We start from the raw sequence: 56,309 nt of genomic DNA on the forward strand, positions 1-56,309 counted from the left end.
CATGTAGGTTACCAAGATCAATGATCCCATCCGAATCCAAGCAGCAAGGAACCACTCTTCCATCCGAAAGGATAGCGATTTGTTTGCCGAGTCCCTGACAATATCCATGTGTAAGGGTATCATTGTCCAGATTCGGCCACTCAAAATAGCGATCGAAATGGAGCAGTATTTTGGAGGCTAAACGGATTGATTGGCGCTCCCCGCTGATTTGTAAAGCAATCATCCCGGGTTCAAGCGAAAAATGATTCTCCAAAAGCGCAAATAGTCGTTCATTAAAACGGCTTTCACTATAAATATCATCCAAATTCCACAATCGAAGATTAATAAAAAAATCAACCTCACGGGATAGTTTCTCATCACACAGTGCCAATATCGGCTCCATATACGCTTCAAACGTCCGAGATACGCTGTTTTTATTAAAGCTGTTGAGGGAAATATTGAGCTGACGGAGTGCGGGATGAAAAAGGGCTTCTCTACGGAGTGGATCCAAATAAAATCCGCTAGTAGTGATCATCACTTTAAACCCCAGAGCATAGGCACTATCCAGATAGTCTCTCACATTGCTGAGCACTATCGGATCACCCATCACATGCAAGGCAATCTCGTCGGTATACGGTTTTAGTTCAGCAAGAGCCTTTTTGAAAAAAGGGAGTTCCATTGTTTGGGTCGGTTTTGGTTTGGGAGGACAAAAGCTGCAGGAGAGTCCGCAAATATTGGTTATTTCAACGTAGGCACGGCTGAATTTCATTATAATCCCTTTATGCAAACATTAGAAGCCATCCAAAACACCCTCATAACCAACGATGCGCTCATGCTCTATTTTAGCGCACCCACCTGCAACGTCTGTCATGCCCTTAAACCGAAACTGACCGAAGCGATCACAACCGAATTCCCCACTTTTGTCATCGAGAGTATCGATATTTCCGAAACGCCCGAAATTGCATCCCATTTTACCGTCTTTACCATTCCGACAGTACTGATCTTTTTTCAGGGACGGGAATTTTTACGCAAAAGCCGCCACATGAGTATCGGCGAAGTGACAGATGCTATACGCCGACCCTATAACCTTATGGTAGAAAACTAACAATCCCTGCTGTTACGGCAACGTTGAGGGATTCAACCCCGCGATGCATTGGGATACTGACACTATGAGTCGATGCACGTATTACACTATCACTAACCCCTTCACTCTCATTTCCTAACACAAAGATAGAGCGATTGGGGATTTTCAGCGTATGGATGTCATATTTAGCGTGAGACGAAAGGGTAATGATTGCTGTATCGCTCAATGTCAAAATCTCACTCAAATCTTCACAGTAATAGATCGGTATTTTAAAGAGAGTCCCCGCTGAGGCTTTCATCACCAACGGTGAAAGTTTCGTACTGTTACGGCGAGGCAATACGATTCCATCGATTTTACTCGCCGCTGCGGATCGGACAATCATCCCTAAATTTTGCGGATTATTGATCCCATCAAGGGCCAAAAGACGAAAAGAACCCGGTAAATCGGTCGCAATAGCTGAAGCACTGCGGTAATTTTGGCTTACGACATCAATCGCTACTCCTTGATCTTGCGCACTGTTTTTGGAAATGCGGGAGAGAGATTCTTTGGTGTGGTATTTGATCTCTACACCACGCATTTCGGCAAGTGCCATGATCTCTTCGATCGTCTCATCAGTGCGATTGCTCTTGGAGAGGTGCAATTTATGAATCTCTACGGCATCGTCTCGCAGTACTTCGACTGCAACGTTACGCCCATACAATGTTATTAAAGAGTCGAAAAAACGCTTTTTCTCTAAATACTCAGGAGAATCGTTCATCAGATTTTTGCCGCAACGGCTTCTGCGCTAAATCCGAATTTCTCAAACAACTTATCGGCCGGTGCACTCGCCCCAAATCCTTCCATCGCAACAACCGTATCGGCAAATCGGTACCACTCAAGCCCGCGAGCCGCTTCAATAGCAATTTTCTTCGTGGATGGTTTAATGATCGATTCGATATAGCTTGGTGATTGTTCCATCAGCAAATCAAAACACGGTACACTCACAACATTTGCCGCAATGCCGCGTGATGAGAGAAGTTCAGCACTCTCAATCGCCAAGGCGACTTCTGAACCCGATGCCATAATGGTAACCGTAGCATTAGGACGCTCTATAAGCAAATAACCGCCGTTTTCAACATCTCCGTGAACAGGGGACGGAAGCAACGGAAGATTTTGGCGTGAACATACGAATGCCGATGGAGAGTGTTTCATCGAAAGGGCTTTCTGCCATGCTTTGACGTTTTCAGCACCATCTGCCGGACGATAGACATAAAAATTCGGCAACGCTCTAAATTGGCTCAAATGCTCGATCGGTTGGTGGGTAGGGCCGTCTTCCCCCACACCGATACTATCATGTGTCCAAATGAAAAAGTGTTGGATACCGCTGAGTGCTGCAATACGTGCAGATGGTTTGAGGTAGTCACTAAATACAAAAAACGTTGCGCTAAAAGGCATAATCGGACCATACAATGCCATCGCATTCGTTATCGATGCCATAGCATGCTCACGGATACCGAAGTGGATATTTTTGCCCTTAGGGAAATCTCCCATGTTTGCTAATTCGGTTTTATTGGATGGTCCGAGATCCGCCGACCCGCCAAGGAAGCCCGGAATCGCTTTGGCAATTGCATTCAAAATCACACCGTTAGTGTTACGTGTTGCATCCGCTTTCTCAAAAGTAGGCCATTGGATACGGCTGAAATCCGGATTCATCAACTGCTCATACGCTTCATTTTGCTCTACCAATGGGAGCTCATTGAGACGGTGATTCCACTCACGCTCTGCCAAATCCCCTTTTTCAATCGCACAACGGAAACGTTCCAATACATCCGAATCGACATGGAACGTTTTTTCAGGATCGAATCCGGCTGCCATTTTAGCCGTTTTGATCACATCGTGCCCAAGCGGTGCTCCATGCGCATGGTGTGAGCCTTCCATTTTACCGCCCCCTTTGGCGATAACGGTATTTGCAATAATAAGTACCGGACGTTTGATCGTTTTAGATTGCGTTAATGCACCGTCAATCTCTTCGAAATTGTGCCCGTCAATCTCCAATACCGCCCAGTTTTGCGATTCGAAACGGTTCCGAATATTTTCACTAAGGCTGAGTTCGGTTGAACCCTCGATTGTAATACGGTTTGAATCGTAAATCACAACCAAATTATCAAGTCCGAGATGCCCGGCAATCGAACACGCTTCATAACTGATCCCCTCTTCCAAGTCACCGTCTCCGCACAGACAATACACATTGTGATCAATCAATTCTGCCGTTTCAGAATTCACTTTGTTGCCGACATATGAAGATGCCATTGCAAAACCGACCGCATTCGCAATTCCTTGTCCTAATGGCCCCGTGGTAATCTCTACCCCAGCCGTATGACCGTATTCGGGATGTCCCGGTGTTGCAGAATCAAGCTGGCGGAAATTTTTAAGATCCTCGATCTCTAACCCGTATCCCCAAAGATAATAAAGCGAATAGATCAGACCCGTACCGTGTCCGCCTGAGAACACTAAACGGTCACGGTTCAACCATTTCGGATTCTTCGGACTATGGGTAAGATGTTCAGAAAGAACGACAGCGATGTCCGCCAATCCCATCGGTGCACCCGGATGGCCTGAATTAGCTTGTTGTACCATGTCTGCCGCTAAAAAGCGGATTGTATCTGCCATTTTTTGGCGCATTGTATTACTCATCGGTTAGTCCTTGTGTCGGTTAATATATTGGGTAAGTGTTGGTGACAATTCACGTTGCAAATTCTCATCAAAACTCATCATTTGTCGTGTTACTTTTTCTGCCAAAGCATTGGCCTCATCCATTGCCCGCTCATACCCGAGCAACGTAACGAAACTGTTTTTCGCTTCATCGTTATTGGTTGTTTTGCCTGCTTGTGTTTCATCTTGGGTCACATCCAAAATATCGTCTTGAATTTGAAACAACAACCCCAAATCAATACCGAAATCATAAAGCTGCTGTGCAAGATCGTCTCGTCCGACAATGTATGCACCCATTTGTAGCGATGCGGCAATCAGTTTGCCTGTTTTGTGGATATGGAGCATTTTCACCTGTTCCAATTCCAACCGTTGGTTTTCAAAATGGCAATCGATCGCTTGCCCTAAAACCATCCCCTCTACTCCACCGTTATGTGCGAGTGAACGGACCAGTTTGACAATGACTTTATCCGAAAACGGAGCATTCGAAAGCACTTCAAATGCATAAGTATTCAGTGCATCCCCTGCCAGAATCGCACTCACTTCATTGTACATTTTATGGAGTGTAGGCATCCCTCGGCGCAGGTCGGCATTATCCATTGCAGGGAGATCATCATGAATCAAAGAGTACGTATGCAGCAATTCAATAGCAAGCGCTGCATGATACGCACTGGGAACCAAAAGTGTATTATAGGCTTGAACAACACCCAATAAAAGAGCCGGACGAAAACGTTTTCCGCCCCCCAAGAGCATTTGGTGCAGTGAAGTTTCATAGTGGGGATGAAAAGATGCAGCTGAAGGGAGATGCGCTGCTAAAAATGCTTCAAATTGCTCCATACCTATCCCACTATTTTTTAGCGAAATATTACCACGTTGGAGCTTATATCTTCTCGATTATGTCAGTGATACTGTTCTCATCATCAACTAATACAACAGTAGGTTTATACGTTTCAAGCTCTGCATCATTATACGTTGCGTAGGCAACAATGATAATTTTGTCCCCTTTGTGTACTTTACGTGCAGCTGCCCCATTAAGACAGATATCACGTTTGCCGCGCTCACCAAGGATAATATAAGTAGAAAAACGTTCACCGTTATTGATATTTAGAATTTCCACTTTTTGACCGACACGCATTTTGGATGCTTCCAAAAGCTCTTCGTCAATTGTGATCGAACCGACATAATTAAGATTTGCGTCGGTAACGGTCGCACGGTGGATTTTACTGTAGAGCATTTCGATCAACATAATTTATCTGCCCATCTGCTTCATCATATCAGCCGGAGTGATTGGAGCATCCCAAAGTTCTGATGGGATAACATACTCTTGAACCACTTCACCACCGATAATATGACGATCAATAATCTCATTGATTTTCTCTTTGGTAAGTCCAGCGTACATTACATGTCCCGGTTCTACCAACATAACAGGTCCAACATTACAGCGATTCATACATGACGTACGGATCGGTTGCACGGTTGCAATCAACCCTTTTTGCATAAGCGTTTGTGCCAAATGTTGAAACAAATCTTGAGTGTGCGGATTGACACAGCTTGGCTTTGGCATCCCCGGAGGAGAGCTCTGTTCACACTTGAAAATATAAAATGCCGGTTGAGGAAGACCCATCAACTACTCCTTCACATCGATATACGTAAAATACGGCTACGATAAAAATAATTACCGCATTATAGCCAAATCTTAAAGCTACATTGTTAGCTCAAAAAAACAATTTAGTCGTTTAAAGCTCTTTTAACAACTCTCGTGCCACAACACGATCATCAAACGGCAAATGCTGGTCGTAGATAATCTGTGACGTTTCATCCCCTTTTCCGAGAATCAAAATCACTTCATCACCGCTTCGATCTTTTAGCGCTTGGGCTATCGCATTACGGCGATTGACATCTACGTACACATTGCTTTTGTCTTCGATTCCGGAGAGAATATCTTCAATAATTGCATCCGGATCTTCAAAACGGGGATTATCACTCGTCACATATACTTTTTTCGCATATGCACTTGCGACTCTCCCCATCATAGGGCGTTTGCTACGGTCGCGATCCCCTCCTGCACCAAACACGACCAAGACCTCTTTCTCTTTGAGCGCATTAAGCACCTGTTCCATTCCATCTGGAGTATGAGCGAAATCGACAATGACAAGAGGCGATTCGCTCACCACTTCCATACGTCCGCTCACCCCGCCAAAATTCTCCAAAGCATCGGCAATTTTTTCCAGACTCTCGTTTGTAACCAAATGAACGGCTGCAAAAGCGGCAGTAATATTATAGAGGTTGAAAAACCCGTGCAACGACGTCACAAAAGGAACATGATCTTCAAAATGTTTCAACACTCCGCTTACACCGTTGTTCAACGAATACGCCAAAATTTTATAGGTAGCTGGATTTTCAACACCGTAGGTGAAAGCATTTTTGATATTAAACTGCGCTTTAGGTTCATCTTTGTTGATCAGTTTTTTCGACTCATCCGCAAAAAAGAGATTTTTAATTCGGATGTACTCATCGATGCTTTGATGATAATCAAGATGATCTTGGGTGATATTCGTCAAAATTTTAAGCCCAAATTGTATCCCTGCGATCCGTTCTTGTTCGATCGCATGAGAACTCACTTCCATGACAAAATATTCGCACCCTTCTGCAATCGCCTGAGCCATATGACGATACGTATTCAAAACCGTAGGTGTTGTTAACGTTTTCCCCTCAACCGGCGCATCATTCATGAAAAATCCGCGCGTGCCCTGCATTGCCGCTTTATGCCCTAGATCAAGCAATAAAGAGTAAATCGCACTTGCCGTCGTTGTTTTACCGTTGGTTCCGGTAATACCGATGACGCATAGACGATTCAAACCAAATAGGCTCCAGCACTCCTCAGGGCTTAGAACGCAATTAGCCCCACGAGCAAGGGCGTCTTCTTTGTATTTTTCATTTTGTTTGGTTAATAAAAAAGCACACTCTGCATCGCATTCGCCTGAATTCTCAGTGATATAGCGATACGGCTGACCTTGTATCTCAATTTTCAATGTTTTTACCTTTTGCTAATCGACGCAACAAATTCCGTAACTGACGGTCGTTCGGATAGACGCCCAAAGCACTCTCTAGATAGCTGAGAGCCATCTCTTTGTAGCCATGATCGATCAAATTGTCCAAAAAGTCGACAAAATCCTCTTTTTCGGTGATGATAACCCGTGTTGAAAACATGATATTCTCAAATATGCGGTTAAAATCGCTATCGTTGGCAACAAGCTCTTTAAACTCATTGTACATAATCCCATCTTCATATGCAAGACGTTGTTTTATGGTCTCTTCAAAAAGTCCGGAAAGCTGTTCGACTGTCCCGTCCATCGTCTCTAAAATCTCAGAGATGATGATATCTGCCGATTCGGCATCCTCTTTTCTCAAAATCGTATAATAATCAAAAAGTGCTTCACCGGCACTCTCGCCGCTCATTGCCATATCGGCTAAGATGGCTCCGTTATATGCCTCTTTCGAATCAGGATAATCTTTCAAGACTAAAGAATAGTCACGTAACGCATCGGCATATTGACCCGCCAAAAAATGTTCGTTTGCTTGTTTGAGGGTTTTGGTTAAATTGGTTGTTGTTTTCATAGTTCTCCCTCCTCTTTTTCTAATATCGGCTCATTTTATTTTTGTTACAGTGAGTCGATTTGATGTTCCATTCCGTGTGGTACGTTAATAACGACCAATTCCGGATGGATATCCATCCGTAATTGTCTCTCAACGCCGTATTTTAATGTATTTCCACTGCTTGAACATCCAACACACGCACCTTGAAGTTGTACATAAATTGTTCCGTTTTTTACGGTCAAAAATGCTATATCTCCCCCGTCTAATGCCAACGATGGGCGAATTTTGTCAATAACATTGCGAACCGGATTCATTAATTCTTCGTCAGTAAATGGAATCATATCGTACCTTATAAAGCTCAAATATTGCAGTATAGTATAAAAAAAGGTCTTATCATGTACTAATGCGAAAAGGGTAGTTTTCGAGTGAAGCTCGAATTAAGGGGTGGGTGTATTGAACTCGTTATACGAGTTCAATGTATGCCATCGGTGTAGCATCACCGCGACGAATACGAGTTTTAACGATACGAGTATATCCACCGTTGCGCTCATTGTATTTTGGAGCAACTTCATTCAAAAGAGTTTTAGTTGCTTCTTTGTTTTGCAATACAGCGAATACTGCACGGTGAGCGTTAGCATCACCAGCACGCGCTGTTGTGATTAACTTTTCAGCGAAAGAACGAAGTTCTTTTGCTTTCATCAACGTAGTTTCAATTTTACCGTGTTCAATCAACGCAATACTAAGATTTGTCAACAAAGCTTCACGATGTGCGCTCGTTCGACCTAGTTTGCGGTATCCGTGACGATGTCTCATGAGATACTTCCTATAATGGTTTAAAGCTTATTCAGCTTCGATTTTCTTTTTGATCGCACTGATCAAGTCATCTGCCAAATCTTGTCCGACAGTGTAACCGTACTCAGTGATTTTTTCCAAAATCTCTTCGAACGATTTTTTACCAAGGTTTTTAACCTCTTTCAAATCATTTTGGCTCATCATTACGATTTCGCCGATGTATTTGATGTTTGAACGATCAAGACAGTTGAAACTGCGAGCGCTCAATCCAAGGTCTTCAATGCGTGCACCCAAACGTTTAAGTTCAGGATGCTCATCTGCACGCTCTGCAGCTGCAGGAGCTTTGATGCTAACTTCACTGTTAAATACAGCCATTTGAGCATACATTACTTCAAGAGCATTTTTAAATGCATCAACCGGAGAAATTTGTCCGTCTGTAGCGATGTTGATAACCACTTTTTCAAAATTCGGGTTATCTTCAACAAGAACGTTTTCAATCGCATATGTTGCACGGCGAACCGGTGTAAAATATGCATCCAACGCAATGTATCCGTCACCCAACATTTCACGTACATCTTCACTCGGCGCATAACCGATACCTTGATGAATTTTAACGCTGAAGTTCAACGTAGCATCTTCATTCAATGTTGCCAAAAATGCATTTGGGGTTACAACTTCGACATCATCATTATCCAAATCACGTCCATGAATTTCACAAGGGCCTGCAAAACTGTACGTAATCTCTTTTTCTTTGAGTCCGTTTTTCAATTTGAAACGAACCCCTTTAAGATTAATAATGAAATCCGAAATATCTTCGAGCATACCGCGCACGGAGTCAAACTCATGCTTAGCACCCTCAATTTTAATACCGATCGGTGCGAATCCAACCGAGCTGCTTAGCAAAAAGCGGCGGATCGGATGGGCGAGTGAAACCGCAAATCCGGTTTCAAACGGATAAGCAATGATGTTTGCTTCGTTCGCGCTGATTTGCTCGACGACAAACTCTTTCGGAAGAAGCGGTGATGTCTTAATTTTTTTCATGCTGAACGCCCTTTCTTTAATGATTATTTCGAGTAAAGCTCGACGATTAGACGTTCTTCAACAGGGATTACAACCTCTTCACGCTCAGGAAGACGTGTGAAAATACCGAACGCTTTATCTTGATCGATGTCAACCCATGCCGCAAGACCGGTTTGGTTGGTCAACTCAATCGCACGAACGATTTGGTTGTTCTTTTTAGTTTTTTCATGAATTTCCACTTTTTGTCCCGGTTTTACGCGGTAAGATGGAATATCAACACGTTTTCCGTCAACCAACACGTGACCGTGGTTTACCAATTGGCGAGCGAAACGACGAGTCGTTGCGAATCCCATACGATAAACAACGTTATCAAGACGTTGCTCAAGAAGCATTACCAAGTTCGTACCGGTGTTACCAGTACGGCGTTTTGCTTCAGCAAACAATGAACGCATTTGTTTTTCACTCAAACCGTACATAAATTTCGCTTTTTGTTTTTCACGAAGTTGTGTACCGTATTCAGAGATTTTTGTACGGCGTTGACCGTGTTGACCTGGTCCGTATGGACGTTTATCAAGGGCACTTTTACCTGCAAGACGGCGCTCACCTTTTAATCCAAGGCTTACACCAAATCTTCTTTCGATTTTTTCTACGGGTCCTCTATATCTTGCCATTACAAACCTCCTTACACGCGTCGGCGCTTAGGCGCACGACATCCATTGTGTGGTAGCGGAGTAACGTCTTTCATGAATGAAACACGTAGACCTTCGATCGCTCCTACACTTTTAACTGCTGTTTCACGACCAGATCCTGGTCCTTGAACTTTAATGCCCACTTCTTTGATTCCGTGAACCATTGCTTTTTCCATTGCCGCTTCTACCGCTTGTTGCGCAGCAAACGGGGTAGATTTTTTTGAACCTTTGAAACCAAGGCTTCCAGCAGAACTCCATGCGATCATGTTACCCATTTCATCTGTTACCGTAACAAGAGTGTTGTTGAACGATGCCAAGATATGAACGATACCTTTAGCAATATTCTTTTTTACGATTTTTTTACGGGTTGCTTTTCTTTTTGCCATACTCTAATCCCTTACTTTGTGGCTGAGCCGACGGTTTTCTTTTTACCTTTGCGTGTACGTGCATTGGTTTTGGTTTTTTGACCACGGCATGGGAGACCTTTACGGTGACGAAGACCACGGTATGAACCAAGATCCATCAACGCTTTGATGTCCATTGCGACTTGTTTACGAAGATCCCCTTCTACAGCGATACCGCTGCTGCGAATCTCTTTAGCGATCGTTGCCGCTTCATCTTCTGAAAGCTCATATACACGTTTATTGTAGTCGAGTCCAGTTGCATCCAAAATTTTGCGTGACGTATGCAAACCGATACCATAGATATAAGTTAATGCATATTCCAAACGTTTTTTCTTAGGTAAGTCCACACCAGCAATACGTGCCATGCTTATCCTTGTCTTTGTTTATGTTTTGGGGTTTTGCAGATTACGCGCACAATCCCTTTGCGTTTGATGATTTTGCAATCATCGCACATTTTCTTCACTGAAGAACGTACTTTCATCGGTAGGCTCCGTTGAGTTAAATCACTTGCTTCTCGTAGGTAGAGCTGCCTCATACCAATACTTGTAACTACGATTGAACGCAGTTATAAACATTCAATTCTATTTGTCCAAGAGGGCAAAGTGGACGCGTATAATACAGCAAACAAGGTTAAAGTTTTATTAAGGTATAAAAAGTGTAGGGAGAACGAAACGTCTCTAGACGATTCGTATCATAAACGGTGTTTCTACTACCGCATTAAGTGTTTCAAGTTGTCGAAGCAAATCGCGAATAGAGCGTTCACGCGCTTCGTGCGTTGCAAATAGCAAGTTAGCGCATTCACTCTCGCTCGGTCGTTGAATCACCGCCTCGATTGAAATGGAATGTTCCGCAAATAGGCTCGTGATTTGGGCTAAAATCCCCGGTTTGTCGGAGACGCGTAGGCGCAAATAATATTTTGAACAAATATCTTCGCTATTTTTGAGGCGAAGCCCCTCTTCAAGCGGATGGTTGAATCCAAGCATCGGAGAGCGTTTGCCCGATCGGACGATATCAATGATATTGGCGACTACAGCACTTGCGGTAGCATTTCCGCCTGCACCCGGGCCGTAATAGAGGGTTTCACCGACACGGTCTCCCACAACGCTGATCCCGTTCATCACCCCGTCAATCTTGGCAATCATCGCGTCTTCTTTGACCAATGCCGCATGGACACGCAGTTCCACTTCGCTCTCATCACGTGCGGCAATTCCCAAAAGTTTGATGGTGTAGCCAAACTCTTTGGCAAATGCGATATCGGCCGGAGTTATCCCCTCGATCCCTTCGATCAAGATCTCTTCGGGCTTCGCGTCGATACCGTATGCAATCGATGCCAAAATGAGCAGTTTGTGCGCTGCGTCAAATCCGCCGATGTCAAACGTCGGATCGGCCTCAGCGTATCCCAATGCTTGCGCTTCGGCTAATACCTCGGCGAACGGCGTCCCTTCTTGCATCATTTTGGTGAGCATAAAGTTACACGTACCGTTCATGATCCCCATAATAGAGAGAATATGGTTTGCGGAGAGCCCATCGCGTAGCGCATTGATGATCGGGATTCCCCCTGCAACACTTGCTTCAAATTCAAACGGGATGTTCCCCGCAATCTCCTGAAGCTCATAACGGTGATACGCCAAAAGAGCTTTATTCGCCGTTACCACCGCTTTGCCGTTTTGAAGCGCTTTTTTAACAATCTCTAATGGGAGTTCAACTCCGCCCATCAATTCAACGACGATATCGATTTCCGGATCATCAACAATATCATACGGATTTTGCAAAATCGCAATCGAGAGATCAGAGACTTTGGATACATCGCGCACGACACCGCTTTTGACGACGATTTCATCTCCCGACCGAGCGCTAATAATCGATTTGTTTTCTTCTAAAATCTGAACGACGGAGCGCCCTACCGTTCCGACACCGATAACGCCGACTCGTGTCACTCGCTTACCTTGCCGCTCAAAGTGCTTAAAAACTGTTTGATATTTTTTGCCGCTTGACGGATACGCTGATCATTTTCAATCAACGCGATACGGACATACTCATCGCCATAATCCCCAAATCCGATTCCCGGTGCGACGGCAACGTTCGCTTCAACCAAGAGTCGTTTTGAGAATTCCAAACTTCCCATGTGAATTGCACATTCTGGGATTTTTGCCCATACGAACATCGATGCTTGATTACGGCGTATCGGCCATCCGGCACGGTTGAACGCATCAACCAATACATCTTGACGATGATCGTATTTATCGGTAATCTCTTTGACACACGTTTGATCCCCTGTCAGAGCAACAGTAGCCGCGACTTGGATCGGAGTAAACATCCCATAATCCAACCAGCTTTTGATTTTTTGGAGAGCTCCGATAAGTTTTGCATTTCCAACAAAGAAACCGACACGCCATCCCGCCATGTTATAGCTTTTTGAGAGGGTAAACGCTTCTACCGCAACATCTTTCGCACCTGGAACCGAGAGGATCGATGGCGTTTTGTATCCGTTGAACGTCAAATCTCCATAGGCAATATCACTAATGACATAAAAACGTTCACGTTTTGCCATCTCGACAACACGGGTATAAAATTCCGGAGTAACCGTTGCTGTCGTCGGGTTATGCGGAAAGTTTACAACAAGATATTTCGGCTTTGGAAACGATACATGAAATGCGTGTTCAAGGCGTTCAAAAAAGAGGTCTTCGTCAACTTTGTAGTCTTCATCAAACGGCAATTCCATCTTTTGAACGTTTCCGCCCGCCAAGATAAACCCGTATGAGTGAATCGGATAGGTCGGATCCGGTACAACAACAACGTCACCAGGATTGGTAATAGCGTATGCAAGATGGGCATACCCCTCTTTGGAACCCATAGTCGCTACCGCTTCGGTATCGGGGTTCAAATCGACATCGTAACGCTCTTTGTACCAGTCGCAAATTGCTTGGCGAAGTTTAGGGATCCCTTTGGATACGGAGTATCCGTGTGTTTTGGTCTTTTCTGCGGATTCCACCAATTTTTTACGAATGTGCTCAGGAGTATCGCCATCAGGATTTCCCATACTGAAATCGATAACGTCCGCACCGGCACGGCGTCGAGCCATTTTCAGCTCGTTTACTTCGGCAAATACATATTTCGGGAGGCGTTTAATCCGGTCAAATTGGATTTCATCAAACATGGCTACAACCTGTGATTAAAAAATTGCGCCATTTTAGCATAAGAGGCTTAGTTTAACTATAATATGAACGAGTTATTGAGCATTAAGAGACTCAATCCACATCCCCTCTTTAATCATTTTCATCCCTTGTGTATTCGATACCATGAGATAAAAAGCCCCTTGCGGTAATTCAAAAACAACTTCCTCTTTCGGCTCATGTGAGCGATAAGAATATACAACATCCATTTTTTCATTCAATACAGTGATATCAGGGTACCATTTCCCGACATATGGAGGAGAAATACGAATATGGCTGGATTGATCGACTTGAAACCATTGCGGTGCAGTAACCCGCTTTAACTCTATCCCCTCTTCTGGAGCCAGTACACTCACATTCCACTTTGCGTTTCGTGCATCAAGGACAAGATCCATATCCGCTCCATCCAAACGGGCTTTTTCGATTCGAATATTCTCTTCTTTGAGATTTTCAGCCAATATCGCGCCACTTAAAATTTTATTCCCGACGGCTATAGCGCTGAGTTCACCCCACGTGCCATCGGCACTCATTTTTTGGATATCTAAACGGTATCCCAAAGTATTAAAAGCGTTATGGATGCTCCGAAGCGCCACTATGGGCACTCCGGTAAAAGAGATGCGTGTGTTGAAAGTAGTGCTCCATAAAAAGGAGGGGAAGAGAATCGCTAGGAAAAGAGCTTTCATTGCGTTTAGAATTACCAGCCTTTACCGCCGTTTCGTTCTAAAAATTCTTTGTGGCTGATTTGTTTCATAGCGCCTTGTTCAGAAGTAAAATAGACCGTATTTCTATCATCCAGCTGTGTTTTTCCATCCGGATAAGTAATCTCTACTCTCCCATGACCCATAACGATTAACAAGTTTTTAGCCGTATCGATAGTGATCGGATCTTTCGTAACACCCTGTGTTTTTTCACCGCTAGCTACATCAATGATTCCATACCATACTTTGTACTTCGGAAGAATAGAGAGTTCTTTGGCTGAAACCAACGTTTTTGCAGGTTTTACACTTTTATTCATATCGGGTGCGGGAACCGGTACAACTTCAGGAGCAGCTACCGTAACTGCACTGGTATTGGTCTCATTGCGATCGGTTACATTGACATCGCTGTTTTGATCCACGACTTCTACTGCAGCTGTGGTGAGATGCATAACATCCTCTTGTGGCGCAGTCGTCAATTTTCCTTGTAAAATATACCCTCCGACGATCAAAAGAGCAATGAGACCTATCCCTGCGACTACCCATTTCGGTTTTGAATTTGAGGTGGCTTGTAAAATGACGGATGGTTTTGGTGCCATCATGTCGGCATTATCGTTATAAAATGCTTTGTACTCTTCTTTAATTCCGTTCAAATCAATTCCGTATTCTCTCTCCAAAATCGAGATATATCCCATAAACTGAACACGTCCGATTTCACCATAGGCTTTTCCCATCACCAGTTCTAATTTATCTCTGGATATATGGGTTTGTTCATGGACTTTTTCAATTCCAAGAGCCTGCAAATCTTCGAACGTGTTACATTGTTTCATCTCATTCTCTCCATTAAAATTGCGCCGGCAACACCGACATTCAAAGAATCAAAATCATGTGCCATAGGGATGGAAACTCCGACGTCAAGGCTTTTTTGAACCCGACCGCTTAAGCCCTCGCCTTCATTTCCAAGTACCAATGCACGTTTAGCGGCGAATGAAGCTTCACGGATATCCTGTCCATCCATCACCGCACCGTAAATTTTATATCCGGACTGTTTCAATTCATGCAATACATCATGTATATTATGAATAATCACTAACGGCATATCGAGTGCCGCACCGCTGCTGGTACGGATCATCGGTTCCAAATTGGGCTCTTTTATACCGCTGATAACGATCGCATCAACTCCCAATGCGTACGCACTGCGGATCAGTGAGCCGATATTTCCCATATCGGTAATCGAACTGAGAATAACGATGAAATCGCATTTTTTGAGAAACGGGGAAGCGTAGGGAACAATCTGTGAAATCTCAGCGATAAACCCCTGATGATTTCCCCCTTTTACCATTGCTTGTGCCGCTTTTTCCGGGATTCGCTTAATCTCAAATCCCATTTTCATCAAATGCGAATACTCTTTTTTGTCAATCTCTTTTGCCAGATAAAGGGTCTTTATACGATCCTTGTGACGTTCAATTGCATAATAAACTGGTTGTTTTCCATAAATAATCATAAAGTATTATATCCTAAGATTTCATGAGGCGCGTATAGCACTCTTTGGGATTTTCTCCCGTAATTTTAGCAATCAGTTTGGAAGCCGCTTTTTTAGGGATGTCGAGGGCTAAAATATCCTGCTCGCTCAGCGATGTGCTTTTCCCCTCCGAAGCTTCGATCACCACAACCCATTCTCCTCGGATCTCTTGATCCATTTGAGTCATCAACTCCGAAGCGATGCCCCGATAAAACCGCTGGTACCGTTTGGTGAGCTCTTTGGCCAAAAAGACCTGGCGCGTCGGTGCCGCGATCGCGATTTCCCCCAAAAGCTTCTCCAACCGCGTCGGCGCTTCGTACAATACCGTCGTATATCCGTTGAACAATGCCTCTTGCAATGCAGCGGATCGATCATTCCCTTTGTGCGGTAAAAAACCGAAAAAGAGCATTTTCGTATTCACAAATCCACTCGCGACAAAAGCCGTTAATACGGCATTTGCCCCCGGAAGCACATCGTAAGCGATCCCATGATCAATACAATAAGAGATGAGCATCTGCCCCGGATCGCTGATCCCAGGCATCCCGGCATCACTGACATAAACAACGTTCTGATTAAAAAATTCAGGGGTTAGTTTGGAGATAAATTCAGCTTCGTTATGTGAATGAAGACTAAAAAATTGGGGCTCTGTTGTCGTTAGGTTATGGCGCTCTTTTAGCAAATGGATCAGTTTTTTGGTAACACGGGTGTCTTCGCAAAGGATAGTATCGGCTGTGGATAAAATCTCAAGAGAACGGAGTGAAATATCAGAAATGTTACCGATAGGAGTGGGGACGAGGCTTAGCATAAGAGTGCTCGGTTTCTGCCCCCAAAGAGGCAAAGGGTTTAATTACGAATTTAATGCGTAACGTTTTTTGAATTTATCGATACGTCCTGCAGTATCTACTTGACGCTCAGAACCGGTGAAGAATGGGTGACATGCACTGCAGATATCAACACGGATTGATTCTTTTGTACTTGTTGTAGTAAATGAGTTACCGCATGCGCAGCTTGCTGTACATTCAACAACGTTAGGGTGAAGATCTTTTTTCATAGGTTTACCTTGTGATCGACGGCGTTGTACGTCGGTCTGTATAGTTTTATATCCGTACGGGGGCGGATAATTGGAGGCGCATTATAACAAAAATTTTCTTTTTTTACAATAACCGTCCAGCTATCGCTACCGCTGCCGTTTCGGAACGCAAAATCATCGGTAAGGGAAAGAGGCGGACACGGTAGTCGCCAAATAATTTACGCTCGCCCTCATCAAATCCCCCTTCACATCCGATCACAACGGTATCGATTGCTTCAGTGCTCTCAAGCACGTCTCCACCGAAATCGAAAATGACCGATTCTGGGTTATTTTTTAAAAAGGTGCTGAGATTTGGTGCTTCACCAAGTTCAATCAACGACGTGCGACCGCATTGCATTATCGAACTCTCCATAATCCGCGTATAGCGTTCAAAATCGAGCCGAAAATTTTGCTGAGAGCGACGGCAATGGATAAAGGTGATTTTGTATACACCCAGTTCCGTCAGCATCGGCAACGTTTTCTCAATAGTTTTTGGATCTACCAAACACCATCCGATATGAAGTTTTTTTGGACTCTCGCACGGAGCGCTATAATGGCTTTGGAGACTAAAATGGGCATTGCGCCCATCGGTACGCTCAAGCCGGTAGCGATACTCTTCACTCAAACGCTCACGTGAACGAAAAGCAATTAGATCTCCCACCTTATGACGTCGCACTTTAATAAGATATTTGTAATCATCACCGCTGATACTCAGCTCATATTCACCCACATTATCATGCAGCAGAAATTTCATTACTGTACCATCATCCAGATCGTCATCACAAGTAACAAACTCATCTCGATCCCCAAAAACCGAAACGCTTTTTTCTTGTATTCGTCAAAAGCACCCTCTTGAGTGATATCGGTTTTACGTTTAAGCGTTTTGTACCGTTTTGCTTCAAGTACGATCATTACGATAGCAATGACGATCATTGCGATATTTGCCAACGTAAACGAGAGATGCTTTGCCGCCATCATCACTGCACCCGTGAAGAGTATCAGCGCAATAAAAGAGCCCGATATCGGCATCACAATACGCATCCGTTTGGCATAGCGAACCACATGATGAGAGAGTGCCAACATCATGATGTTGAACACCACAACTCCCATCAATACAATAACTCCAAAATAGTGGATATTCAATCCGGTTTTATACATAGCTTCCATAAAGGGGATTTTACCTTAAATTGCCTATAATCACTCATTAAATGATTCCTCTCAATCAAGAGGAAATGAGACTAAGGAACCATCATGGCTATCAACGTAGAAGAGGCATTGAAACTCGTTTATACCTTTGCGTCACCCACACAAAGCGAAATCGTACCGATTGAAAACGCTATCCATCGCGTCCTATGTGAAGCACTCACCGCACGCCACTCGCTCCCCTCGTTTGACAACTCTGCTATGGACGGATACGCGGTGAGAGTCGAAGATGCCGGTAAAACACTCAAACAATCGTGTGTTATTTTTGCCGGAAACGGCGAAGAGATACGGATGGTAGAGGATCAATGCATCCGCATTATGACGGGAGCAAAGATTCCTCAAGGGTGTGAGGCGATCATCCCTATCGAAGAGGTTGTCGTAAACGGAGATCAGATTACCCTTCCCGCTGCCATAAAAGCTTCACAGCATATCCGTCTCAAAGGGGAGGATATCCAAGCGGGGATGGAACTCTTGATGGAGGGGACCCTCCTTCACGCTCATCATATTTCGCTTCTCGCTTCACAGGGAGTCACCCATATTAAAGTCTACCGTCGCCCTCGAGTCGCCCTTTTTTCCTCTGGAAATGAGCTTAAAATGCATTATGAAACGTTAGGATCGAATCAACTCTACAACACAAATACTCCAACATTCGCCGCACGTGCCCAAGAACTCGGATGCGATGTGATTTTTACCGGAACCGCTTCCGATTCACTCGAATCGATTCAAGAATATATTCGCCGTGCATTAGATGCCGATCTTATCATCACTTCGGGCGGCGTAAGTGTAGGCGATGCCGATTTCACCAAAGAAGCATTTACCTCTTTAGGCTTTGAAAGTGCTTTTGAATCGGTCGATATCAAACCTGGGAAACCAACTACATTTGGCCGTATCGGTACGACACTGATACTTAATCTTCCGGGAAATCCTCTTGCAGCGGCATTGTGCTTTGAACTGTTCGGTCAAAGCGCTATTCTCGCTCTCAGCGGACGTAAGGACAAATACCTCTCTACCATGACTGCATCTATGCGTGAACCGTTTAAAATGAAAAAAGGGAGACGTTCTCTGATTCCGGGATGGTATGATGGTGCAACGTTCTCACCGTGCGAAAAATTCGGTCCTGGAATGGTATTACCCCTCTCCTTGGCCAATGCGATCATGATGGTCGATGCGTCGGTGGAAGGGTTTGAAGCGGGAAGCAGTGTCAAAATTATCCCGACACGCTGGTGTATGAGTTCAGAGCAACAAAATGCTCTGATCACCTACTAAATCGTTTTGGGATTGATAAAGGGTTCGCCTAAAAGGATTTTATCCCACAGCCGAGGATCGCTCCACCCCTCTCTCACTTCATTGCTAAAATGGATCGATTGGAGTGGAATCGTCCCCATCAGTTCCGAATAGGCATCCTCTTCGAACGCTTGAGCATATCCTGTCTCCGTCTCATGAACAATGATACTGTTGAGTTTCACGCCCCGCTCACCGTTGATGGTTTGCGTCAAAGACAACAACCGATCCAGCATCAAAAACAATACACGGCTGAACTGTTCGCATGAGGGAGAAACGGGAAGCAAAACCCATCGGTTTGAATGCGCTTTCATCGCTTCGATATAGTTTTGATCATCGCCGTCCCAGATAGCGACTCCGTGATCAAAACTGTCGATCAGCTCTTTCATCCCCTGCTTCATTAACCCAAAATCGTACACCATTTGACCGTGATCGAGATATTTGGATTCAAACAGCACTTCGACTTTATACGAGTGACCGTGAATCGATGCACGACATCGCTGGGTAGAACAGCCGCGGACGACGTGAGCGTTTTCGAATTTAAAAAGTTTACGGATAATCATGAAAAACCTTCAAAACTTGAAGTCACACATTGTAACTTCAAAAACTAGTCGTATTATACACCGTGGTTCTGATCCCAGATGCGAATGTGCAGACGATCAGAGTAAATAAATCCGCGACGTTTGCACAACTCGATGACCGCTTCACAATTTGCCTCAATATGGGCTTTGTCACCGCCGAGCGGCATACAATACACTGGGGTAAACGGAGCAGTTGCGATGATTGCATCGATTTCCTCTTCCATTCGAGCACTCAGAGATGGTTCATCCACACTGAATTTAAAAAACGACTCTTTTGCATTGGCAATAATATCCGTATACGCTTCACTCTTAATCCGACGGTTTTCAGGCTCTCCACTGTTGGAGAGTTTGACTGAGAGGGCATACGTCGCTTCGCGGTAAAACGGAAATCGCTCAAAGTCGGGAGCAATCGTCGCATTGGTTTCAAATGTAATCCGATGCCCCTGCGAGATTAGATAATCGATAAACTCCACAAATATAGGCTCATTGGCATAAATCAGCGGTTCACCCCCCGTGAGGACGACATCCACATGCGGAGGTAGCTTGTAGCCGTTCATGATCCAAATCAACGTTTGAAGTTCTTCGACCTCCATCCACAGATCACCGAATCCTTTGCGATCGACAGCATAGACCGTATCGCATCCGATAATCTCACGCCCATCGGGAGTGATCTCGGTACATCCAAACCCTTCGCATTTGAGGTTGCATCCCCCGAAACGAAAAAAGAGTGAGGGGGTACCCACGTATTTCCCCTCACCTTGCACGGAGTAAAAATGTTCAACCAAATAGAGCATCTTCACCCTCCTGTTTCATAAAATGCGCGATTGGATGCTTCAGTATCCCCTTCACTCCAGCGGTTTTTCTCCGGCTTGGTTCGAACTACCTCTTTGAGTACCAACGCCGCCTCTTTGATATCTCCACGGCGTACCGCATCACGTATCGACATCGCCTCATCAAAATACAAACACGGGATCAGGTTCCCCTCTGCGGTGAGACGGATACGATTGCATTTGGTGCAAAAATCATCTTTATGCGGTTCGATAATCCCAAACTCATATCCATCCGGCAATTTGTAATAATGTGATGGAGAGTGCCCATCAAACCCTTCGTCATCGTAACTGTAGCGACTGCCGATGATACTCAGCAATTCGGAACTTTGCATCCCTTTGATATCGACCTCGGCATGAACATTTTCCATGTATTCGATAAAACGGATCGTCATTCCCCGTGCTTTGCAGTACTCCAAAACATCCAAGATTTCCGAATCATTGACCCCTTTCATCGGCACCATGTTTACCTTGACCTTAAATCCAACACGCAGTGCTTCTTCAATCCCCGCAAGCACATGACTCAACACATCTTTTTTGGCGATCTTCTCAGCCACTTCTGGGATCAAAGTGTCAATGGACACATTGAGTCGACGCAAGCCGGCATCATAAAGTTTTTGCGCTGATCCTGCCAATAAAAATGCGTTCGTCGTCATTGCCAAATCGATATCATTTTTATAGTCGTATATCATACGAATGAAGGTATCGAGATTTTCGCGAAGAAGCGGTTCTCCACCGGTAATACGGATTTTTTTGACCCCTTCATCAATCGAGACTTTGATGAACTCAAACAGCTCTTCAAAACTAAGCAGGTTCTCTTTTGGTACCCATGAAAAGGGTTTTTCAGGCATACAGTATTGACATCGAAAATTGCACCGCTCCGTCACCGAAACCCGCAAATAATCAACTGTACGTCCATAACTATCTATTAACACAATGATCCTTGAATAGGAAAGTGTTGGGATGGTATCTAAAAGTTGTTTGTAGTTTTATTTATTGAGAGAATTAGAGAAGCAAACCCCCCAGAGGGGGTAGGAAAACTTACCAGCCGCGTACTACTGCGTGACATGCAGTACATGCATTCACGATTTCAGAATACGATTGGTGTGCTTTTGAGAATTGTTTTTTGTCCAACGCTTTTAACAAGTCGTTTGACGCGCTATCAATACGTTTAGCCGCATTGAAAGCGATATTTCCCATATGTTGTTTATCTTTTGGAAGATATTTTTTGGTGTTTTCCATATTGTGGAAAAGAGCATCCGCTTTTTGGATATCTGCAACACCTGTTTTAATCAAATCAGGAGTGTTGTACAAAAATCCTTTTTGAACACTGCTCAAACCATTTTCCATTTGGCTCATATTTTTTACCAAAGTATCGTCTGCCATTACACCGGCACTAAGGAGTGCCGATAATGCTAAAATTTTAATCATTTTCATCCATTACCCCTTAGTGAACTTCTGACCAGATTTTGCGTTTCCACAAATATGCCAAGATAGCGAAGATGAACGTGTAAAGAAGAACCCATACACCCAATGATTCGCGCTCAGCTTTTTTAGAGTCACCAATCTCTTCCATGTACGCAATAACTTCTTCTTGTGCTTTTTCGCTCAAACCAACACGTGGCATTGAAGTCCCTTTAAGCAATAGCTGAGGGTCATTGATAAAGCTGTGAAGATAGTGTTCACCACGACTTTTGATGTATTGTGACAAATCAGGAGGCGTTGCACCCATATACGTTTTAATCGTATCTACCGGAGTAGCTGCTTCGATACCTGCGTATTTCATACTGTGACAACGTCCACATGCCGCTTCGAAAGTTGCTTTGTGTGCGTCTTTTCCTTCAGCTACTTTTGGAGCAATCGATTGCAAATACGCTACAACGTCCATGATCTCTTGTGGAGTCATCCAGTTGTACGACGGCATCGGGAATGCTTTACCGCTTTCCGGAGAATATTTGTGTTGCAAGTGCATTGCGCTTACAGGATCAAAAATAAAATTTGCCAAATAGTTTTTGTCATAAATACGACCTGCTTGGCTCAAATCCGGTGGAACAACACCGTAACTTGCTGCGGCATCCGCGTTTGGCATAACCGCTGGGTGACCCGCTTTTTCAATCGCGTGACATGCGATACAGTTTGCTTCTACAAGCACTTTACCGTTTTCAACGTTACCGGCAAGTTTTGTATCAACATTTTTTAGATCTTTAAACGAGAAGTCAGCCGGAGCCACTTCAGGATGCATTACGCTGTGAGCATACGGCTCAATTCCGTAGTAGGTAATGCCGACAAGAGCCATAATAACGGCTAAGATTTTAAACTCTTTCATTATTTACCCTCCACTTTTTTCGCTTCTGCTTTAGTGATAAACGGCAAAGCAATGAACAACACTAGGAAAACAAGTGATGCCCAAAAACCAACCCATGCATTTGGACCGGTTGGAGGCAATTTACCAAACTCTGTCAATACCATCAAGTCTGCCATCATCAACCAGAACCAATATTTGAAATACGGGCGTTGATTTGCAGGTTTAACCATTGGCGAACGATCCAACCATGGCAACAATACGAAAATGATGTTAGCAAAACCAAACGCCATTAAACCAAGATCTTTACCAGAGATACCTGCGATTTCGAAGAACCAACCACGCAATACTTCATAAGACCACAAGAAATACCACTCAGGGTAAATGTGTGCCGGAGTTTTAAGCCCGTCTGCTTTATCAAAGTTGATCGGATCCATTGCAAAACTGTAATGGAAGAAAACCAAATAGAAAAAGAACAACATAAAGAAACCGAGAACAAAGAAATCTTTTGACAAGAATACTGGCCAGAAAGGGACAACTTTAGACTCTTTTTTGTTTCCAGCAAGATATTTTTCCGCTTCTTCATCGAAATCGAAAAACTCACCATCTTCGTTGTTAACGTGTGGAAAACGGAGGGAATAAAAGTGGAATACGATCGCACCCAAAATTGCCAACGGAATCAATAATACGTGAAGCATAAAGAAACGGGTCAATGTAGAATCTGCAACATAGAAGTTACCGCGAATCCAAACAACCAGTTCATCACCGATTACCGGAATACCACCGAAAATCTCCGTAATAACGTACGCCGCCCAGTATGACATTTGTCCCCATGGAAGCATATATCCGCTAAACCCTTCCGCTGAAAAAAGGACGAAAAGAAGCATACCTGAGATCCAGATCATTTCACGACCTTTTTTGTATGAGCCGTAATAGATACCAGTAAACATGTGGATATAGATCACCAAGAAAACAACCGAAGCACCCACCGCGTGAATGTGTCGGAACAACCAACCGTACGCCACTTCTTGCATGATAGTGTAGTTAACACTGTCAAACGCCATCGCAGCATCCGGTTTGTAATACATCAATAAGAAAATCCCTGAAACTAACAAGAATGTAAACAATACGGTCAACAAAACACCCATTGCCCACAAGAAGTTGATATTTTTAGGAATCCAATATTCGGTCATCATCACTTTTGCAAAGTTGACTACACCTAAACGCTGGTCAAACCACTCGAGCATCGAGTCTGCTTTTTTAAATTCTGCCATCTCGCTCCCCTTACGCTTTCGCCGTCATTTTTTTGTATTCAGGACCTTCTTCACCAAGAACGAGTGTTACACCGTCGAGTTTGAAAGGAGGAATATCAAGAGGACGAGGTGGTGGTCCAAATGTTTGTTTACCATCAGCAGAGTACTCACCGCCGTGACATGCACATTTAAACAATTTTTTATCGCCTTCATATCCAGGGATACAGCCAAGGTGTGTACAAAGACCGATCATAACGGAGAAGTAGTTTTCACCGATTTTGACACTGCGGCCATCTGTCGGTTTCATATCAGCCGTGTATTTTAGGATAAACACCGGTTTACCACGCCATACAACGACTTCTAATTTGTTGGCTTCCAAGCCTGATACGTCAACGGTTGTAAAACCGGCAGACATAACACTCGGAAGCGGATCCCATGTTTTCTTCATCGCGATGAGCGAGGCAATTCCCCCGACCGCTGCGACGGCACCAAAAGCTTTACCAATAAAGCCTCTTCTGCTTTCATCCATCATAGTCATCTCACTTAATTTGGAAATTTAACTCCCCATAATAAGTTAAAAAGGTTTAAGTTTCTATAAATTGAAAGTTTTTCTTATGAAATCGATTACTTTCATGTTACTTTTTTGTATTTCGTGATAATTATGTGATTTAGCTTCAGCAACCCCTTGTACAAGCGTTTCAGAGGAAAAATTTTCTACAATAGGGATCGATAAATTTCTAAAAAACGGGATGAAATCTTTGCTGTAATCGGGGCGTTGAAGATAGATCGGTTTCCCACCAGCGGCTAAGTTTTGGAGGACTGCTTGAGGCGAAGATGTAATTAATACATTACTTTTACGAATAATATTTTCGTATTCTTCAGCGTCATGAATGGCTGTAAAACTCTCACTTAATTTTTTTTCATACCCTAAAAAGTGGTAAAACCCCATCAGCAATTCTGCATTGAGAGATTTAAAAATATGTTTGTTTTTTTCCAAATCTTTTTCATAATCATCATCACCGAAAAAAAGTGTTAACGGAATCGTTTTGGGGATTGGATCGAAATAGTGTTCACCGATAACAACACCCTTACAAATTCCCTCGCCTTCCAAATACGGTGAAATCAAAAATTCATTTTCATGCTTTGATTCCTCTGGATCATCACTGATTCGGATAAACGTTGAAAAAAACTTCGTCATATCATCCAATAAAATCGGATTGGCTTCCGCAGAATCAAAAATCATTTTATCGCCGTGTTCAGCAATTTGTGGAATATTGCGGACAACGTCGACCCCAACAGAACGCTTGATTCCAAACTCTTTTGCCTCGGCAGCGATTCGAAAATCAGAACACAACAACGTGATATCAATCTCTTTTTGAAGCTCTTTGACAATAGCAACTGCTCGATGAAACCGATCCAATCCGATACGGTGACCCGTATGGACATAATAAAAATAACGCATAATAGAGTTTCCTTTAGTTTTTACGTTGCGCCATTTTGATATAAATGTGCAAAATATCGAGTGCAGCGGGGGTCATACCCGAAATCTGCGATGCCGCCTGCAATGTTGGCGGATTAAACGTGTAAAGTTTGTCCACAATCTCATTGGAAAGCCCTGAAACGGAACGGAAATCAAACCCTTCCGGGATCGCGATGTGGAGCATCTTGTTCATCCGCTCAATATCATCACTTTGTTTCTCAACGTAACGTGCATATTTGGCTTCGATCAAAATCTGCTCTTGGATATAGGGATCAAGTTCTCCAAAACTTGGGATAAGAGTGATCAATTTTGACAAATCAAAACTTTTACGTGATACGAGCTGCATCGCAGTGAGTTTATCGCTGATGTGTTCTTCCTCGATCGAGGCTAAAAAGGCCAAGAACTCTTTGTTCGGTGTGTAGATCGTCTCTTCAAGAAGCTTCAGCCCTTCTGCAATTTGAGTCCGTTTTGTCTCGATCCGCTCCATCTGCTCATCACTGATCAGTCCAAGTGCATGACCGTATTTTCCAAGACGCAAATCGGCCGTCTCTTCACGAAGAAGGAGCCGATACTCGGCGCGGGAAGTGAACATACGGTAAGGCTCTTTTGTCCCTTTGGTCACCAGATCATCAATCAATACTCCGATATAAGCCTCATCACGACGTAAAACCAGCGGCTCTTTGCCTTGCAATGACAATGCCGCATTAATACCTGCCATCATCCCCTGAGCCGCCGCCTCTTCGTATCCCGTGGTACCGTTGAGCTGTCCTGCACAATAAAGATTTTTGACTTTTTTTGTCTCCAATGTGTGTTTGAGCTCCGTCGGATCGACGTAATCGTATTCGATCGCATAGCCGTAACGGACGATTTTCGCGTTCTCCATCCCTTGTACCGAATGGATCATGGCACGTTGTACATCCGGCGGGAGCGAAGTGGACATACCGTTGATGTAACACTCGGTATTCTCTGCCGTCTGCGGTTCGATAAAGAGGTGGTGACGCTCTTTGTCACGAAAACGGTTGATTTTATCCTCGATACTCGGACAATAGCGTGGCCCAACTCCCTCGATTTGTCCCGTAAACAACGGTGCGCGGTGAAAGTTCCCTTCAATCAAATTGTGGGTCTCTTCGTTCGTATAAGCGATATAACAGGGAAGCTGTTTTTTGGTACGGGCAAACTCATCCCTATCGGTACGGAAACTAAACGGTGCAGGTAGTTCATCCCCGTCTTGAATCTCCATGACGCTAAAGTCAATCGATGAGCTATCGATACGCGGACAGGTTCCTGTTTTGAGCCGTCCGACATTGAGTCCCGCTTCGCGTAGTGAATCGGTCAGGCCTTTGGCGGGAAACTCACCAAAACGTCCCGCTTCTTGGGTAATCTCTCCGATATGGACAACCCCGTTGAGAAATGTTCCCGTCGTTAAAATCACTCTTTTAGCCCGATATTCGTTGAGCAAGTGGGTACGTACACCAACCACTGTAGCATCTTCAATGATGAGAGATGTCACGGTTTCTTGGATCAGCGACATATTGGGAGTCGTGAGGATCGTATTTCGTGCAAGCACACGGTAGCGATCCATATCGATTTGTGCACGGCTACCTCGAACGGCCGGTCCTTTGGTGATATTGAGAATACGAAACTGTATTCCCGCGGAGTCGGTCAACAATCCCATTTCACCGCCGAGCGCGTCAAGTTCACGGACCAAATGCCCTTTTGCCAAACCGCCGACGGCAGGGTTACAGCTCGTCGCCCCCACCTGCTCGGCTAAAATAGAGACCATCAAGGTATTGTGCCCCATACGGGCAGAAGCGAGTGCGGCTTCGATTCCGGCGTGTCCTCCGCCGACGACAATTACATCATATTCCATAGTTTTATACTTCTTTATATCATTCTTTAGGTGTAATTATAGCTTCTCATGTTGAAACCTATAAAAAGAGAAAGGAAAAATACTCTACAATTAAGCAAAACTTTTGATGAGTAGTGATTGCCATGAATAACGACAAAACCCTTACATTGGAAGAGATGCTGAAAAATTACAGCCCTGAGCCTTTGGAATACGATCCTGAAATTGATGGTGGCAGTGAGCACCTGATTCGAGAAGATCTCCTCAAAAAGAAAGAGGAACTCAAAGACGTTGTAACCAAACTTAAAGAAAAACAGCGTGAGATGAGAAAAGTGCGTCGTTAAGGCCGCCTCGCTATAATCACCAAAAACAAAACCGAGGTACTTGAATGCTTCAAAATGCATTTGACGCTTTTAACAACAGGGAATATGCAAAAGCCCTTGAACTATTTGAAACACTTGCGCTCCAAAACAACCCTACCGCACTCTCTTCGCTGGGGTATATGCATCAAAAAGGTCTTGGGGTAGAGCCCTCATCTGAACGTGCGTTTCATCTCTATACGCAAGCTGCAGAGTTAAACGAACCCGCCGCCCTTTATAATCTCGCACTCATGTATGCCGATGGCGTCGTAGCGCCTCATGATCAGTTCAAATCGTACGAGTTGATGCTCCGTGCGGCGGTTCTCGAATTTCCTCAGGCACAGTTTGAAACGGCTCTGGCACTGGAACGAGGTCTTGGATGTGTACAAAATTTCTCTGAAGCGGCATTCTGGTACGAAGAAGCAGCAAAACGGGGTAATGCAAACGCGTTTAATAACCTCGGTGTTCTCTACAAAGAGGGACACGGGGTTCTGCAAGACTATCCTAGAGCTTTTATCTGCTTCTCACGTGCGGCAAATGCCAATCTCGCCGAAGGGCAATACAATCTCGGACTGATGTACGATCAGGGACTGGGGTGTGAGATGAATAACGATACGGCGCTGGAGTGGTGCCGAAAAGCCGCCTATAACGGCCACGAAAAAGCCAAAGGAATTATCAGGACTTTGCAAGAAGAGGGTAAAATTGTATTTTAACAAAGGGGAACTATGTTTACAGGATTAATTCGGGAGATGGCAAAGGTGAAAAGCTTTGGAAGGAATCGATTATCCCTCAAAGCCGCACATAAACCTTCACTCGGCGATTCCATTGCCATCAACGGTACCTGTCTCTCGGTTGTGAGCATCGAATCCGATGGATTCAGCGTCGAACTTTCTCCCGAAACCCTAAAACATATTGCTACAGAAAAACTAAATGGCTTTGTGCACATCGAACCCGCGATGATGATGGGAGATCGTTTTGAAGGGCATATCGTCCAAGGGCATATCGATACAATCGGCACTGTACGCTCTATCACCGATAACGGTAACAGTTATGACGTTGTCGTTGATATCGATCCCGAGTTTATCCCCCTCATCCCCCCAAAAGGGTCTATTACCATTGATGGAGTAAGCCTCACGGTCAATGATGTCTATGATGATGCTTTCCGTCTCACCATCATCCCGATCACCATGCGTGAAACCCTCTTCGGTACTTATAAAAAAGGGACGCGGGTCAATATCGAAACCGACGTATTTGCCCGCTATATACGCCATATTCTAGGAAGCACCGCAAAATCGAAAAAAATCGGCTGGGAAGAGATTGAACGAATTCAATCGCTATACTAACAATCTCTTTCCCCGCCAAAAATACACCGACCGTTTTTAATCAATTTACGAATCAGAAAAAATAGCGCAATAGCAGCAATCACTCCGCTTCCAATCGCTTGAACCATGAGCGCTTTGGTATAAAAAACATAAGTTGCAATTACAAATAAAACAGTTAGAATAAAACACATTGTTCCCTCCGGAGAGATTATGAAAATTGAATCGATTATGATGATTGCGTTTATCGGCGGACTTGGACTCGCCGTTTGGAAGTTATACTATTTTTTCCCTACAAAGCGGCTTGCCGATGATGATACCACTCCTGAGTCAGTCGAACTCTTAGAGCGGATAATGATCGAATCGTACCACGAGGGGATCAGCCATTCCGAACTCTACACAGCGATGCAAGCTCATAGCGATTTTGATCCCGAACACTTCTGGCGTTTTAACGAAAACCGTCTCCGCCACCTCATCGAACACTACCGATTTAAAAATCCTGATTTTCGTCTCTAAGGCTTTGGGCATTAGGATTACATTTTATCTTATGTTCCATATCGACTTTCTCATACCTCTCCAAAATGCGTCGTGATGCTATCGTTGCATTCCGATACCTCTCGCCTGAATTGAGATAGACATTAAAACCGTTTTCATAGAGAGCCAGTCGTGTGGAGAGTGCTGTCGAATAGGTCGTAACTATGCCATCCTCCCCAATCAGTCGTGCGATATCGGCAAAATATTCACGGGTCCAGAGGATCGGGTTTGTTTGGGGACTAAAAGCATCCTGATAACACACATCCCATTCCCCCTCCAACGCTCTCATCGCAACACGCGCATCGATAATATCGACCGTAATTTGCGTCCGCTCGTCCTCATATCCGCCAAGAGTAGCAATGTCAGTAATGATATTTCGGTAGGGCTCAAAGATCTCGGGATAGGGGAAATCGACAAGGGAAGCAACCAGTTCACCGTCCAGTTCCGGAGAATAGATCTCTAAGGTCGTATCCGGATAATAGGTATCGCGCCAATAGAGGCTAAGAAGTGTATTAAATCCCAAACCGAAACAGATATCTATAAGTCGAAGATGATCTTTTTTGGCATGGATCTCAAAAGCGGGTTCGATGTGTTTTTTGAGCGATTCGTTCAGCGCACCGTCTTTAGTCGAATGATAATGCTCGTCATATTGAGGAGAATACGCCGTATAACTTCCATCATCGCTTTGAACCCATCTCTTCATAATCCTTTACCCCACATGTGCATCTTCTTTCCGATAACTACCTCATACCCATCGATCAGGTCGGTGATCGCGTTAATCGCCCGAAATTCCGCTTCATCGAGTAGTGATTCGATCTCAGCAATACCCATAGAACCGTTTTTTTGAACAATAATAATTTCACAAGCGTTGAGCAAACTCCGATAAATCAACTCCAAAAATTTCTGTGGAGATTCATGCAAGTGCAATACATCCTGTACGATCACGGCGGCGTAATCACGGGGAACCCCTCCGGCAGGAGAGCGGTAATCTTTAATCGTGAAGGTTTTATGAAATGATGGATGTATTAGGGGGAGGTGTTCTCCCGGAAAGAATGAAAAATCAACCACTCCTTCATAAGGAGCAAAAAAATCTCCCAACTCCTCAGACAAAGAGTCACAATGACTCGTTGCCACCATAATTTTGGTATGGGGGGTGGGATGGAGAAGCGAGGTAATCATAATGACAAATCGTGCAACTCACGGAAAAGATAGGCTTCAACAATATCATCGATTGTTTTTTGAAAATGGGCAACCAATACCATCATCTGCTGATCGAGAAACTCCATAACAGGTTCATAGTTATTCGTCACGATAACAGCGTCGCACAATGTTTCTATTTCGGAACGACACTGATAAAAATTGATCTCGATGACACGCCCCTCTTCGATCTCTACCGTCGCCCAATAGCTTGCGGATAAAATACCGGTAAGTTCAGATTCCTGAGTATCGTCACCATCCATTGGCAACAAAAGGAGCATTATTTTTCTACCTTCGAAAGGTCAAGGGATAATGCTTCGTTATCCATGATATCGATATCACGGCGAAGTACTTCGGTCGCGATCGCTTTGGCATCTTCCAAAGAGTGCATGGTGTAGGTACCGCATTGATAGACGTTGAGTTCAGGAATATCGTCTTGGCACTTGACTTCCAAAATATCTTTCATCGACGCTTCCCACGCATCGGCAACTGTCTCTTCGCTCGGGGTACCAATCACCGACATATAAAATCCGGTTCGGCATCCCATCGGAGAGATATCGATAATCTCGGTACTCTCTGAGTTGAGATGATCCCTCATAAATCCGGCAAACAAATGCTCCAACGTATGAATCCCCTCAGGAGAGAGGGTCTTTTCATTCGGTTTGACAAAACGTAAATCAAATACCGTGATATCGTCCCCTTTTGGGGTCTTCATCCCTTTTGCACGGCGAACGGCAGGAGCGGGCATAATGGTGTGATCGACACAAAAACTGTCAAGTAATGGCATGAAAATCCTTAATTTTTTATCTTTAATGGGAGCAATATTAGCATATTTTATCCCTCATCGCTATAATTTGACCATTAATAGAAGGATCTAACATTATGACAAGCCTCTTTGAGCCTCAAACAGCCGCTCAGTATGAAAACGACCCGCTGGGGATGAGAGTTTACACCTCTCAACTCTTGGGTCAAAGTAAAGAACTCGTTCTCCACGGCGGCGGAAATACCTCGGTGAAAATCGGTAACACCCTCTATGTCAAAGGGTCCGGTTGGAATCTGGATACAATCGAAAAGCCTGGATTTTCTCCGGTAAACCTTGATGTCCTTTTGGAGATGGCAACACGAGAAAGCCTCAGCGATACACAGATGGTCGCCGAACAGCGTGCCGCAATGAGTGATCAAAGCTTTCCTAATCCCTCGATCGAAGCGATCTTGCACGCTATTATCCCCTATGCTTACGTCGATCATACCCATGCCGATGCGGTTGTCACTCTCACCAATACGCCCAACGGTAAAGAATTAGTACAAAAGCTTTATGGGGAGCATATGCTCATCATCGATTACGTGATGCCCGGATTTGAACTGGCAAAACATATCTACGAAATTACCCGAAACATCGACTGGAATACCCTATCAGGGATGATTCTCATGCATCACGGCGTTTTTACGTTTGATGACAATGCACAGCGTGCCTATGAGAAGATGATCGACATCGTCACCATCGCCGAAGCGTATCTTGCAGAGAACGTCACCCTTGCCTGTGGTGATTGTGAAGGAAAGGGTGACAAAACGATTGCCGAAGCAGTGGGAGCTGAAGCGGCAAAACTGCGCGGAAGTGAGCTGTTTCCCCTACTCATCGACTCACCTCGCGCGCAACTCTTTAGTATCCTACCCAATCTCGACACTCTGGTAAAAAGAGGAGGTTTAACTCCTGAGCATGTCATCCGGATCAAACCTTTTCCCGCCATAATTGATAGCGATATTGCAAAAGGGATAGAATTGTTTGCACAGGAATACAAAGCCTATTTTGACGCCAACGCCTCCGTAGAGCACATCTGTCTGGATCTTGCCCCTCGCTACGCGGTAATCAAAGGGCTCGGAATCGTAGTTCTTGGAAAAGACGAAAAAGAGTCGCGTATCATCGGTGAAATTGTCAAACATACCATCACCGCTATCCTCTCGGCTGAACAGCTCGGAGGGTGGGGATCACTCACCCTGTCTCAAATGTTCGAGATGGAGTACTGGGAACTTGAACAAGCTAAATTAAAGAAATAAGGAAAAAATATGAAAATTACAAAAAAAGTGACCTTTATCGCCAAAGAAGAGCACATCGCAACGGTCAAAAAATTATTAGAGGATATGGTAGCCCCTTCACTAAAAGAGCCTGGATGTTTGTTTTACTACATCTTCCAATCCCAAAACAATCCGCGTAAATTCTTTGCAGTTGAGTCATGGGCGGATGAGGAGTCTTTGGAGGGGCACAAGCACACGGAACATTATGCGTACTACAAATCACACTATGAGCCGTTTGTAGACGATAAATACACCGAAGAGCTTGATTTACTCGATGAAAAAGCTTACGGGTTCTAAATCCCCGGAGCCTTCCACATAGGCTCTAAAATACCTTCTTTGACCAGTTCCATCTGTTTGGAGTAGATCTTAAACCATCTCTCTTTGATCTCGCCATATTGTGCGTGATTCGCCATGCTTGGCTCATAAATACGCTCGATTTTTACGATTTCATTTCCGGCTTCTTCAAAGCTTTTATAAATTCCAGAACCGATTCCGCACGCCATTGCCACACCCAATGCCGTAGCTTCTTTGACAACAGGAACTTTGACTTCAATCCCTGTAACATCGGCTAAAATCTGCGACCATAGCGCTCCATTCGATGCACCGCTTGCAAACGTGATGGAAGTGGGTGCAATACCGCTAAAGGCTTTGATATTCTCCAAATTGATCGCACTGACGATACAGGCATTCTCTTCGAGAGAGCGAAACATCGATGCAACGTTGTATTTTGACTCATCGAGTCCCAACCCGATAAACGATGGAGAGGCATGTATCCACTCCCCATAGTTCATTCGGTCACTGAATATCGGTGTAACACCATACGATCCCACTGGAATTGACGCTGCTATAGTTTCTAGTTCACTGTAGCTTTTACCGCATCCAAACGTATTGCGAAACCACCGCATCACGAGTCCGGAAAAAAAGGTGATCCCCTCAGCCTGAGACATTCCGCGTACGACATGCGGATTCACCCGAAGCAGCATTGCATCGGAAAGCATCCCATTAGAAGGTATATTGACCACCTGCTGCCAAAAACTCCCTCCTAGCACGACGGCATCGCCAACGTGTGAAGAACCTAAGCCTGCGGTACCGATCTGGACGTCACCACCCCCCATGACAACGAGTGTTTTTAGACTTAATCCCGTCTCAAGAGAGGCTTGAGTACTCACACTCCCGAGCACGTCCCCGCTCTCTTTGACCGGAACAAATAGATCCTTCAGCCCGCATTGTTCAAATTCACGTGTATTCCACTTTCTCTCTTTAAGACTGAATGCTCCCGCCGTTCCTGCATTCGAAGGCTCAGAAGCCAGCTCTCCGCAAAGTTTGAAAAGTATCCAATCACTGATCATTGTAAAATAGCGTGCTTTTTCGTATAGCGCGGGTCTATTATTTTTCAACCAGAGCAATCGCGGTGCAGCGGAGAGGGCAAACGTTTGTCCGCTTATTGCGTAATTTTCCCTCTCTAGATGGGGATAATTTTTTTTGAGAAAGCTTACCTCTGCACTAGCGCGACTGTCAACATTAGCAACGGCCCAAAGTTCGCGTTTTTGATCGTCATAAACAACGATCCCTTCTCGCATGCTTGAAGCCGATACCGCCACAATATCTTCTGCACTGATTTTCGCTCTGTCGATCGATTCGCGAATGCACTTTTTAGCCAGTTCCCATCCGCGCACATAATCAAATCCCATAGATCCATAAACATCCGTTTCAGCAATATGTTCCCACTCGTATTGTGCAATCGCAATTTGCTTTCCGAGTGTATCAAAGATAATAGATCGAATACTCCCCGTACCCGCATCGATGACGAGAAAATAGCGATTCAACGAAGCTCTTTCATGTTCACAAAAACATTCATCGGGATATGTTGATCCATATCTGATTTGACTTTTTCGATATGTATGTTGCAAATTGAATCTTTAAGTTCTTCAGCCAATTTTTGCAATTCAAGGATACTTTCGCGCTTTGCGATGCCGCGCGCTGAACATCCGGTAGTTCCCGTGTGGTTATAGGTCATACGATACATAGTGTTATCCAAAATTATTATTTTAGACTAAAGAAGCAAAGAGAGTTCCAATCTGAAAAGAAGAAGAGAGTAGAGGGGGAAAGGCAGTGTATTAAACACTTGCCTCTTCACGACGTTGCAAATAATCCCATTGTTTGTCGATACGTGCTTGCCACTCATCGATAAGGTATTCATTTTGTTTGGTAAACAAATGTTTGAAACGCCCTTGTGCACCAAGGTAATCACGTACCGGAATGATGTTTTTCGGACGGTAGGTAATGTTTAGTTTTGTCCCGTCAATGATTTCATACAGTGGGAAAACCAATGAGTCGGTTGCCAAATCAGAGATAGCAATCGTATCTTCCGGAGCAAATTTCCACTCAGTTGTACATGCAGACATTGCATTGATGTATACGGGACCTTCTGCTTCAAACCCTTTTTGGATTTTAGCAACCATATCTTTCCATTTATTCGGAGCAACTTGTGCAACATACGGTGCACCGTGTGCCGCCATGATAGCCATCATGTCTTTTTTGTTACGTTTTTCACCGTAACTGACACGTCCTGCAGGTGTTGTTGTTGCTGATGCACCGATCGGCGTAGATGATGAACGTTGTCCACCGGTATTTGCATACACTTCGTTATCCAAACAAACGTACATCATGTTATGACCACGTTCAAAACATCCCGAAATCCATTGGAAACCGATATCGTATGTCGCACCGTCTCCACCGAATGCAACGAATTTAGGCGTGCGATCCGGTTGTTTTAAACGTCCTTTGGTTTTAAGCGCTTTGTACATTGCTTCAGCACCCGCAACTGCAGATGAACCGTTCTCAAACCCGATGTGAATCCAAGAAGCATCCCATGATGTATACGGATAAACAGCTGTACATACTTCCAAACATCCTGTTGATGCCGCAAGAATCAAATCATCGTTTGTTGCATTCAATACTTCACGAACAATAATTGAGTGAGCACATCCTGGGCAAAGAAGATTTGCCCCTTCAAAACGATCTGCTGATGTCGAGAACTCTTTTAAGTTCTTAATTTTTTTCATTTCTGACACGGTGGCTCCTTAGAAAAAAGAGAGTTTCGGCCCGCGAAGACCGATATATTGTTGCAATGGAGTCGTCGGTTTACCCGCATCCGCATTTGCTTTTAACTCTTTGAAAATTGCAGTCAAATGTGCTTTTGTCAAGTCACGACCACCCAATCCATAGATGTAGTTGGTTAATACCGCTTTTGTATCGGTATTGAACAACGCACCGGAAACTTCATTGTACAATGTACCCATTGCACCGTGCGGGCTAGAACGATCCAACAAACCGACTGCTTTAACATCTTTCAATGCCGCAGCGATTTGCTGCAGAGGCCAAGGACGGAATACACGGATTCCGATAACCCCTGCTTTAATACCGTGCTGTTCGCGCATCTCTACTGCAACTTCACGTGCAGTTTCTACCGATGTACCCATACAAACGACAGCAACTTCCGCATCTTCCATATTGTAGGTTTCAACGATGTTATATTTGCGTCCTGTCAATTTTTCGAAATCAGCAAACGCTGCTTCGATTTTTGGAATAACGATAGTCATCAATGCGTGTTGTTGACGTGCTTTGTGCTCAAAGTGCCAATCTTCTTCAGTTTGTACACCATGTGTTACCGGATGATCAAGATCGAGCATGTCATTCATAGGTTTATATTCGCCTACGAATTTGTATGCTACCTCATCGCTCAACGTTTTTACCCCTTGTGCAGTGTGTGAGGTCATAAATCCGTCTTGGTTAACGATAGCCGGCAAACGAACATCATGATCTTCTGTCACTCTGAAAGCGATGAAGTTCATGTCGTATGCTTCTTGCGGGCAGTATGCATCCAATTGAATCCATCCGCTATCACGTCCCAAATACATATCGGAGTGGTCACCGTTAACGTTAAGCGGTGCACCAAGCGCACGGTTTACAACGTTCAAAACGATCGGTAAACGCATCCCCGATGCAGAATAAAGAGTTTCAACCATCAAAGCGAAACCTTGTGAACTCGTAGCAGTCGCTACACGCCCACCCGCAGCTGCAGCACCGATACAACATGACATTGCACCGTGCTCAGATTCGGTCATAACAAACTCACCGTCAACATAACCGTTAGCCGTGAAATTCGCATAGTTTTCAACGATTGGAGTCGATGGTGTGATCGGATACGCTGCAACAACATCTACTTGCGCTTGACGAAGCGCATGGCTTGCTGCCATATTACCGTCCCAGACCTCGATATCACGTAGTTCCATTGTATCAGCCATTAGTCTTCCTTCACTTCAGCATCAGCTTTTTTCTCTTTTTTTGGCCATTCGGCAAGGGCTGCTTCTTCATCTTTTTGTTCAGGGAACATTAGAAGCGATTTTGGATTGGTCGGACATACTTGGACACAGATCCCGCACCCTTTACAGTGATCGAAATCGATACCGACCATTTTTTTATCCCGTGAAATGATTGACATATCAGGGCAGTAAATCCAGCAAAATTGGCAATCGATACAATACTCTTTGTTGAACAAAGGTTTTTCAATACGCCAGTCTGCTACACTCGCCGTAAACGAGTTTGATTGTGAATAAGGGCGGTTTTCCGGAAGCGTTGTTGCGATATCTTGCGTTGCTCCATCAAACGATCGGAGCATGGCACCGATTTCGAACCCATCCCATCCTTTTTTTTCCATCATGTGCTCCTTATTTCACTTCATCATACGCGCGCTGAATCGCGATCATGTTTGCATCGATAATTTTTTGCGGCAATTTTTTGAGGACACGGATCATGTTCTCTTTGAAAAAATCCATATCGTACATTCCAGAAACTTTCATCAAAGCACCCAACATAGGCGTGTTCGGAATCGCTTTTCCGATCGTCTCTTGGGAAATTTTGATGCAGTCTACCGTGTACACTTTTTTACCGGCAAGTTTCGGTTGTGAAGCGATCAACTCTTCCGTACTCAAATGTGTCGTAATAATGTAAGTTGTATTCTCTTTTTCGTTGGCGGTGATATCTGCCACATAGACCAATGCCGGGTCAATAACCAAAACATAGTCAGGACTCATATATTTTTCGTGGTTTAAGATGACTTTGTCATCAACACGATTGTACGCAGTCATCGCTGCTCCGCGCTTTGCAGATCCGTAAAACGCAAATGCCTGTACATGCTTACCCGTGGTGGATACAACGTCGGCCAAACCTTTTGCACCGGTTACGGCGCCTTGTCCGGCTCGACTATGCCATCGAATCTCTAGCATGAATTCTCCCTCTGACTTAAGTTTAAGTTGAATTTTATCAATACGTGTATTCTATGAAAGTTGCTCTTAAATGTAGCTTTTCACTTTTTGTGAGCTCGAAAATACAAACAAAAGTGTTACTTTCAAACCCGCTCAGCGATGTATTTGACCGCTTCGAGCGCATCATTTTTTATAATGTCAGTTAATGTGAATAATTGTTCTATTTTATCATAACCGCTTGTTACCGCAACACACTCTATTCCTGCCCGTTTTGAGGACTCAATATCCAGACGAGTATCCCCGATCATCCATACCGATGCTATGGCACCGTTCATTTGTTCAATCGCTTTTAAGATAGGTTCAGGATGCGGTTTGGGGTTCTCCACATGTTCTCGTCCAACCAGAACTTCAAAATAGTGCATCAGCCCGAAATGTTCCATCAATTCACGCGAATAAAGCCCCGTTTTTGTCGTCACGATTCCCAGACGGGCGAATGTCGCCGCCTCTTTTACCGCTTCGATAGCATTAGGCAACAATACTGTTTTTTGACACGATATTTCTCGATAATAGCGTTTATACACAGCAACATGCGACTCAATCTGATCACTTTTTACCCCTACTCCTGCAAACATCGTCTCCAAAGTATGACCGATCTGAGAAGTTATCATCGCATCATTAATCGATGTGTCTGTCCCATGCGTTCTTAAAGAGTGGTGAAAACTCTCTAAAATCGCTTCGGTAGAATCGATCAATGTTCCGTCCAAATCAAATAAAATAATTTTCTTCACTTTTTCTCCCAATCAATATAATCTTCCCAAATACCGTTGATCGTCGGTTTTATACCGCTGATATGGCGGCTGTACACATTAATTTGATTCGGTATTACCAAAAACAAATAGGGGTTATCCGACACGATCTCTCGAAAAATCTGTCGCTGCAACGATGCTATTTTCTCCGCATCGGTAGAGTTCTCCATTGTTTCTATCAAGCGATCCGCTTTTTTTGAGTGATATCCTACCAGATTAAATCCACCCGGAACATCGCTCTGACTGTGCCAAAGAGCATACGGATCAGGGGTCAGCGAAAGAGACCATCCCAAAAGTACCGTATCAAATTTTCGGGGAGCCACTACCGTATTCAAAAATGCCTGCCACTCCATCACCCGTAATGTCACTTTTACCCCGACATCGAGCAACTGACGCTGCAATATCTCCGCTGCGTAGGGGCGGATAGCATTGGAGTTGGAGGTCGCAATCTCAAATTCCAGCGGATGGTCGGAATCATATCCTGCTGCTTTGAGAAGTGCTTTTGCTCGAATAAGATTACGTTGCGGAGGTTTCACCTCATCATTGAACCCTTTGCTTCCCGGCAAAAAAGGGCCGGTACAGACATTGCCGTGTTTGAAAAAGAGAATATCAATCAACGCCTGACGGTCAATTGCCAACGATAGCGCTTCGCGCACACGGGGATCTTGGAATTTTTTGAGCCGCAAGTTAAATCCCAAGTAGGTATAACTGTGTGAAGGAAGTTCCAATGTCGCAAATTTTGTATGAAACGAAGGATCGAGTTGACGCTCGTATTGCATCGGATCAAGCCCGTCTACATCGATTTGCCCCGATTTGAGCATCAAAAAACGGGTCATCGGGTCACTGATCACATGAAATACGATTCGATCGATCTTCGCTCTGTGTTCAAAATAATTCGGATTTGCTTCTAGGACAATCTGCTTGGAAAACTCCAATGTTTTGAGGGTATAGGGTCCCGTACCGATGGGGCGAGTATTAAATTTAGACCCCATAATATCCTTCTCGCTTTTGAGGATATGTTCAGGAACAATCCCCATCATCCAGACTTCGAGCGCTTTGAAATAAGGCTTTTCATACACGACACGCAACGTATAGGGATCAATGACGATGACATTTTTGATCACTCGAAAATCTGAGGCATAGGGGGTAATCGTTTGGGGAGATTTGATCAAATTGTAGGTAAAGAGAACATCACGTGCGCTAAACGCCCTTCCATCATGCCATTTGACTCCGCGGCGAAGTTTGAACTCGATCACTGTCGGTGTCACAAAACGGTATGACTCGGCCAAATCTCCGATAATTTTTTGTCCGGTTTTATCGTATTTCACCAATGAATTGAACAAAAAACCCGCGATTGAAGAGCTTGCCGAATCGGTAGCGATAAGGGGATTGAGACGTGCCGGATTGGAGGAGGCACTCAAATGAAGGGTCGAAGCGATCAGCCACGTACTGAGTAAAAGGAGAAGTAATAGTTTCAATCGTAACCCGTTTTTTTGGTACGATTATACCATTTTGAGCTGTTTTCTCCTCTTCTGAGCGCGTTCAATCAGATAGACGATCAAAGAGATAATAAACCATGCCATCACCATCGTAATAAACGTATGACTCAAAAAATGATCCCCGATAAGCATCTTGTAGCTTCCCATACTCCATCCGATCACCATTGCAGAAATACCGGCAATGATTTTCGCTTTTCGTGTACGAAAAAGATAGATCAGTGACAAAAGGGCAAATCCTCCGCTCGCATGACCTGCCGGCCAACATTTGATTTTCCCTTGTTGACAAAATGATTTCGGATATTTTTCCCACACACACGTATGGGGATAGTTTCCCCCGTAAATCTCCAAATTTTTAGGACATGGAAGATTGGTGAGCGCTTTGAAACTCCCTACAACGACCGGCACAAAAATCCCCGATAAAAGGACGATCACAATCCCCTTGCGATAAAGCGCTAAAAAGGGCTTTTTCCACCCGACAATCAACGTAATTAAGATCACCACATCCACAATAATAATAAGCCGTTTGATTCCGTCGTAGAAAATAAATTTTAAAACCGGTTCATCGTGATCGAGCAACCATTGATGCGTTATTGGATTGTAAAAATGGTTCTGCACCCAGATATCGGTACCGCTCACTCCGAAAAATACAACGGTAATAATGAGCGCTACCGCACTCACCCATAGCTGTTTAGCGACCGACATGTAACAAATCTAGCTTTGGCTGATAAATCGAGGTATTCACCTCCATGTACCCCAAGAGAGTATGAAAGAGCGAATCTTGAGTCTGCGGCTCTTTTGCCGATGCGTTTATACGGGCTTTATCGATTTTGAACTGTTTGCCGAACCACATCACTGCAGGAATATGTTTTTGCGCTTCTGGAGCAATATTATAAGGGAACCCGTGAAGGTAAAGCCCGTTTTCACCTAACGATTCTCCATGATCGCTCATATAGAACATCCCTGTCGCAAATTTCTCATCATTGCTTTTGAGCAGGGCGATCACTTTGGTCAAAAAGGTATCGGTATAAAGAATTGAATTATCGTAAGCGTTGGTAATCTCCTCTTTGGAGCACTGCTCCAACTGGTTCGTTTGACAGACCGGCGTATATTTTTCATACGCTTTAGGATAGCGTTTGTAATATGCCGGACCGTGATTTCCCATTTGATGCAAAACGATCAAGATATCCCCTTTGGGATGCGCTTCGATATAGTCTTGCAAGCCTACGAGCATCCCCTCGTCTCGGCACTCTCCCTCACAGATCGTATTGATTGACGGTTTTTGATAATCTTCAAACGCAACCCGTGTTGCTACCCCTTTGGAATCGGAATTATTCTCACGCCACAAAACATTGACACCGGCTCGCTTGAGAACGTCCAACACATTTTCGGTATGCTGTGCTTTCTCTTTTTCGTACCCCTCACGCCCAAGAGATGAGAACATACACGGAACCGAAACCGCCGTCTCCGTCCCGCATGACGTGAACTGAGTAAAATTGATAACATCCTCTTTACGCAACAACGGAGTGGTATCCCGCTCATAATTGTTCAATCCGAAATGATCCCATCGAACCGCTTCACCGACAACCATAACAATCAATTTACGAGGTTCATCGGAGGGGAGAATTTTGGCATCTTGTCCGATCACCGCCAAACCGCTATAAGGGTGCGAAAACGTCTCTTGAACATAGCGGCCGATCGAATAGAGATAATAGGCCGGATTTGCGTAATAGCGAAGCGGTTTGTGTTCGCGGAAAAATGAGGTGTAATATTTGCTGAATGAAAACATAACCACTACCGCAACGACCAATGCCGCAACAATCACTTTGACCTTATCGATAATGCTCTCTTTGAGTGTCATCGGGAGAATATTGATACGATAAACGATAATCGAAGGGATCAATCCCAAAAAGAGAAAATAAAGAAGCTGCTTGAAGCTGAGCAAATCCGCGGATTCTTTGATATTGGTCTCCAGCAAGTTCTGAATCATATGCGAATCGATAACGACATCGTATAAATCCATAAAATAGGCAACCATAGAGGTCACAACGAGCATCGTAATCAAAATCGGTTTGATGGTATGGCGGGAACTGAACAGTGTTAAAAGAATCGTTGTTACACACAACAGTACAATCCCTAAAGATACAACGAATAAAAAGTTCCCGCTATCTAAAGCGTAGACTTCACTGACATGTTTAAAAAAAGCTCCATTTGTAAAAAGAACAAAGAACAACGCAACGGCGATAATGACTGTACGGGCGCGTACGGGTTTTGAAAATAAAAATAACACTCGGACTCCGCTTACTTTAATTACGATATTATAAACTCTAAACACCAAATGGGACGTAAATCCTCTTATTATCCTTTCTACCCTATAATTCGCAAACACTTTTATTAGGAACATTTATCGATGCTACGCGAACTTTTTAAAATCTACCTCCTCTTTATTGCCCTCTTTTTTTTAGGAAGGCTCTCTCTTTATGGTCTCTATTTTGACCGACTCTCCGATATTAGCTTTGCCCAATCACTACTCTCTTTTGTATACGGACTCAAACTCGATACAATGGCTGTCTCTATCATACTGGTAATTCCTGCATTACTCCTTTCGATAACACCTCAGATAGGGGCAAAATTTGTAGGACGCCTCCTCAGCGGCTATGTCCTATTTTTTCTTCTTGTCTCCCTTTATGTTGAAAATGCCACCTTTCCGTTTGTCGCCCAATACGATGTACGCCCCAACTATCTCTTTATTGAGTACCTCAAATACCCCAAAGAGGTCTCTTCAATGATTCTCAAAGAGTATCCGCTCCAGCTCTCAATCGCATTGGGGATGTTACTTTTGAGCGCATGGGCCTATTTTCGTTTCTCTCCGCTTCGTTTGGTCCAAGCGATCCAAACACCACTTTGGAAACGGCTTCTTTTATTTCCGTTGGTAGCCGCAATCCTTTTCATCGGGATCCGTTCTTCGTTCGGGCATCGTCCCGCCAATATCTCCGATGCCCTCTACAGCACCAATCGTATGGCCAATGAGATTGCTAAAAATTCTCTCTACTCGATCGGAAATGCGTTTTATAGTTATACGAAAGAAGGAAACCTGATTAAACCGTATGGCCATCCTATGGCACTGGATGAAGCTTATCGCCGGGTAGGTGAGAAACTCAATCTCAAAGGTGAGGGAGAATTGCCGTTTAATCGCTTGGAAGCAACCCATTTTCCTGCCAAAAAACCAAAAAATCTGGTGATTTTCATCCAAGAGTCGATGGGAGCACAATTTGTCGGGTTCAGTGGTGGCGATGCTTCGATCACTCCGAATATGGAAAAACTCTCCCATGAGGGGATCGCCTTTACCAACCTTTTCAGCAATGGTACCCGCTCTATTCGCGGCCTTTCTGCCCTAACCTCAGGTTGGCTTCCCGTTGCCGGAGAAGAGGTCGTCAAACGGAATAAATCCCAAAGCGATTTTTTCACCGTCGCATCACTTCTCAAGCCACTTGGGTATAAATCAAGCTTTATCTACGGAGGAGAGGGGCGCTTTGATAATATGCGCAGCTGGTACATGGGGAATGGTTTTGATGAAGTGATCGAACAAAAAGACTACACAAACCCTACATTTGTCAGCACGTGGGGGGTGAGCGATGAAGATTTGGTGATCAAAGCGAATGAAAAGTTTAAAGCCCATGCCGCGAGGGGAGAGAAATTTGTCAGCGTTATGTTCTCTTCTTCGAACCACTCCCCATTTGAACTGCCGGAAGGAAAAATCGATTTTATCCCCGGAAAACCGAAAAAAGGGGTAGAGAATGCGGTTAAGTATGCCGACTTTGCTATCGGAAGACTTTTTGAACTGGCCAAGAAAGAGTCTTACTATAAAGATACCGTCTTTGTTGTTGTCGCCGATCACAATGTCCGCGTATACGGCGACGATCTCGTTCCGGTCAATATGTTCCATATCCCGGCGCTCATCATCAGTGACGGCATCAAACCTCAAAAATTCGATACTCTTTCTACTCAGCCGGATGTCTTGGCAACAGCCCTCGATCTCATCGGTGTCAATCTCACCTATCCTGTTTTGGGTCACTCGATTTTCAGTGATGCAAAAAAAGAGACCTCATTTATGATGTTCAACGATACCTTCGCGCTTCGTGATCATAATAAGGTCGCAATTCTTCAGCCCAACAAAGAGCCTTTGACATTTATTTATGAAAACGAACATCTCAAAGCGGCTCCGCATGACAAAGAGCTCGAACGTGATACATTGGCTTTTATTACGGTGATGGACGATATGTACAATAAGAAGTTATTTCGGGTAGCTCAATAAGCTATTCGATTCAATTGAATAAACCGATACGACTTCGATAATACACGCAGCTGGAATAATGTACGAATCTCAATAGAATAAAAATAACATGATTGAAAAAATAAGAAGCGTAAAGAGGGTTTCTTCCCCACACAGGAGAAGAACAAAACGATTAACGTTTTGAGAATTGTGGAGAACGGCGCGCTTTGCGTTTACCCGGTTTTTTACGCTCAACAACACGTGAATCACGAGTGAGCATTCCAAACGGTTTCAAGATAGCACGGAATGATGGATCGAACGCACAGAGAGCACGTGAAATACCATGACGAAGTGCATCAGATTGTCCAGAGAAACCACCGCCCAATGTTGTTGCGTTGATATCTACTGATGTATCTTGTTTAGTCAAAGAAAGCGGTTGAGTAACACGCAATTTTTTTGCTTCAAGACCACCCAACCATGCGTCGAGTGAAAGACCGTTTACAGTGATTTTACCTGTACCCGGAGCAAGCCATACTTTAGCGATCGAAGTTTTTCTTCTGCCGGTTGCATACGTTTTTGCCATTATTTATCCTTACTTAGCGATCTGCGCAGAGTGTGGATGTTCAGCACCTGCATAGACTTTGAGTTTTTTCAACATCGCGCGACCCAATTTTGTTTTAGGAAGCATACCGCGAGCTGCAAGTTTGAAAACTTTTTCTGGGTTAGTAGCCAAAAGTTCTGTAAATTTTTCGCTTTTAACGTTACCGAAGTAACCTGTGTGGCGGTGATATGTTTTAGTAGCAGTTTTCCCGTTACCGTTGATAACCGCTTTTGACGCGTTGATAATAACAACAAAATCACCGCAGTCAATGTTTGGCGTAAAGTAAGGTTTATCTTTTCCGCGTAGACGAGCAGCAACATCAGTCATAATACGACCGAATGTTTTCCCTTCCGCATCGATCAAAACCCATTTACGTTCGATTTGCTCAGGTGAAGCAATTTTAGTAAATTTCATCTTGAGTCTCCTTTTAAAGTCTCTATAAATAGTGGCGCAATTGTACCCATTTAATCTTATATTTTACTGAAATTAAGTTTTTTATAAGCACTTAACCCATTCAACCCTGTCTTCTATCAGATAGCATAAATATCCCTGGACATTCCCGCCTTTGAGTGTGCGAATCGCATCGGCATAGCGACCGATCTGCTCACGATGTTTTTCTTCCTCTTCTCGTCCGCTTTTGTAATCGATGATAATCCATCCATCGTTATGTTGTACCAACAAATCGATCACTCCGATATTTCCGTTGTGACGAACCATCTGTTCTTTGTAATACTGACCTGCTATCAAGGTACAAAATTGCTTATCTCCAATCAGACACCCTACCCTTTTTTCAATCTCTTGAATCGCTCCGGAACCCACAACGGCGCCGTAGCGGTTTCGGGTCGATTCGAGTGCGCTTGAGAGCGAATGAGGACTAAACTCTCCCATCATTTCCAAGGTATAGTGCAATGCCAATCCAAACTGTACCGCCGCATAATCATGGGTCGATTCTTTGATCGATCGTGTACTCTCCTCTTGCCGCCCGAATCGAAGCGCTTGAAAGTTCAACGGCTCTTGTATCAAAGCAGGTTTCACTTGATGCGGCGTAATCTCGAGTTTCCCCCATGCCGAAGGGGTCAATTCCAATGGATCGAACCACGAATTTTTGGTTTTTGCGATGACACTAAGTGAGAGTACAGCACGAGTCAAGGCAACGTACAATGCATTGAGCTGATCTTCGTCTGCCGCTTTTTGTTCCGCTTCCAGTGCTTTTGCATACACCGGATCGACAGCTTGCCGATTTATAATCCGGTAGTGCATTCCGTGAAGTACTGCCCCCTCATATTCATAAACAATCGGATCGTTATGATTACGCCCTTTTCCCAATCTATCAAGCACTATGACATGCTCAAACTCTAACCCTTTAGATTTATGCACAGTCATAATGCGGATTCCGCGCAAATCGCTTTGAGGCGAAGTGCTCTCTAACCTGTCAATCTCAAATACCACCTCTTCGATATCACGATAACTTCGTAATGCTTCGATAAACATCAATGCGCTCTTATCGGCAATTTTAAATTGTTTGACAAATGCAATCACCGCGGAGATCACCTCATCAACAGGTCTCCTCTCGATATTTTCACTGCTCACTCCCAGCAATGCGGCGCAGTTGGATCGGTAAATCATCTCACCGAAATAACAATAACGGAGATACTCGATAATAGCGCGAACGCTTCTCTGCGAGATAAGGCGTGCAGTGGTTTCTGTCACCACATCGTATCCCCGCTCGCTCAGGGCCTCTTCCACAGCACTGCCATCTTTATTCGTCGCCGTTAAAATAGCGATCTCTTCCGGTGCAACTCCCGCTTCGATTAATGTCGCAATCCTTTCACTGAGGGTTACCAATAAATCATCGCTGCACAGAACTTCGACATATCCCCCTTCGGAGACTGGTGGTGTTTGCTGTGGAGTGTACCCTTTTATTTTTCCCTCAAATACTCTGTTGACAAAATCGACAATCTCGCTTTTGGATCGATAATTGACCTTGAGGGGTTCCACTTTCACATCAAACAGCTCCGCGACTTGATGAAAGAGTGCGCTTACTCCGCCCCGAAATCGGTAAATCGATTGTTTTACATCGCCGACGAAAAAGAAACTTCCCCCCTCATTCACCCCTACGCCAGAGCGGATCTCTTCGATCAATGGACGGAGAATATCAAACTGTATGACACTCGTATCTTGGAACTCATCAAGGAGAAGATGTTTGAGACGCGAATCGAGCCGAAAGTAGAGAAAATCGCTCTCCAGTTTTTCACGTAACAGTGTATGCACGTTGAGGGTGATATCATCAAAGCTCAGTGCATTGGTCTGCATGGCGAGTGATTGGCGGGATTTGATGTAGAGTTTCAGTACACTAAAAAGTTCTTTGAAATACAAAATCTCACGTCTGCGCATGGTTGAGGCTAGTGCGTTTTGTATCGCATGAAGCAATTCATCCATACGCGGCTCATAACTCTTTTTAAAATCCCAATACTCCATGCTCGGTTTAAAAAGCCATGTTTTCTCCAATAGCTCCTCATAACTCTCAAACTGCATGGTTTTACGGGCACGGTCGCTGATCGGTTTGGAGAGGACCAATGCTGAAAGTTCCTGAGCCAATTCAAACGCATGAAGACTTGAGTCTTCAGGAGGAGTCATCCCCGCATACGATTCCAGATCGATCTCTTTGTATTTTGAGTAAAGGGCGCTTAAAAGCCCAAACAGATCGCTCAACCGCTTATCGCTGAGTATTGACAAATGTACCAGAGCATTCGAAGCATTCGACACTTCCACTTCGTTCAGAAACCGCTCCAGCAGAGCGATCTCATGATGACTTTGCACCGTTTTAAACGTCGGCATCACCCCCGCATTCAACGCAAATTTGCGCAGTATCCGACCAAAAAATTTATCCAAGGTGGCAATTTGTACATCAGAACGGAGAAAGCGCGAAAGCACTTTTTTTCGTTGCTCCAATACTGCCTCTTCACTCATCCCGCAAAGGCGTGCGATTTGAGGTAGTTCGCTGCGAGTCGGAAGCTCTTCTAAAGTTTGAATAATCCGCTCCAGCATCTCATTCGCCGCTTTGTTGGTAAACGTCAATGCCACTATTGAAGAGGGATTTTCTCCCATAAATAGCAAACTCAGATAACGGACAACGAGGTTAAAGGTTTTGCCGCTCCCTGCACTCGCCTCATACGCTAAAAACGGTTCAAATTCCACGCATCACCTCCCGATGACACAGATAGGTATACGGACAGATTCGGCATCGGCTCATATCCTCACACATCTCCCAATTCCATCTCTTTTGGGAGGCCATGAATGATAAAATTTCGCGTAATTTAGCCACTTTGTCCTCTAAATAATGCTCAAATTTAATCTCCCCTTTTCCCAAATCATAATAGCCGCATCGCTCTACTCTTCCAAATTCTTCGGCTAAAAGGGCATAGACGCTCAACTGATAATCAACATCACTCTCTTTGGGTTGGGCAGTCGTCTCAGGATACTTTCCGCTTTTGTAATCAATCACTTCTAAGTGTCCCTCTTTTTCATCGATCCGATCAATCCGTCCGACCAAACGGATTCCCTCAACAGTGACACTCCCTTCTTTTTCGGTAAAGAGTACTTTTGAACCTTCCTTAAATCTGGACTCTTCCAAACGGCAAAAATGTTCGAGCTTATCAATCCATAACCGTTTCATATACCTCTCAAGAGGATCATCCGATTTTCTCCCCTCCCAATGCGTAGTAATCGCTGCTTTGATCTCATCCGCACTCTCATAACTATTACAAAGTGAATAGACTTTTTCCAACGTACTGTGAAGCTCATTACCGATATCTCTCTCCTCAGAGAGATCCCGTGGCAGTTCATGCTCACCTATATGAGCGATATAGCGATAGTAAAATGCTCTTTTGCAGTTCAAAAACGTTTTGATTCCGCTTGCAGAGAGGGGATGTGCCGTAAAATCGTATTCACTCTCGTACATTTCGACATGGCGTTCATTAAAACACGGTGGAGTAAACAACACCTCTTCATAGCGATAACGTGCCGGAACACTTTTAATCCCCAACTGAAGCAAAAATCGAGACGGCACCGATTCGGCGTTTTGGACACATCCGATCGCCACCTTTTGCGCTCGATTAAAAAGGACGGAGTAGTAATGTTTTTGAAGTGATTCTCGATCCTGCGCACTCGGCAATCCAGCATATTCACGCGTTTTTGTGTTTAAGAAGAGATCTTTTTCACTCTTATGCGGTACATACCCTTCGTTGAAATCGATAACAATAACTCCGTCAAATGCGACACCGCGCGTCTCCAACAGCCCCATCACTGTTATTTTTCCCCCGCGGACATCGTCAATACGCCGCTGGCGTAAACGGTTCATGAAAATTCGCCATACCGCTTTAAACTCCATCTGCTCAAGCGCATGGCTAAGATGGCGAAAATGCTCTATCTCTTCTCGAACCACACCAATGGATTCATCCTCGTTGTCCCAAAATTGTAGCAGTTCATCAAGCTGAGAAAAAATAAATTTTTCTCTGTAGTGCACCTTGAACCACTCAAGAACTTCATGTTTTATATTACGGATCCGCTCCCGGTTGAGTACACTGGGTTCTTCCAAAAACAGTGTAACACTCTCCCAATCTCGATACACTGCACTCTCTGAAAACGGCTCTCCCATCGCAAAGTTGAAGTTTTCTTCGCTATCAAATACTTTGAGCATCTCTGCTGCCTCTTCATCAGGAAGAATAACCGCTATTTTTTCAGGAGCAATCCCTTGGCGGACAAATGTTTCGACAGACGCCTTGATAAACCCGATTTGTGCTAAACGCGACGGAAACAGTTCACACGTTATATTTTTATTGAAACAAAGAGTTTCTTCCTCGATAATCCCCAGTGTACTCAAAGACAATCGGTACGCCATCCCCTCTTTGAGTTCAAATCCCATCTCCTCGAAGCGTGCCGTCATTTTACGATTATAAGGGGTTGTATTATAAAGCAGGAGCATTTCTACATATTCAGCACAGCCTTTGAGAAGCGCAATTTCATGTCGGCTGAGATACCCTTCGACGACAATCGTTATTTTTTCAAAATTTTGGAGAAAATCATGTTGCAGGATCATGAAATCATCCTTGAAGATTCGATCCGCCCACCCTTCACGAAGGCATATTTCAGCGTAGCGCTCACGCAGCCGTTTGAGAATCGTTATATGCTCTTCGTACTCACCGTATACATCTACGGCTTGAAGCTTCTCAATGCTTACCTGTTCGCTCGAAAGCTCTTCAAAAAAACGGAAAAGATACTCGGAGTTTTGAATAAATGTGAAAAAATTTCGTTCAATATTCAATGCGTTGAATGCAGAAAAATCACTGGCTTCATGCATCGCCAAAAGACGCAAATCCTCATCCGGTACAATCTTTCCTGTTGCAACGTATGCGCGCGATAGAAACTCCCCCATGCTCATCATGTTCGGCATAAAGCTATCCGTCGATTCTAGAACTGCCTCACGGATACAACGAGATGTTGGATATACGATACACTCTTTATTCATAAAACCTCTATTGTTTTTATCATAGGCGTTTGAGTAGAAAATGAAAAATTTCTCAAGATAAAAAGTATTGTAGGGTATTTCCCCTAAAGGGGAAGAGGTAATCTAAAAATTAGAATTCAGAGGTCTTAGTATTACGAGTATCAGCTTTTATGTTGTAGTAGCGTTGATCGGCTCCTACAGAAATTTTCGCCAAAATATCCCATCGTCCCGGTTTTGGAAGAGAGACGGAAGCAAATGTGTATTGTCCGTTGTTAACCGTAGGATTCGATAGATTGACATCTTCTTTCGTCGTATACGGACGGGTTAAAACAGCTTCAATCTTTGCGTCATTAACCGGATTTCCCTTTTTATCCGTTACCTGATAAATCAAAGTCGTGTTGTTTTCAAGAATTTGCGAAGTTACTAATGCCACTGCATATTTTTTATCAAACGCAATCTTGGCATTGATAATATCATTTGCATCGTTATCGTAGGCGTGATACCCTTGCATTCCGTAATCTGACATTTCGACTGGATTATTAATCGCCGTTTTGATTGTCACGATACCAAATCCTATCACAATGAGTGTTGCTACTGCAATAATAATAGGCCATTTTGTACCGGGGTTTTTAAACATTAATTGTCCTTTTTAGCTCGAAAATAGCGTCCATACACATACCTGAGAAGTGCGTACGCTATGATACCGTAAAAAAGTAATCGCAATATATCAATGAAGTTTTGGCTTCCGCTACCCGCAGATGAGCTTAATGTGACTCCATAGCTGGCAGCTATTTGATCCGCTGTATCGCTGTAGCCGTTATACATTGCAACAGAATATTTTTGAACCGTTTCGTTCCCTTTGGTTTTTTCTGCCAAAATCGGTAAAACAGTTCCTCCACGGTTGGCAATCAATTCTTTGGCTTCATCATAACTGCGTGCAAACATGATAGCACTCACAACGGATCCCATAAAGGTTGCATTTGGACTAAGAATTTGTGCTTTGTTAAAATGCTCATATAAAGTGACGGGACGAGCTAAGATATCCACTTGCTTCTGTAGCTCTACAAAAGTCATAATTACTGAAGGTTCACCAATTTCAGCAACGATTTGCTTTTCAAAATCCGCAATACTTTGATTATGATCCAAATCTCGAACCATGACCAAGTGAAGTGAAACTCCGGTCTTTGCTTTTAGCTCCGTACCGATCGCATTAATTTGCTCTGCAAATTTCGGATTGTTGACAACATCATCTTTATATAAATATTCCGCATTGAGAGAAAGAGAAAATACTAGTATGAGGGTGAGGGCCGCGAGCCCTCGCGAGAGTAACAAACGCTACCCTTAACCGACGTATAGGTGATTCGGTGTTACAACCGCCCACAACGTTACCGCTGCAGAAATCACCAATGTGATTGTGATGAGTTTATCCATGATACTTGCCATCTAAAACTCCTTATTGAACGTTGACACGATGAGCAGCATTTTCTGTGCTGAACATTTTGATGTCTTTTTCATTTTCGATTTGGTAAAAATTATTTGCACTGCCTTGTTGTACACCCAATCCCCATACAGTTAGACCTGCAAGGATTGAAAGAAGCAATACAGTAGCGATCAACATTCCTGTGATCCCGTCCAATGCAAAAATACTACGATTTTCCATTATGACTCTCCTTATTTGCTTAGGCTGGTGATATAAGCACCAAGCGCTTTAACTTGAGCTGGCGTCAAGTTGTTGAATGCCGGCATTTGACCGATTGCACCTTTTTTACCGTGTTTCATTACGTTCGCAATAAGCGTTGGATTGAATTCAGCGATGTTTGGAGCAACCATATCTGTACCTTTACCATCTGCACCGTGACATGAAGCACATGTACCAGCAAATACGTCAGCACCTTCAGTACCTTTCATTCCACCAGCAACATATTTAGCTACTGCGTCGATCTCAGCGTCAGTGATCAATGCACCTGTGTTAGCATTCATCAAACCGTTACGATCCGGCATAGGCATTTCCATACCGAGAAGTTGGTTGTTAGAGCCGTTTTGAACAACATGTTTAACTGATTTCTCATCCAAACGTTTGTTCAAGTTCGCAGCTTTACCATCGATACCGTCTGCTTGAAGACCGTGACATGGAGCACATTGTACGATAAACACTGATTGACCCATCTCTTTAAGAGTTGCATCATCCATATTTGCGTATTGCGCTTCGAATTTTGCATCGTGTTCAGCAACCGCTTCATTGTATTCACCGATTTGTGAATATGAATTCACAGGATACCCTGCAAGGAAATACCAGATAGCCCAAATTACAAGACCAAGGAAAATAATCGCCCATCCAAAAGGAAGTTCGTTTTTATATTCTCCGATTCCGTCCCAATTTTCATCTGCAAGTTTACCACCTGCTTTATCCGTTTGCATTTGACGGATATATTTCAATGCTACAAAAATCGCAATCGTTGCCGTTGCGACTGCCCCGAGCATCGCCAATTTGTTGACGATATCATCACCTACTTGTCCGCCGGCAATAACCCATGTAAGGCCAAGCAATGCGAGTACGAAGACAACACCGAATACCATTAACTTATTCATTATGGCTCCTTCTATTTTATCTCATCGTTTTTCGAGATCGCCTCGATCGGCTGATCGGTGATCTCGTCATTCAGCGCGATATTTCCGTACTTTTCGTAATCGCGTGTCCCCTTTTTCTGCGCACTGTAAAGGTGATAGATGTACGAATACAACACCACCACCAAGAACGCTGTAAACCCAAAGTAGGCATACGCTTGAAGTGTACCAATATCCACGCTCACATCCTTATTTTAAGCTGTTAAGATATGCGATAATCGCAACGATTTCAGGGATATTACCCGCTGCAACCGCATCTTTAACATCTTGGTCTTTCATATCTGCTGCAATTGCTTTTGCTTCTTCCAAAGCGTCTGCTTTTGCTTCATCCAATGTAGCACCCAATTTTACAGTAGCTTTCGTACCGTCAGCCATCGGGATTTCAGTGTTATAAGGTGTTTTGAACACTTTATTAACTGTAACTTGTTCTGCATACGCAGTATCGATGTCTGCAGATTTTTTGAACATCCAGCGATATGCCGGCATGATTGAACCTGGAACAACAGCAGCAGGATCTTTCATGTGGTTTTCATGCCAATCCGTTGTACGGTAGTTTCCTACACGCATCAAATCCGGACCAGTACGTTTTGATCCCCAAAGGAATGGACGATCATACGCATATTCACCGCTCAATGAGTAGTGACCATAACGGTCAGTCTCTGATTTAAACGGACGAACCAACTGAGAGTGACATCCCATACAGTTGTTTGAAATATAAATGTGGCGACCAGCAAGTTCCAACGTGCTGTAAGGTTTTGTCCCTACAACCGGTTGAGATGCTTGTGCAAAGTTTGGCAAAATCTCAATAAGACCTGCAAACGCAATTGTTACGAACACCGCTACCGCGAAAAAGAACGGGTGTTTTTCTAACCAGTGAAACATTTTTCCCCTCCTTATTATGCGCCCATTGGCGATGCGTTTTGAAGTTCACTCTCTTCAACACGGCGAGCACTTGTCATTGTTTTGTACATATTGTACGCGAACAAGAACATACCTACGAGATACAACGTACCACCAACCGCGCGGATTGTGAAATATGGGTGCAATACAGCAACAGTATCGATGAATGAGTAAGCAAGGTTACCGAACTCATCGTGTGCACGCCACATCATACCTTGTGTAATACCTGCAATCCACATAGATGTGAAATACAAGACAACACCAAGAGTTTGTACCCAGAATTGAGTATTCATCAATGATTTAGAATAGATTTCGCGTTTGTATACACGTGGAGCCATATGGAACAATGCAGCCATAATCATGAATGCAACCCATCCAAGAACACCGTCATGTACGTGACCAACGATCCAGTCTGTAAAGTGAGCCAAAGCATTAACTGATTTAATCGCTTGGATCGGACCTTCAAGAGTTGAGAACATGTAGAACGTTGAAGCCAAGATCATGAATTTGATCAACGGACTTGCCGCTACTTGTTGCCATTCACCCTTCATGGTCAAAAGCATGTTGATCGCAGAACCCCATGATGGAAGGATCAATACAACCGAGAATACAGAACCCATTGTTTGCATCCAATCCGGTACTGTAGAGTAGATCAAGTGGTGTCCGCCTGCCCATAGGTAAACAAACATCAATCCCCAGAACGCAAGAAGAGACAATTTATATGAATATACTGCTTGTCCTGATTCTTTTGGAAGGAAGTAGTAGATCATTGCAACGATAGGTACTGTAAATCCGAACGCAACCGCGTTGTGTCCATACCACCATTGAACAAGAGCATCATTGGTCCCTGAATACATAGAAACAGAGTGATACCAGTTACCGATTCCGCCAGAAGCAAAATATGTAGGAATTTCCATGTTGTTGAAAAGATACAACATAGCGATACCAAGGAATGTAGCAATGTAATACCAGATAGAGATGTACAGTGATTTTTCACGGCGAATACCGATCAAACCGAACAATCCCATACCCCAAAGTACCCATACCACTACAACAGCGATATCGATTGGCCATTCAAAATCCGCATATTCTTTACCGGTTGAGATACCGAGCAACAATGTCCCGACAACAGCAACTACAACCAAAAGATATACGAAAAAGTGCAATTTAGCAAGGAACATCAAGAATTTTGATTCTGCCATAGACACTTTCAAGACACGTTGACCGACATAATACCATGTCGCCCAAATACCGCTAAGGGTAAATCCGAAAATTACTGAGTCAGTATGCAACGGACGAAGACGGCTGAAATTGGTATATTCTGCCAACCCTTCTCCTAGCATTAAATTGACACCTGGAAACGCCATTTGCCACGCCAAAATAACGCCGACAAGCATCCCGACAATACCGAGAACAACAGTTACAAGCATAAACCACTTAGCAACCGTGTAATCATACTCCAATGGACGATTCTCCATTTACGACCTCCTTAAAGATTCAAAGCATAAGAGCCTATTAGGGCACCTTTGACTTCGCAATAGTGTGAAATCAAAGATGCCCTTAACACTTTTGTAACAAAAGTAGGCTATTAGACACTCTAATGATAGCAACCGGAGTATTTGAGGAATCTTAAATTATTAAATGTTTTTCATCATTTGAAAACTTAACGATTATTTTAAGTTTATTTACAGAATTAGGGGTAAAAAAGTAACACATAAATATCAACTATAGATTTAAAATCGCTTTGGAACACCCAAAGCGATTTTTGATTAACGCTGGAGAAGTTGAAGAAATTCGCTGAAGATGTAACGGCTCTCTTTTGGCCCTGGACTAGATTCAGGGTGATGCTGAACAGAAAAAACATGTCC

The 56,309-nt window shown here is 43.9% G+C and carries 69 protein-coding genes (2 of these 69 cut by a window edge); 9 read left to right on the plus strand and 60 right to left on the minus strand.

Annotated features, from left to right (window positions below):
- Nucleotides 1-748, minus strand: the 5' portion of a protein-coding gene (locus CJD30_RS02135) for an SPASM domain-containing protein (RefSeq protein ID WP_294915833.1). Its footprint begins 131 nt before the window's first position; 748 of the gene's 879 nt are visible here — the first part of the coding sequence; it begins with the start codon at nt 746-748; its stop codon lies beyond the left edge, outside the window.
- A gap of 12 nt (nt 749-760) precedes the next feature.
- Here CJD30_RS02135 and CJD30_RS02140 point away from each other — a divergent pair, with 12 nt between their 5' ends.
- The gene (locus CJD30_RS02140) at nt 761-1,084 is read left to right on the plus strand and encodes a thioredoxin family protein (protein WP_294915835.1); all 324 of its coding nucleotides are present in this window, start codon (nt 761-763) and stop codon (nt 1,082-1,084) included.
- Here the strand turns inward: CJD30_RS02140 and CJD30_RS02145 are convergent.
- From CJD30_RS02145 to CJD30_RS02255, 23 genes are all read right to left on the minus strand, one after another.
- Nucleotides 1,068-1,820, minus strand: a complete 753-nt coding sequence (locus tag CJD30_RS02145; RefSeq protein WP_294915837.1) for an RNA methyltransferase — start codon at nt 1,818-1,820, stop codon at nt 1,068-1,070. The genes CJD30_RS02140 and CJD30_RS02145 overlap by 17 nt on opposite strands.
- The gene (tkt, locus tag CJD30_RS02150) at nt 1,820-3,736 is read right to left on the minus strand and encodes a transketolase (RefSeq protein ID WP_294915839.1); all 1,917 of its coding nucleotides are present in this window, start codon (nt 3,734-3,736) and stop codon (nt 1,820-1,822) included. Before tkt ends, CJD30_RS02145 begins: the two co-directional genes overlap by 1 nt.
- A gap of 3 nt (nt 3,737-3,739) precedes the next feature.
- A complete protein-coding gene (locus tag CJD30_RS02155; RefSeq protein ID WP_294915841.1) occupies nt 3,740-4,588 on the minus strand; it encodes a polyprenyl synthetase family protein in 849 nt (282 codons plus the stop codon).
- A gap of 43 nt (nt 4,589-4,631) precedes the next feature.
- A complete protein-coding gene (gene panD / locus CJD30_RS02160; protein ID WP_294915843.1) occupies nt 4,632-4,997 on the minus strand; it encodes an aspartate 1-decarboxylase in 366 nt (121 codons plus the stop codon).
- Nucleotides 4,998-5,000: 3 nt separating this feature from the next.
- On the minus strand, nt 5,001-5,375 hold the full coding sequence (locus CJD30_RS02165; RefSeq protein WP_294915845.1) for a (2Fe-2S) ferredoxin domain-containing protein: 375 nt from the start codon (nt 5,373-5,375) through the stop codon (nt 5,001-5,003).
- A gap of 112 nt (nt 5,376-5,487) precedes the next feature.
- Complete coding sequence (locus tag CJD30_RS02170) at nt 5,488-6,783, minus strand: UDP-N-acetylmuramoyl-L-alanyl-D-glutamate--2,6-diaminopimelate ligase (protein ID WP_294915847.1); 1,296 nt, start codon at nt 6,781-6,783, stop codon at nt 5,488-5,490.
- Nucleotides 6,773-7,369: a hypothetical protein gene (locus tag CJD30_RS02175; protein ID WP_294915849.1), complete on the minus strand. Its 597-nt coding sequence runs from the start codon at nt 7,367-7,369 to the stop codon at nt 6,773-6,775. The genes CJD30_RS02170 and CJD30_RS02175 overlap by 11 nt, the downstream gene beginning before the upstream one ends.
- Nucleotides 7,370-7,413: 44 nt before the next feature.
- Nucleotides 7,414-7,689, minus strand: coding sequence for a NifU family protein (locus CJD30_RS02180; protein ID WP_294915851.1), 276 nt, complete (start codon nt 7,687-7,689; stop codon nt 7,414-7,416).
- A gap of 121 nt (nt 7,690-7,810) precedes the next feature.
- Nucleotides 7,811-8,161 (minus strand): 50S ribosomal protein L17, encoded by a 351-nt coding sequence (gene rplQ, locus CJD30_RS02185; protein WP_294915853.1) that lies wholly within the window; start codon nt 8,159-8,161, stop codon nt 7,811-7,813.
- A gap of 27 nt (nt 8,162-8,188) precedes the next feature.
- Nucleotides 8,189-9,181, minus strand: a complete 993-nt coding sequence (locus tag CJD30_RS02190; protein ID WP_294915855.1) for a DNA-directed RNA polymerase subunit alpha — start codon at nt 9,179-9,181, stop codon at nt 8,189-8,191.
- Nucleotides 9,182-9,204: 23 nt separating this feature from the next.
- Nucleotides 9,205-9,831, minus strand: a complete 627-nt coding sequence (gene rpsD, locus CJD30_RS02195) for a 30S ribosomal protein S4 (protein WP_294915857.1) — start codon at nt 9,829-9,831, stop codon at nt 9,205-9,207.
- Nucleotides 9,832-9,842: 11 nt separating this feature from the next.
- Nucleotides 9,843-10,235 carry a 30S ribosomal protein S11 gene (gene rpsK / locus CJD30_RS02200; protein ID WP_294915859.1) on the minus strand — a complete coding sequence of 131 codons (393 nt, stop codon included), beginning with the start codon at nt 10,233-10,235 and terminating at the stop codon, nt 9,843-9,845.
- Nucleotides 10,236-10,246: 11 nt separating this feature from the next.
- Nucleotides 10,247-10,618, minus strand: a complete 372-nt coding sequence (rpsM, locus tag CJD30_RS02205) for a 30S ribosomal protein S13 (protein ID WP_294915861.1) — start codon at nt 10,616-10,618, stop codon at nt 10,247-10,249.
- A 2-nt stretch (nt 10,619-10,620) separates the two neighbouring features.
- Nucleotides 10,621-10,734, minus strand: a complete 114-nt coding sequence (rpmJ, locus tag CJD30_RS02210) for a 50S ribosomal protein L36 (RefSeq protein WP_294915863.1) — start codon at nt 10,732-10,734, stop codon at nt 10,621-10,623.
- 196 nt (nt 10,735-10,930) lie between these two features.
- Nucleotides 10,931-12,190: a homoserine dehydrogenase gene (locus CJD30_RS02215; RefSeq protein WP_294915865.1), complete on the minus strand. Its 1,260-nt coding sequence runs from the start codon at nt 12,188-12,190 to the stop codon at nt 10,931-10,933.
- Nucleotides 12,187-13,410 (minus strand): LL-diaminopimelate aminotransferase, encoded by a 1,224-nt coding sequence (locus CJD30_RS02220; protein ID WP_294915867.1) that lies wholly within the window; start codon nt 13,408-13,410, stop codon nt 12,187-12,189. Before CJD30_RS02220 ends, CJD30_RS02215 begins: the two co-directional genes overlap by 4 nt.
- Nucleotides 13,411-13,482: 72 nt before the next feature.
- A complete protein-coding gene (locus CJD30_RS02225) occupies nt 13,483-14,019 on the minus strand; it encodes a hypothetical protein (RefSeq protein WP_294915868.1) in 537 nt (178 codons plus the stop codon).
- Between the two features lie 101 nt (nt 14,020-14,120).
- Complete coding sequence (locus tag CJD30_RS02230; protein ID WP_294915870.1) at nt 14,121-14,951, minus strand: hypothetical protein; 831 nt, start codon at nt 14,949-14,951, stop codon at nt 14,121-14,123.
- A complete protein-coding gene (gene rlmB / locus CJD30_RS02235; protein WP_294915872.1) occupies nt 14,948-15,625 on the minus strand; it encodes a 23S rRNA (guanosine(2251)-2'-O)-methyltransferase RlmB in 678 nt (225 codons plus the stop codon). The genes CJD30_RS02230 and rlmB overlap by 4 nt, the downstream gene beginning before the upstream one ends.
- Nucleotides 15,626-15,638: 13 nt before the next feature.
- Nucleotides 15,639-16,448, minus strand: a complete 810-nt coding sequence (gene rsmI / locus CJD30_RS02240; protein WP_294915873.1) for a 16S rRNA (cytidine(1402)-2'-O)-methyltransferase — start codon at nt 16,446-16,448, stop codon at nt 15,639-15,641.
- A 42-nt stretch (nt 16,449-16,490) separates the two neighbouring features.
- Nucleotides 16,491-16,694 carry a 50S ribosomal protein L31 gene (rpmE, locus tag CJD30_RS02245; RefSeq protein ID WP_294915875.1) on the minus strand — a complete coding sequence of 68 codons (204 nt, stop codon included), beginning with the start codon at nt 16,692-16,694 and terminating at the stop codon, nt 16,491-16,493.
- Between the two features lie 103 nt (nt 16,695-16,797).
- Nucleotides 16,798-17,466 (minus strand): RsmE family RNA methyltransferase, encoded by a 669-nt coding sequence (locus tag CJD30_RS02250; RefSeq protein ID WP_294915877.1) that lies wholly within the window; start codon nt 17,464-17,466, stop codon nt 16,798-16,800.
- Entirely contained in the window at nt 17,466-17,879 is a 414-nt protein-coding gene (locus tag CJD30_RS02255) for a hypothetical protein (protein ID WP_294915879.1), read from the minus strand. The genes CJD30_RS02250 and CJD30_RS02255 overlap by 1 nt, the downstream gene beginning before the upstream one ends.
- An 84-nt stretch (nt 17,880-17,963) precedes the next feature.
- On the opposite strand from CJD30_RS02255, the gene glp reads away from it, so the two are divergent.
- Nucleotides 17,964-19,181 carry a gephyrin-like molybdotransferase Glp gene (glp, locus tag CJD30_RS02260; RefSeq protein WP_294915881.1) on the plus strand — a complete coding sequence of 406 codons (1,218 nt, stop codon included), beginning with the start codon at nt 17,964-17,966 and terminating at the stop codon, nt 19,179-19,181.
- Here the strand turns inward: glp and CJD30_RS02265 are convergent.
- From CJD30_RS02265 to mnmG, 9 genes are all read right to left on the minus strand, one after another.
- Nucleotides 19,178-19,759 carry a 6-carboxytetrahydropterin synthase gene (locus tag CJD30_RS02265; protein WP_294915882.1) on the minus strand — a complete coding sequence of 194 codons (582 nt, stop codon included), beginning with the start codon at nt 19,757-19,759 and terminating at the stop codon, nt 19,178-19,180. The two genes, glp and CJD30_RS02265, sit on opposite strands and share 4 nt — an antisense overlap.
- Nucleotides 19,760-19,812: 53 nt before the next feature.
- Nucleotides 19,813-20,571, minus strand: coding sequence for a 7-carboxy-7-deazaguanine synthase QueE (locus CJD30_RS02270; protein WP_294915884.1), 759 nt, complete (start codon nt 20,569-20,571; stop codon nt 19,813-19,815).
- Nucleotides 20,572-20,573: 2 nt separating this feature from the next.
- A complete protein-coding gene (gene moaA / locus CJD30_RS02275; protein ID WP_294915886.1) occupies nt 20,574-21,539 on the minus strand; it encodes a GTP 3',8-cyclase MoaA in 966 nt (321 codons plus the stop codon).
- 106 nt (nt 21,540-21,645) lie between these two features.
- Nucleotides 21,646-22,041, minus strand: a complete 396-nt coding sequence (locus CJD30_RS02280) for a hypothetical protein (RefSeq protein ID WP_294915888.1) — start codon at nt 22,039-22,041, stop codon at nt 21,646-21,648.
- Between the two features lie 10 nt (nt 22,042-22,051).
- Entirely contained in the window at nt 22,052-22,930 is an 879-nt protein-coding gene (locus CJD30_RS02285) for a c-type cytochrome (RefSeq protein WP_294915890.1), read from the minus strand.
- Nucleotides 22,930-24,180 (minus strand): cytochrome bc complex cytochrome b subunit, encoded by a 1,251-nt coding sequence (locus CJD30_RS02290; protein ID WP_294915893.1) that lies wholly within the window; start codon nt 24,178-24,180, stop codon nt 22,930-22,932. Before CJD30_RS02290 ends, CJD30_RS02285 begins: the two co-directional genes overlap by 1 nt.
- A 10-nt stretch (nt 24,181-24,190) precedes the next feature.
- Entirely contained in the window at nt 24,191-24,691 is a 501-nt protein-coding gene (gene petA, locus CJD30_RS02295; RefSeq protein ID WP_294915895.1) for a ubiquinol-cytochrome c reductase iron-sulfur subunit, read from the minus strand.
- 60 nt (nt 24,692-24,751) lie between these two features.
- A complete protein-coding gene (locus CJD30_RS02300) occupies nt 24,752-25,621 on the minus strand; it encodes a hypothetical protein (RefSeq protein WP_294915897.1) in 870 nt (289 codons plus the stop codon).
- Nucleotides 25,622-25,634: 13 nt separating this feature from the next.
- The gene (gene mnmG / locus CJD30_RS02305) at nt 25,635-27,509 is read right to left on the minus strand and encodes a tRNA uridine-5-carboxymethylaminomethyl(34) synthesis enzyme MnmG (protein ID WP_294915899.1); all 1,875 of its coding nucleotides are present in this window, start codon (nt 27,507-27,509) and stop codon (nt 25,635-25,637) included.
- A gap of 122 nt (nt 27,510-27,631) precedes the next feature.
- Between mnmG and CJD30_RS02310 the strand changes: the two genes are divergently transcribed.
- From CJD30_RS02310 to CJD30_RS02320, 3 genes are read left to right on the plus strand one after another with little or no spacing between them, the layout of a single operon-like run.
- Nucleotides 27,632-27,829, plus strand: a complete 198-nt coding sequence (locus CJD30_RS02310; protein WP_294915901.1) for a hypothetical protein — start codon at nt 27,632-27,634, stop codon at nt 27,827-27,829.
- A gap of 44 nt (nt 27,830-27,873) precedes the next feature.
- Complete coding sequence (locus CJD30_RS02315; protein ID WP_294915903.1) at nt 27,874-28,557, plus strand: tetratricopeptide repeat protein; 684 nt, start codon at nt 27,874-27,876, stop codon at nt 28,555-28,557.
- Nucleotides 28,558-28,569: 12 nt separating this feature from the next.
- Complete coding sequence (locus tag CJD30_RS02320) at nt 28,570-29,187, plus strand: riboflavin synthase (RefSeq protein WP_294915905.1); 618 nt, start codon at nt 28,570-28,572, stop codon at nt 29,185-29,187.
- Here CJD30_RS02320 and CJD30_RS02325 read toward each other — a convergent pair.
- Nucleotides 29,184-29,357 carry a hypothetical protein gene (locus CJD30_RS02325; protein WP_294915907.1) on the minus strand — a complete coding sequence of 58 codons (174 nt, stop codon included), beginning with the start codon at nt 29,355-29,357 and terminating at the stop codon, nt 29,184-29,186. The genes CJD30_RS02320 and CJD30_RS02325 overlap by 4 nt on opposite strands.
- Nucleotides 29,358-29,376: 19 nt before the next feature.
- Here CJD30_RS02325 and CJD30_RS02330 point away from each other — a divergent pair, with 19 nt between their 5' ends.
- Nucleotides 29,377-29,679 (plus strand): hypothetical protein, encoded by a 303-nt coding sequence (locus CJD30_RS02330; RefSeq protein WP_294915909.1) that lies wholly within the window; start codon nt 29,377-29,379, stop codon nt 29,677-29,679.
- Here the strand turns inward: CJD30_RS02330 and CJD30_RS02335 are convergent.
- Genes CJD30_RS02335 through luxS form a run of 4 tightly spaced genes read right to left on the minus strand, consistent with a single transcriptional unit; the run spans nt 29,654 to nt 31,681 of the window.
- Nucleotides 29,654-30,400, minus strand: coding sequence for an MnmC family methyltransferase (locus CJD30_RS02335; RefSeq protein ID WP_294915911.1), 747 nt, complete (start codon nt 30,398-30,400; stop codon nt 29,654-29,656). The genes CJD30_RS02330 and CJD30_RS02335 overlap by 26 nt on opposite strands.
- Nucleotides 30,397-30,876 carry a hypothetical protein gene (locus CJD30_RS02340; protein WP_294915914.1) on the minus strand — a complete coding sequence of 160 codons (480 nt, stop codon included), beginning with the start codon at nt 30,874-30,876 and terminating at the stop codon, nt 30,397-30,399. Before CJD30_RS02340 ends, CJD30_RS02335 begins: the two co-directional genes overlap by 4 nt.
- Nucleotides 30,873-31,175: a hypothetical protein gene (locus CJD30_RS02345; RefSeq protein ID WP_294915916.1), complete on the minus strand. Its 303-nt coding sequence runs from the start codon at nt 31,173-31,175 to the stop codon at nt 30,873-30,875. Before CJD30_RS02345 ends, CJD30_RS02340 begins: the two co-directional genes overlap by 4 nt.
- Nucleotides 31,175-31,681 (minus strand): S-ribosylhomocysteine lyase, encoded by a 507-nt coding sequence (luxS, locus tag CJD30_RS02350; RefSeq protein WP_294915918.1) that lies wholly within the window; start codon nt 31,679-31,681, stop codon nt 31,175-31,177. Before luxS ends, CJD30_RS02345 begins: the two co-directional genes overlap by 1 nt.
- A gap of 95 nt (nt 31,682-31,776) precedes the next feature.
- On the opposite strand from luxS, the gene CJD30_RS02355 reads away from it, so the two are divergent.
- Nucleotides 31,777-32,949 (plus strand): class II aldolase/adducin family protein, encoded by a 1,173-nt coding sequence (locus CJD30_RS02355; RefSeq protein ID WP_294915919.1) that lies wholly within the window; start codon nt 31,777-31,779, stop codon nt 32,947-32,949.
- A gap of 9 nt (nt 32,950-32,958) precedes the next feature.
- The gene (locus CJD30_RS02360) at nt 32,959-33,264 is read left to right on the plus strand and encodes a putative quinol monooxygenase (RefSeq protein WP_294915921.1); all 306 of its coding nucleotides are present in this window, start codon (nt 32,959-32,961) and stop codon (nt 33,262-33,264) included.
- Here CJD30_RS02360 and lsrK read toward each other — a convergent pair.
- From lsrK to CJD30_RS02410, 10 genes are all read right to left on the minus strand, one after another.
- Nucleotides 33,261-34,793: an autoinducer-2 kinase gene (gene lsrK / locus CJD30_RS02365; RefSeq protein WP_294915923.1), complete on the minus strand. Its 1,533-nt coding sequence runs from the start codon at nt 34,791-34,793 to the stop codon at nt 33,261-33,263. The genes CJD30_RS02360 and lsrK overlap by 4 nt on opposite strands.
- Nucleotides 34,790-35,005: a hypothetical protein gene (locus tag CJD30_RS02370; RefSeq protein ID WP_294915925.1), complete on the minus strand. Its 216-nt coding sequence runs from the start codon at nt 35,003-35,005 to the stop codon at nt 34,790-34,792. The genes lsrK and CJD30_RS02370 overlap by 4 nt, the downstream gene beginning before the upstream one ends.
- Nucleotides 35,006-35,084: 79 nt before the next feature.
- Nucleotides 35,085-36,032 carry a thiamine pyrophosphate-dependent enzyme gene (locus CJD30_RS02375; RefSeq protein ID WP_294915928.1) on the minus strand — a complete coding sequence of 316 codons (948 nt, stop codon included), beginning with the start codon at nt 36,030-36,032 and terminating at the stop codon, nt 35,085-35,087.
- A gap of 18 nt (nt 36,033-36,050) precedes the next feature.
- Nucleotides 36,051-37,274 carry a 2-oxoacid:ferredoxin oxidoreductase subunit alpha gene (locus CJD30_RS02380; RefSeq protein WP_294915930.1) on the minus strand — a complete coding sequence of 408 codons (1,224 nt, stop codon included), beginning with the start codon at nt 37,272-37,274 and terminating at the stop codon, nt 36,051-36,053.
- Nucleotides 37,274-37,687 (minus strand): 4Fe-4S dicluster-binding protein, encoded by a 414-nt coding sequence (locus CJD30_RS02385; protein WP_294915932.1) that lies wholly within the window; start codon nt 37,685-37,687, stop codon nt 37,274-37,276. Before CJD30_RS02385 ends, CJD30_RS02380 begins: the two co-directional genes overlap by 1 nt.
- Nucleotides 37,688-37,697: 10 nt before the next feature.
- The gene (locus CJD30_RS02390; RefSeq protein WP_294915935.1) at nt 37,698-38,255 is read right to left on the minus strand and encodes a pyruvate flavodoxin oxidoreductase subunit gamma; all 558 of its coding nucleotides are present in this window, start codon (nt 38,253-38,255) and stop codon (nt 37,698-37,700) included.
- A gap of 122 nt (nt 38,256-38,377) precedes the next feature.
- Nucleotides 38,378-39,022, minus strand: coding sequence for an HAD family hydrolase (locus CJD30_RS02395; RefSeq protein WP_294915937.1), 645 nt, complete (start codon nt 39,020-39,022; stop codon nt 38,378-38,380).
- Nucleotides 39,019-40,518 carry a peptide-binding protein gene (locus CJD30_RS02400; RefSeq protein ID WP_294915939.1) on the minus strand — a complete coding sequence of 500 codons (1,500 nt, stop codon included), beginning with the start codon at nt 40,516-40,518 and terminating at the stop codon, nt 39,019-39,021. The genes CJD30_RS02395 and CJD30_RS02400 overlap by 4 nt, the downstream gene beginning before the upstream one ends.
- Nucleotides 40,519-40,542: 24 nt before the next feature.
- Nucleotides 40,543-41,241, minus strand: coding sequence for a phosphatase PAP2 family protein (locus CJD30_RS02405; protein ID WP_294915941.1), 699 nt, complete (start codon nt 41,239-41,241; stop codon nt 40,543-40,545).
- Nucleotides 41,228-42,826, minus strand: a complete 1,599-nt coding sequence (locus tag CJD30_RS02410; protein WP_294915943.1) for a phosphoethanolamine--lipid A transferase — start codon at nt 42,824-42,826, stop codon at nt 41,228-41,230. Before CJD30_RS02410 ends, CJD30_RS02405 begins: the two co-directional genes overlap by 14 nt.
- 120 nt (nt 42,827-42,946) lie before the next feature.
- Here CJD30_RS02410 and CJD30_RS02415 point away from each other — a divergent pair, with 120 nt between their 5' ends.
- Nucleotides 42,947-44,851: an LTA synthase family protein gene (locus tag CJD30_RS02415; RefSeq protein ID WP_294915945.1), complete on the plus strand. Its 1,905-nt coding sequence runs from the start codon at nt 42,947-42,949 to the stop codon at nt 44,849-44,851.
- Nucleotides 44,852-45,002: 151 nt separating this feature from the next.
- Here the strand turns inward: CJD30_RS02415 and rpsI are convergent, their stop codons facing one another.
- The 12 genes from rpsI to carA all read right to left on the minus strand — a co-directional run.
- Entirely contained in the window at nt 45,003-45,392 is a 390-nt protein-coding gene (rpsI, locus tag CJD30_RS02420; protein WP_294915947.1) for a 30S ribosomal protein S9, read from the minus strand.
- A gap of 9 nt (nt 45,393-45,401) precedes the next feature.
- Nucleotides 45,402-45,824 (minus strand): 50S ribosomal protein L13, encoded by a 423-nt coding sequence (rplM, locus tag CJD30_RS02425; RefSeq protein WP_294915949.1) that lies wholly within the window; start codon nt 45,822-45,824, stop codon nt 45,402-45,404.
- An 81-nt stretch (nt 45,825-45,905) separates the two neighbouring features.
- Nucleotides 45,906-48,608 (minus strand): RecB-like helicase, encoded by a 2,703-nt coding sequence (locus CJD30_RS02430; protein ID WP_294915951.1) that lies wholly within the window; start codon nt 48,606-48,608, stop codon nt 45,906-45,908.
- A complete protein-coding gene (locus CJD30_RS02435) occupies nt 48,598-50,937 on the minus strand; it encodes a PD-(D/E)XK nuclease family protein (RefSeq protein WP_294915953.1) in 2,340 nt (779 codons plus the stop codon). Before CJD30_RS02435 ends, CJD30_RS02430 begins: the two co-directional genes overlap by 11 nt.
- Before the next feature lie 109 nt (nt 50,938-51,046).
- Nucleotides 51,047-51,553 carry a FixH family protein gene (locus CJD30_RS02440; RefSeq protein ID WP_294915955.1) on the minus strand — a complete coding sequence of 169 codons (507 nt, stop codon included), beginning with the start codon at nt 51,551-51,553 and terminating at the stop codon, nt 51,047-51,049.
- Nucleotides 51,553-52,248, minus strand: a complete 696-nt coding sequence (locus CJD30_RS02445; RefSeq protein WP_294915957.1) for a 3-dehydroquinate dehydratase — start codon at nt 52,246-52,248, stop codon at nt 51,553-51,555. Before CJD30_RS02445 ends, CJD30_RS02440 begins: the two co-directional genes overlap by 1 nt.
- A 121-nt stretch (nt 52,249-52,369) precedes the next feature.
- Entirely contained in the window at nt 52,370-52,576 is a 207-nt protein-coding gene (locus CJD30_RS02450; protein WP_294915959.1) for a DUF4006 family protein, read from the minus strand.
- 11 nt (nt 52,577-52,587) lie between these two features.
- On the minus strand, nt 52,588-53,505 hold the full coding sequence (locus tag CJD30_RS02455; protein WP_294915961.1) for a c-type cytochrome: 918 nt from the start codon (nt 53,503-53,505) through the stop codon (nt 52,588-52,590).
- An 11-nt stretch (nt 53,506-53,516) separates the two neighbouring features.
- Nucleotides 53,517-53,720: a cytochrome c oxidase, cbb3-type, CcoQ subunit gene (locus tag CJD30_RS02460; protein ID WP_294915963.1), complete on the minus strand. Its 204-nt coding sequence runs from the start codon at nt 53,718-53,720 to the stop codon at nt 53,517-53,519.
- A gap of 10 nt (nt 53,721-53,730) precedes the next feature.
- Complete coding sequence (gene ccoO / locus CJD30_RS02465) at nt 53,731-54,423, minus strand: cytochrome-c oxidase, cbb3-type subunit II (protein WP_294915965.1); 693 nt, start codon at nt 54,421-54,423, stop codon at nt 53,731-53,733.
- 14 nt (nt 54,424-54,437) lie between these two features.
- A complete protein-coding gene (gene ccoN, locus CJD30_RS02470; RefSeq protein ID WP_294915967.1) occupies nt 54,438-55,919 on the minus strand; it encodes a cytochrome-c oxidase, cbb3-type subunit I in 1,482 nt (493 codons plus the stop codon).
- Between the two features lie 291 nt (nt 55,920-56,210).
- A protein-coding gene (carA, locus tag CJD30_RS02475) for a glutamine-hydrolyzing carbamoyl-phosphate synthase small subunit (protein WP_294915969.1) crosses the window boundary here: on the minus strand, nt 56,211-56,309 show its final stretch. It continues 1,032 nt past the right edge of the window; only the last 99 of its 1,131 coding nucleotides appear in the window; its start codon lies off the right edge, out of view — the gene reads right to left on this strand; its stop codon occupies nt 56,211-56,213.

Origin of the sequence: Sulfuricurvum sp. PD_MW2 (genome assembly GCF_002633015.1) — a bacterium.
In the GTDB taxonomy this organism is placed as follows: Bacteria; Campylobacterota; Campylobacteria; order Campylobacterales; family Sulfurimonadaceae; genus Sulfuricurvum.

What these genes read in the sequence shown, in the direction of transcription:
- CJD30_RS02355 (WP_294915919.1), top strand. Translation starts at nt 31,777, where the DNA reads ATGACAAGCCTCTTTGAGCCTCAAACAGCCGCTCAGTATGAAAACGAC.
- CJD30_RS02180 (WP_294915851.1), bottom strand. Translation starts at nt 7,689, where the DNA reads ATGATTCCATTTACTGACGAAGAATTAATGAATCCGGTTCGCAATGTT.
- CJD30_RS02345 (WP_294915916.1), bottom strand. Translation starts at nt 31,175, where the DNA reads ATGCTCCTTTTGTTGCCAATGGATGGTGACGATACTCAGGAATCTGAA.
- CJD30_RS02190 (WP_294915855.1), bottom strand. Translation starts at nt 9,181, where the DNA reads ATGAAAAAAATTAAGACATCACCGCTTCTTCCGAAAGAGTTTGTCGTC.
- CJD30_RS02405 (WP_294915941.1), bottom strand. Translation starts at nt 41,241, where the DNA reads ATGTCGGTCGCTAAACAGCTATGGGTGAGTGCGGTAGCGCTCATTATT.
- CJD30_RS02450 (WP_294915959.1), bottom strand. Translation starts at nt 52,576, where the DNA reads ATGGAAAATCGTAGTATTTTTGCATTGGACGGGATCACAGGAATGTTG.
- CJD30_RS02280 (WP_294915888.1), bottom strand. Translation starts at nt 22,041, where the DNA reads ATGAAAATGATTAAAATTTTAGCATTATCGGCACTCCTTAGTGCCGGT.
- CJD30_RS02310 (WP_294915901.1), top strand. Translation starts at nt 27,632, where the DNA reads ATGAATAACGACAAAACCCTTACATTGGAAGAGATGCTGAAAAATTAC.
- CJD30_RS02320 (WP_294915905.1), top strand. Translation starts at nt 28,570, where the DNA reads ATGTTTACAGGATTAATTCGGGAGATGGCAAAGGTGAAAAGCTTTGGA.
- CJD30_RS02290 (WP_294915893.1), bottom strand. Translation starts at nt 24,180, where the DNA reads ATGGCAGAATTTAAAAAAGCAGACTCGATGCTCGAGTGGTTTGACCAG.
- rplQ (WP_294915853.1), bottom strand. Translation starts at nt 8,161, where the DNA reads ATGAGACATCGTCACGGATACCGCAAACTAGGTCGAACGAGCGCACAT.
- rpsK (WP_294915859.1), bottom strand. Translation starts at nt 10,235, where the DNA reads ATGGCAAAAAGAAAAGCAACCCGTAAAAAAATCGTAAAAAAGAATATT.
- CJD30_RS02385 (WP_294915932.1), bottom strand. Translation starts at nt 37,687, where the DNA reads ATGGAAAAAAAAGGATGGGATGGGTTCGAAATCGGTGCCATGCTCCGA.
- rpsM (WP_294915861.1), bottom strand. Translation starts at nt 10,618, where the DNA reads ATGGCACGTATTGCTGGTGTGGACTTACCTAAGAAAAAACGTTTGGAA.
- CJD30_RS02360 (WP_294915921.1), top strand. Translation starts at nt 32,959, where the DNA reads ATGAAAATTACAAAAAAAGTGACCTTTATCGCCAAAGAAGAGCACATC.
- petA (WP_294915895.1), bottom strand. Translation starts at nt 24,691, where the DNA reads ATGATGGATGAAAGCAGAAGAGGCTTTATTGGTAAAGCTTTTGGTGCC.
- ccoN (WP_294915967.1), bottom strand. Translation starts at nt 55,919, where the DNA reads ATGGAGAATCGTCCATTGGAGTATGATTACACGGTTGCTAAGTGGTTT.
- CJD30_RS02435 (WP_294915953.1), bottom strand. Translation starts at nt 50,937, where the DNA reads ATGAATAAAGAGTGTATCGTATATCCAACATCTCGTTGTATCCGTGAG.
- CJD30_RS02265 (WP_294915882.1), bottom strand. Translation starts at nt 19,759, where the DNA reads ATGATTATCCGTAAACTTTTTAAATTCGAAAACGCTCACGTCGTCCGC.
- CJD30_RS02440 (WP_294915955.1), bottom strand. Translation starts at nt 51,553, where the DNA reads ATGTTTAAAAACCCCGGTACAAAATGGCCTATTATTATTGCAGTAGCA.
- CJD30_RS02220 (WP_294915867.1), bottom strand. Translation starts at nt 13,410, where the DNA reads ATGTTTGATGAAATCCAATTTGACCGGATTAAACGCCTCCCGAAATAT.
- CJD30_RS02270 (WP_294915884.1), bottom strand. Translation starts at nt 20,571, where the DNA reads ATGCTCTATTTGGTTGAACATTTTTACTCCGTGCAAGGTGAGGGGAAA.
- CJD30_RS02250 (WP_294915877.1), bottom strand. Translation starts at nt 17,466, where the DNA reads ATGAAATTTCTGCTGCATGATAATGTGGGTGAATATGAGCTGAGTATC.
- CJD30_RS02455 (WP_294915961.1), bottom strand. Translation starts at nt 53,505, where the DNA reads ATGAATAAGTTAATGGTATTCGGTGTTGTCTTCGTACTCGCATTGCTT.
- CJD30_RS02300 (WP_294915897.1), bottom strand. Translation starts at nt 25,621, where the DNA reads ATGCGTTATTTTTATTATGTCCATACGGGTCACCGTATCGGATTGGAT.
- CJD30_RS02230 (WP_294915870.1), bottom strand. Translation starts at nt 14,951, where the DNA reads ATGAAACAATGTAACACGTTCGAAGATTTGCAGGCTCTTGGAATTGAA.
- CJD30_RS02335 (WP_294915911.1), bottom strand. Translation starts at nt 30,400, where the DNA reads ATGAAGAGATGGGTTCAAAGCGATGATGGAAGTTATACGGCGTATTCT.
- ccoO (WP_294915965.1), bottom strand. Translation starts at nt 54,423, where the DNA reads ATGTTTCACTGGTTAGAAAAACACCCGTTCTTTTTCGCGGTAGCGGTG.
- rsmI (WP_294915873.1), bottom strand. Translation starts at nt 16,448, where the DNA reads ATGCTAAGCCTCGTCCCCACTCCTATCGGTAACATTTCTGATATTTCA.
- rpsD (WP_294915857.1), bottom strand. Translation starts at nt 9,831, where the DNA reads ATGGCAAGATATAGAGGACCCGTAGAAAAAATCGAAAGAAGATTTGGT.
- rpmJ (WP_294915863.1), bottom strand. Translation starts at nt 10,734, where the DNA reads ATGAAAGTACGTTCTTCAGTGAAGAAAATGTGCGATGATTGCAAAATC.
- CJD30_RS02315 (WP_294915903.1), top strand. Translation starts at nt 27,874, where the DNA reads ATGCTTCAAAATGCATTTGACGCTTTTAACAACAGGGAATATGCAAAA.
- CJD30_RS02325 (WP_294915907.1), bottom strand. Translation starts at nt 29,357, where the DNA reads ATGTGTTTTATTCTAACTGTTTTATTTGTAATTGCAACTTATGTTTTT.
- CJD30_RS02390 (WP_294915935.1), bottom strand. Translation starts at nt 38,255, where the DNA reads ATGCTAGAGATTCGATGGCATAGTCGAGCCGGACAAGGCGCCGTAACC.
- CJD30_RS02330 (WP_294915909.1), top strand. Translation starts at nt 29,377, where the DNA reads ATGAAAATTGAATCGATTATGATGATTGCGTTTATCGGCGGACTTGGA.
- rlmB (WP_294915872.1), bottom strand. Translation starts at nt 15,625, where the DNA reads ATGATTATTTATGGAAAACAACCAGTTTATTATGCAATTGAACGTCAC.
- CJD30_RS02175 (WP_294915849.1), bottom strand. Translation starts at nt 7,369, where the DNA reads ATGAAAACAACAACCAATTTAACCAAAACCCTCAAACAAGCAAACGAA.
- CJD30_RS02165 (WP_294915845.1), bottom strand. Translation starts at nt 5,375, where the DNA reads ATGGGTCTTCCTCAACCGGCATTTTATATTTTCAAGTGTGAACAGAGC.
- rpmE (WP_294915875.1), bottom strand. Translation starts at nt 16,694, where the DNA reads ATGAAAAAAGATCTTCACCCTAACGTTGTTGAATGTACAGCAAGCTGC.
- CJD30_RS02375 (WP_294915928.1), bottom strand. Translation starts at nt 36,032, where the DNA reads ATGAAAAAAATTAAGAACTTAAAAGAGTTCTCGACATCAGCAGATCGT.
- CJD30_RS02255 (WP_294915879.1), bottom strand. Translation starts at nt 17,879, where the DNA reads ATGGAAGCTATGTATAAAACCGGATTGAATATCCACTATTTTGGAGTT.
- CJD30_RS02155 (WP_294915841.1), bottom strand. Translation starts at nt 4,588, where the DNA reads ATGGAGCAATTTGAAGCATTTTTAGCAGCGCATCTCCCTTCAGCTGCA.
- rpsI (WP_294915947.1), bottom strand. Translation starts at nt 45,392, where the DNA reads ATGGCAAAAACGTATGCAACCGGCAGAAGAAAAACTTCGATCGCTAAA.
- luxS (WP_294915918.1), bottom strand. Translation starts at nt 31,681, where the DNA reads ATGCCATTACTTGACAGTTTTTGTGTCGATCACACCATTATGCCCGCT.
- CJD30_RS02285 (WP_294915890.1), bottom strand. Translation starts at nt 22,930, where the DNA reads ATGAAAGAGTTTAAAATCTTAGCCGTTATTATGGCTCTTGTCGGCATT.
- glp (WP_294915881.1), top strand. Translation starts at nt 17,964, where the DNA reads ATGGCTATCAACGTAGAAGAGGCATTGAAACTCGTTTATACCTTTGCG.
- CJD30_RS02140 (WP_294915835.1), top strand. Translation starts at nt 761, where the DNA reads ATGCAAACATTAGAAGCCATCCAAAACACCCTCATAACCAACGATGCG.
- tkt (WP_294915839.1), bottom strand. Translation starts at nt 3,736, where the DNA reads ATGAGTAATACAATGCGCCAAAAAATGGCAGATACAATCCGCTTTTTA.
- panD (WP_294915843.1), bottom strand. Translation starts at nt 4,997, where the DNA reads ATGTTGATCGAAATGCTCTACAGTAAAATCCACCGTGCGACCGTTACC.
- rplM (WP_294915949.1), bottom strand. Translation starts at nt 45,824, where the DNA reads ATGAAATTTACTAAAATTGCTTCACCTGAGCAAATCGAACGTAAATGG.
- CJD30_RS02145 (WP_294915837.1), bottom strand. Translation starts at nt 1,820, where the DNA reads ATGAACGATTCTCCTGAGTATTTAGAGAAAAAGCGTTTTTTCGACTCT.
- CJD30_RS02415 (WP_294915945.1), top strand. Translation starts at nt 42,947, where the DNA reads ATGCTACGCGAACTTTTTAAAATCTACCTCCTCTTTATTGCCCTCTTT.
- CJD30_RS02380 (WP_294915930.1), bottom strand. Translation starts at nt 37,274, where the DNA reads ATGGCTGATACAATGGAACTACGTGATATCGAGGTCTGGGACGGTAAT.
- mnmG (WP_294915899.1), bottom strand. Translation starts at nt 27,509, where the DNA reads ATGGAATATGATGTAATTGTCGTCGGCGGAGGACACGCCGGAATCGAA.
- CJD30_RS02340 (WP_294915914.1), bottom strand. Translation starts at nt 30,876, where the DNA reads ATGATTACCTCGCTTCTCCATCCCACCCCCCATACCAAAATTATGGTG.